The sequence below is a fragment of the Myxococcales bacterium genome (genome assembly GCA_016706225.1).
Lineage (GTDB): Bacteria > Myxococcota_A > Polyangia > Polyangiales > Polyangiaceae > JADJKB01.
This window is the reverse complement of record JADJKB010000025.1, coordinates 227,872-284,966: the sequence shown is the minus strand read 5'-3', so window position 1 is coordinate 284,966 and position 57,095 is coordinate 227,872. Positions and strand designations below refer to the sequence as shown.

Here is a 57,095-nt window from a genome sequence, read left to right as displayed (position 1 = left end):
CGCGCTCCGTGTGCGCCTGCGGAGCGCCGCGTTCGTGTTCGTGCCGGCGTGTGTCTACGGCCTGGTGCACGTGCTGGGTCGCTACGGCGCCGGCGGCGGCAGCATCTACGTCAGCCCTCTCGACTCGCCGCTCGAGTTCCTCGGCAGCGCGCTCACGCGTGTGCCCTCGATGCTGGCGACCGAGCTGTTGCTCTTGCCCGGCGAGGCGGTCTACGTCGCGTTCCTGCTGCGTTCGCCCCTGCTTCCCTGGGCGCTCGTGCCCATGGCAATCGCGCTCGTCGTGCTCACGCTCGCGCTCCGGCGTCTGCCCGCGCCGCTGCCCCGCCGCATGGGCGCCTACGCCCTCGGTGTGCTGTTGGGCCTGGTGCCACTGTCCGGAACCGTGCCGGGAGTGCGTCTGCTGCTCTTGCCGAGCATCGGCGGAAGCCTGGTGCTGTCGGCAGCGATCTGCGGCGCGCTGCTTCGACTGCGCGAGCCCGCGCTCCGACGCCGCCCCGGAGCTTGGCTCTTGGCTCTCTCGGTGGTGCCCCTGGCGGTGCTCCACGTATTCATCTCACCGCGGATCGCGCGGGCGCAATCCAGCGCCTTCAGCACGGAGGCCGCGCGGCTTCGCCAGGCCAGCTACGACTCCGAGATCGACGACGCGCTGGTCGCCCAGCAAGATCTGGTGCTCCTGAATCTGCCCGGCGATCTGGTCGCGCTCGACTACCCGGTGCGCGTGAGGCAAGAAAACGGCAGCCCGCGACCGAGGAGCTGGCGCACGCTTTCGAGCGCCCTCTGCCCCCTGCGAGTGGCGCGGATCGCCGACGACACCCTCGAGCTCCGCGTGGAAAACGCCGGCGACGCGTTCTTCGGCTACGACGCCGCGCGCCGGGAGTCGCCGGCGCATCCGTTTCAGCCCGGTCAGCGCGTGAGCGCGGCGGGGTTCGAGGTCGAGGTGGTCGAAGTTCGCGGCTGGGCGCCGACCAAGCTCCGCTATCGCTTCCCGGACAGCCTCGCTCGGCCGTCCCGGGTGTTCCTGCGTTTCGAGCACGGCAAGCTCGTGCGGTTCCCGTTGCCGCCGGTGGGCGCCGAGGCAAGCCTCCCGGTCGGATTTCCCTAGCTCGTGCCGCAGCTCAGCTCAAATGCTCCGCGTAGAACTTCCGACGCCACTCGAAGAAGCGCCCGAATTCCGCATTGTCGGCGTACCCGGGCACACCGACTCCGGCGAGCTCGGGCAGCGCAAGCTGTCGGCTCTTCGGGAACTCGAGGTGAAACGCGAGCCCTGCAGCAGCCACATCCGCGAGCGTCGGGCTGTCGCCGCACAGGTAGGCGTGTTTGCCCAACCGCTCGCACAGCTCGAGCAGCAACGTCCGGGTGCGCTCGGCTGACTTTTTCACAATCGCGCGCGCCTTCGGCAGGCGCATTGCGGGCCGAATCAGCGCGGCACTCATGCGCGCATGCCCCACGCCCCACACCTCGGCCTCGATCACGCGCCGGAGCTCGGCCGGCCGCTCGCGGGCGAGCTCCTCGAACCACACCACGGGTGCGTAGCTGCCCATCCAGCGATCGAGGTGCTCTTCGAGCTCGAGCACAGCTCGCCTCGCCGCCGCGTCTTCGGGCAACAACCGCGGCTCGCGGTAGCGCTCCTCCAGGTAGAGCGCGATCTCGGTCGAGTCCGCAACGACGCGACCCGCGTCCTCGATCACGGGCACCTTGCGCTGCCCGCTCAAGCGCCAGAGGCCAAGCTGCGGCAGTCCGAGTCGATGTTCTTCGATGCGAAAGTCCAGCCGCTTGAACGCGAGCAGCGCGCGCCCTTTTTCGGCGAAGTGGCTGAGCGGAAATCGGTGGAGCACGATGGCCATGCCCGCTAGGTAGCAGGTCGGCCGGCCGCCGTCGTGGCCCAGAGTGAAGCGGCATGCGGCCCGAGAACCATGCCCCGAAAGTGCTAGAGTCGCGGCGCCATGTGGAACGAACGCTACGCGGAACCCGGCTACGCCTACGGCAGCGAACCCAATGATTTTCTGGTGAGTATCGTCGATCGACTGCCGCCCGGCCCGGTGTTGTGTCTCGCGGAGGGGGAGGGCCGCAACGCAGTCTTTTTGGCCACGCGCGGACGCAGCGTGACAGCCGTGGATGGCTCGGAGGTCGGCCTCGCCAAGGCTGCGGCACTGGCCGGAGAGCGGGGCGTCGCGCTCACCAGCGTCGTGAGTGATCTCGCGGACTACGTCATCCAACCCGGAGCGTGGGCCGTCATCGTCAGCATCTGGTGCCACTTGCCGGCGGCGCTCCGGCAGCGTGTGCACCGCGACGTCGTGGCTGGGCTCAGTCCGGGTGGAATGTTCGTGCTCGAGGCCTACACCCCGGCGCAGCTCGCGTTCGACACGGGAGGGCCCAAGCGCCCTGAGATGCTCGCCGACCTCGGCGGACTGCGAACGGAGCTGGACGGGCTCGAGTGGCTCGTCGCCGAGGAGCGCGAACGCGAGGTCCACGAGGGCCGTTGTCACAATGGGCGGAGCGCTGTCGTGCAGCTGCTCGGGCAAAAGCCGCGAGCGCACGCCCGCGCTCAGTGACGTCGGAGCCGAAGCGAGTCGCGAAGCTCCGACGATCGTGCATCCCACCGGGCCCGCGCAGCGGGAATCCCGCTCCGGACGCTGCTGAACGCCATGATCAAATCGCCGCGGGTTTCGACGATCGTTTCCACACCCGTCCGAGAGGCGTGTCGGAAGGGCGTGGGTGGGGCTGCGGAAACGGCGCGTGAAACAACGAGGTGTCCTCTTGGGTGCGCGCGGCAGGCTTGGCGCCCCACCGCTTCGGCGTGGGGACCGACGACGTTCGCGGTGTAGGATGCCCGCATGTTGCACCTACGGTTGGTCGTGCCGGCAGACCTCTCCGATCAGGTGCTGGAAGCGCTCTCGCGCAATGCTTCGGTGACCAACTTGGTGCGGTGGCCCGGGGTGGCCATCAAGCCGGCAGGAGATCTGCTCGGGTGCGATGTCGCGCGAGAAGACGGTAGCGTCGTGCTGGAGCAGCTCAAAGCCATGGGCGTCGATCGATCCGGGTCCATCGCCGTCGAGATGCTCGACGCTTCACTCTCGGACGCCGCAGACGCTGCGACGCTCGCAGCGGAAGGCTCACCCGGCAATGCGGTGGTGTGGGAGGAAGTCGAGTCCCAAACCTCGGAGAGCTCGGAGCTGAATGCGAGCTTCCTGATGTTCCTGGTCTTGGCCACGGTGATTGCCGGCATCGGCATTCTGACGGACTCGGTCGTGTTGATCATCGGCGCGATGGTGGTCGGGCCGGAGTTCGGTCCGCTTGCCGGGCTCTGCGTCGCCACGGTCCAGAGACGCTGGTCGCTGGCGCTGCGCTCTTCAATCGCCCTGCTGGTCGGATTTCCGGTGGCCATCGCCGCGACCTGGCTATCGGTAGTGGCGCTGCGCGCGTGCAATGTGACGCCCGCCACACTGGCGCGGACACAAACGCTGTTCATTTCGCACCCCGATGCTTACTCGGTGATTGTCGCCCTGCTGGCGGGCGTCGCCGGCATTCTCTCACTCAGCACGGCGAAATCCGGCGCTCTGATCGGCGTCCTGATCTCGGTCACGACGGTGCCGGCGGCCGCGAACATGGCCGTTGCGGCCGCGTACCTCGACTTCGCCGAGCTGCGCGGCGCTGCGTTGCAGCTTCTCGTGAACCTTGCGTGCGCGGTGGGTGCCGGTATCACGACCCTCGGAGCGCAGTGCTGGGTCTGGTCGATGTGGGTGAAGCGCTGACCGCCGGGGGTGGCGGCGCGAGGACTCGAGCCCGGCGACGTGGCACAATTCGCCACGGTGCGGCCACGGTTACCCAGTGAACAACCCGCGCTGCAGCCCCACCTGGAAGGCCTCGAACAGGTCGGCTTCGCCGAGACCGTTCACAAAGACGAGGACCCCAACGCGCCGCTCGAGTTCCGGGAGCTCGACGCGCCCACGCACGCGGACGTGGCGCAGGTCGCAGCGCACTGCCGCTCGCATCGAGAGCATCCTCAATGCGCACGGCCGGAGCCTCGACCCCGAGCTCCGTGAGCAGGAGCTACCGGCGCTTTGCTTTGACGAGCCGGGGCTCGCTGCGTGTTACGCGGCGGCAGCGCAGGGCATTGGCGTGAGCGGTGATCGCGCAAGCGAGCCGCTCTTGCGGTTGGTCGTGCCGGCGGGGCTGCCCGAGCGCCCGCGTGCCGCGGCCTCCTCGAGTGGCAGACGCGCGAAAAACAGATGACGCGAGCGCTGAAGAACCACGAGGTCGACGGCGTCCCAGTGCACCTCTTCGTCCAAGCGTCGAGCACGGTGGGAGGGGAGACCGCGCCGTTTCTCTACCTGGGCGAGGTGAGCTTCCGCGACTGGCGCGGCGACAAACCGATCACCGTCACGCTGGAGCTCGAGCAGCCGGTGCCGGAGGCGTTGTGGGGGGAATTGGGGGTGGGTGGCGGTGGTGGTGCCATTGGGTAAGCACAAGCGCCGAGCCTGACGAGCCCCGTGGCGGCAGATGTGCGGGGTGGAATTGCATTGGGGTGCCCGCACACCGAGCTCACTCGTTCGGCACCGTCCAATGCTGGAGCTGCGGACCGCCGAACGCGTAGAGAGAGTCGAGCGTGCGTCGCCGTGGCGCTCGGCGATAGGTGGCTCGGTGGATCGACCATGCGTGGAAGACGCAAGCGTCGCCAGCCTGGAGGGCAATGCGCGTCGCCCCTGTCATTGATGACGCCCGCTTCGAGCCCTTTCGGATTTGGAGCTCCTCGGGCGTGTCCCACCGCCGGTGCGAGCCCGGCACGAGCTCCAGACGGTCGTCGTCCTCCAATGCTACACGCACGTGGATCGCTGTCGTCGTGAGAATGCGCCGGAGCTCGAGCTCTGGATCGGGTTGCCCGAGCTGGCTGTCTCGATGCCAGTCGCCGTCCCAGTCGCGTTTCGTCTGCTCGTGGTAGTAGTCCGTGTTCTTGAGCCGAGGAATGCCGTCTTCGCCTTCGTGAGCCAAGCCCTCGAGTAGCGCGCACATTCGCGCCGAGCCGACGAACTTCGTGAGGACGTCGAGGGCACCAGGGTGATGTGCGAAGTAGCTCGGTTCCGTGAACAGCCCGATTTTGGGCGTCGTATGGCCATTCTCAGTCGACTCCGCACGGGCGCGATCGAGTGCGGTGTCGCACGCGCGACGGAGCGTGCTGAGCTCTGTCGGATTCAAGAACGCCGGCAAGACGAAGAAGCCGTGGGTACGAAGGGACTGCAAGCGGTCGCGTTGAACAATGGTCATCGTGATCTCCCGTGCCGCCACCTGCGGCGCTCGCGAGCTGATGATCGTTCAGTGGACAGTGCGTGGTGGCCCGAGCGCGACGATCGGGTTTTGCGGAAACGGACCTGGGCGATGCGGACTCGCCACGACGAGCACGGCAAGCCGCCCCGCGATCTCGAAGGTCGCAATCGCTGCGGGCGCGCCGAAGTAGCGGATCGGCAGGAGGTCGACGCCGTTGTCCGTTACTTCCGACTGCTTTGAAGTCTGCGTCGGCACGTCGAGGTGGAGGAGCGAGGAGAGAGCCCGTTGATAGCTCTCTCCCGTTCTCTCCATCCTCGCCCGCACCGAGAGCCGCAGCTTTTTGTTTCCGTGCCGGTTCCCCATCGCTTGTCCAGACGATCTCTGAGCTCGATCCTTGTGTCGGCCGGCACCGACGGAACGAACTGGATGACGAGCGGTCAGGCGCAACACCGAAGGGCTGAGCCCTCTTCACTCCTCACGCGAGACCGTGCCGGCGGCAGTGTGAGGAGTCGGACTCGGAAAGCCCGCTACCCAAACCATTCGCCACGGTCCCCACTCTGTCAAGCCGCGCAGCCCGGCCGGCCGGCGTCCGATCGTCAACCTCGTCGACGCAAGTATCTCGTTCGCCGGCTTCCGGCGGCGCATTTCGGCCCGACCGGCCACAGGTCAGACGCGCGGGTCCGAGCTCGCTATTTGCAGAAGCCGTTCTGCTGCAAGAACGTGAGGGTCGCCCCACACGTTGCCTCGTTCGTCGTCGAGGTCGCGGTCGCTTCGCACTGGTTCTTGTAGGGTGCCTTCAGCGTCGGGCAACACGCCACGAGCTTCGCGCAATTGCCGCCACCCGCATCACTGGAAGCGTCGGCCCCCGCGTCTCCAGCGCCCGAGCCGCCTGCGCCGGCTGCGCCGCCCGGGCCGCTGTCGGCGCCTGCGGCGCCACCCGACCCGCTCGAGCCGCCGCTGCCCGCCGCGCCGCCCGTGCCAGCGCCGCCTGCCGCTCCGCCCGCGCCGCCCGCTCCCGCGGCGCCACCGGTGCTCGCGCCACCGCTGCCCGAGCTCCCTCCGGTTCCGCCCGAACTCGAGCCCCCAGCCCCGCCTTTGCCGCCGCTGTCGTCGTCGCCACCGCATGCGACTGCGGTGAACGCGGTGAGCGCTGCCACAGTGAGTGCAATCCAGGATCGATTCATCGTCGTCACCTTCTGCTTGCGGCTATAGCGCCGCAGAATGGCAGAGAAGACTCGATTTCCCGAGGATGCGCAAGAGCCTCCGACGATCGCCCGCCGCCATCGAACAGGCCGCCAGGCCGTAGTGTTCGAAAACCCAGCCCACGAAATCGCCGCGTCGGCGCGCTCGGAGTCGCGACCGTGTTCAACGTGGCCAATACGGTGTTCAACACCGCGCTCTACCACTGGGCGGCCGAGGGCGTCGCGCCGCCAGGCTTCGATTCCTACGTGCTCGCTGGCGCCTTCACACAGAAAGAGTAGCCGGGACTGCGGTTGGCCAGCGGCGTCTCCGGCACCGCGAGCGCGAGGCTCACTGCTTGCGCAACCGAGCGTGGCGGTCGAGCGCTTCACGCACGCGGCCAACGAGCTCGGTCGCCGTGAAGGGTTTCTTGAGGACATCGAGGCCGGCGCCCTGGTCGTGCATCGCGCTGAGGGCGTCCCGGCTGTAGCCCGACATGAACAAGACCGGGATGTCGACGTTCCGAGCGCGCAAGGTCTTGACGAGGTCCGGACCGCTCATCCGCGGCATCACGACGTCGGTCAGGAGCAGGTGGCTCTCCTCGCTTTGCTGCAAGATCAGCTCGGCGGCGGTCATTCCGTCGGTGGCTCGCTGTACGTGGTAGCCGTTGGCCTCGAGCACGCGCACGATGACGCGCGCGACAGTCTCATCGTCCTCGGCCACGACGAGTCGCTCGCTACCCCCCACAGCGGGGCGCGGTGGCGACGAGCTCGTGTGCTCGATCGCCGGCACGCCGGACAGCAGCGGAAGGTAGACCCTCACACTCGTGCCGCGACCAACCGTGGAATCGATGCGGAGACCGCCGCCGCTCTGTTTTGCGATTCCGTAGACCGTCGAAAGCCCGAGTCCCGTGCCGCGCCCGACAGCTTTGGTCGTGAAGAACGGATCGATGGCGTGGGCGAGCACCTCTTCGCCCATGCCCTGCCCCGAGTCAGAGACCGAGAGCCGCGCGTAAGACCCAGGCGCCAGCCGTTCGACGGCGCCGATGCTGTCCTCGGCGAGCTCCACCGCCTCGAGCACCACACTCACCACACCGCCGTCTGGCATGGCATCGCGGGCGTTGGTCACCAGGTTGACGATGACCTGCTCGACCTGACTGCGAGTGCCCCGGATGGGCAAGGACGCCGCGCCAGACTCCACGGCGAGCCTCACGTTCTCGCCGATCAGGCGCTCGAGCATGAGCTGGACATCGCCCAAGATCGGCACCAGATCGATGAGCGCCGTCGGCATGTCTTGGTGCCGGCTGAAGAGCAACAGCTGTCGCACCAGCGTGGCCCCACGCTGGCCAGCCTTCACCATTTCGTCGACGTACCCGACCAGGTCGGACCGGTCCTGGAGCTTCCGCTGCAACAGCTCACCATTGCCCATGATGGCGACCAACAGGTTGTTGAAGTCGTGGGCGATCCCGCCGGCGAGCTGGCCGATGATCTCCATCTTCTGCGAGTGCCTCAGCTGACCCTCGAGCCGCCTGCGATCGGTGATGTCGCGCCACACCACATGTAGAATCTCTTTTCCATCGCGCTCGACCGCCGTGAGCAGCACCTCGACGGGAAACACCTCCCCGTCGACGCGCCGGTGGTCCCACTCGAAGCGGTGACTGCCTCGCTCGCGGGCGATGGCCATCATCTCGTTGGCCTTCTCGAACGAGCTCCGTCCGTCCGGCTGGGTGGGCGGCGACAGCTCCGACGGGTGGGTGCGGAGCAGCTCCGCCTTGTCCTGGTACCGCAGCATGGCAACCGTCGCCTGATTGCAGTCCACGAAGTGCTCCCCCTCGATGATGAGGATGGCGTCTGCCGACCGCTCGAAGAGCTCGCGATACGGGTCAGTGGGGGGGGGCGTCACGGTCGTCTTGCCACTTCGTCCAGCCCAGGCTCGCGCAGCCCGGTATCAAAAACAAGCGGCCGCCGGCCCGACCGAACTTGCTCTGGCGAAAGCGAATTCCACCGGCGCGGGCTCGCGCGTGCCCTCACTCACACTTCTCCGTCGAGCCAGCCAGCGTCAGCGCGAGCACCGCGAGCGCCGTCGTGTGAGTGCTGCAGTCCCCGGCCGAGCCGGCGCGAAAACAGCCCGGGGCTTGCGCTGCTTCACGTAGCGACGTGACCCACGCTGAGTCTACGCCGGCTTGGGCCCCAAGCAGTCCGATCATCACCAGCCGCTCGGTGGTGAGATCGCCTGGAGTCGCGTCGAACGTCGCCTCCTTCAGCAGGCTCGCGGCGATCCCGCGGCGCCGAGCGTCGACATCGACGGGCGTCGTGCAGCCAAGCCAGCGTTCGAACGCCAGCCACACCGCCTGATGCGTGAGCACGAAACCCCAGGCGTCGGTCGCGTTCACGTAGGCCTCACACTCGGGGGGCGCCTGGCACTGAACGCTCGTGCTCAGACAGACCTCGATCAAGCTCTCCCCGGTGGCGGTGAGCGGCGCCGTCTGCTTGGGATCCGGCGTGCCCGGATTCGGCTGAGCGCCCTCGAGCGACAGGGCCTCGAAGGGCGGCTTGTCGAGCTCGAGCAGGCCACCGTAAGTTGCCAGCTCCGTCGGCGAGACGTCCGGCGTGCGCTTGCTGATCACCGCCTGGTTCAGCGGGTCTCCGCTGAGCTCTCCGGCGACGTCGAGCATGACCAGCGAGTCGACGCCGATCTCGAACGGAGTCGAGCCCAGCCAGTGCAGAGCGCGGCACTTCGGCGTCGCTGGCGGAGCTGCTTCGTCACCTCCGCAGCCCGCGCTCGACAAAGCGGCCGCGACCACGACCCCGAAGGTCCGGCGCCAGTCCGAGGCAAGCCCTCTCACGCTTCGAGCATCGCAGACCCCAGTGCGAACTTCCCTCGAAATTGCGCGAGGGTGGGCGGATGGCGGCTCCCAGCCTGGGCACCGGCTCCTGCACGGTGTTTGGCAGAACGCCTCGATGCGTGATCTCCTGGTTCGATGACCAAGCCCGACGCGCGCCCCCAAACACCGCTAGGGACGCGGGCGTTCTCCCTCGTCGAACTGATGGTCACCGTCGTCATCGTCGGAGTGCTGGCAGGCTTGGCCATCTACGGCGTACGCCGCTACCTGTTCAACGCGCGCACCGCGGAAGCGCGGGCGGCCATCGGACGCATGGGCAAGGACGCCGTGGGCGCGTACTCGCGCGAGATCATGTCCGGCGCGCAGCTCCCCACGGGCGGCACGGCGGCGGTGCTCAACCGGCTCTGTGTCAGCGCCTCCCAGCCGGTGCCTGCCAGTGCCGGCGCCATCAAAGGCGGCAAGTATCAATCGTCTCCGTCGGACTGGAACCTGGACACGGCGACCCAGGGCAAGGGCTTCGCATGCCTGCGCTTCACGATGACCGATCCGCAGTTCTTCCAGTACGATTACAAGTCGTCGACGGACGACTGGGCCCAAGCCGGCGCGGACGGCACGACCTTCGACGCCATTGCCCGAGGAGATCTCAACGGCGACGGCGTGCTCAGTGATTTCAGGCTGAGCGGCAAGCTGGTGAAGGCCCCGAGCGGGTCGATCGAGGCGTTGATCGCGCCGAACATCGCCGAGATCAACGCCCTCGAGTGACAACCAAGCGGTTGCCCGACGCCCCCTGACGCCGCCGTCCCGTATGAGCTAAGTTCGGGCGATGCGTCGAACCTCGGGCGGCGTCCTGGCGGGCCTCGCGTTCATGGTGCTCTCGGCCGTGTAGCTGGTGGTCGCCGGGGCTGTGGCAAGCGACAAGCGGTTGGAGCTGCAATCCCAACGTTGCGCTGGCGGCTCCGAACGCGGTTCCGGACGGCGTCGCCCAGATGGTGGCGCTCGGCGAGGTCCACGCGCTCTTTTCCCACTTCGAGGACTTCCTGCGAAATGGCTCGCTCGTCGCAGGCCCGGGCGTGCACCGGTTCACGACCAAGAGTCCGGCTGCCGAGCAGGTGCCGGCCTACGAGCTCAACTGCGACAAGACCACCAAGCTCTGCGATCGCAAGCTCCGGGTGCTGGCTCGAAAACACGCCACCCAGAGCGAGTGGCTGGTGGTGGCGTTCGCCGCGGCGGGCGCGGCTCAGGACGTGAGCGTCGACTTGCCCGGGGCCGGCTCGATCACGGTGCGCTGTCGCGCCGGCGGCAGCCTGTATCACGTGGCAACGGGCGGCGGTGCGCCGACGGTCAGCTTGATCGACGAAGATCCGCTGCGGCCGACCAAATTCCTGGCCCCCTGAAGCGGTGCCAAGAAACACCGCGAACTGATCCTGGCTCGACTCGCGGAAATCCGGGCTACCCTCCCGCCATGACCGACCGGACCCCCGACAAACTCCACTACCTCCACATCCCCGACGGCCACGGCGGACGCGCCGAGATGGTGCGATTGGTCTACGTCCTGGCGAACGCCCCCTTCGTCGACGTGTTCACCGCCATCGCCGACTTCGGCACAGCCGTGGAGGGCAAGAACCCGTTCAAGCAGTTCCCCTTCGTCGAGACTCCGAGCGGCGAGCTCATCTACCAGACGCTCGCGATCATGCACCACGCTGCGCACGGTACCAGCGCTTGGCCGGCGGAACCGGCCGCCCTCACCCGCGCGCTCTCCGTCGCCCTCGGGGCTTACGACCTGTACCAAGCCTTCGGGGGATTTTCTGCGGACGATGCCGCGGCAAAAAAGAAATTCGAGGAGCGACGCATGCCCCAGTACTTCGCCGGGCTCGACGAGATCTACGCCGGCCGCAAGTTCGCCGCCGGCGACACACCGACCTTCGCCGACGCCATCGCGACCGAGGCCGTGGCGTGGTGTGTGCGTCGCAACCCAGCATCAGCAGCTCACCTCGAGACGAAGCCGGCACTCGTCGAGTTCCAGAAGCGCTTCGACGCGCTGCCCGCGATTGCGGACTTCCGCAAGCGACAGGCCGCCGCCCGCGCGACCAACAGCTCCGTCTGACCCCAACCCTCCCCAAGACAGGCAGACCAGAACGTCATGTCCCCCGTCGACTTCGAGCTCTCCGACGAGATCGCGGTCATCCGCATGGATGACGGCAAGGCCAACGCTCTCAGCCCCGAGCTCTTGAGCGGGCTCGCCGACGCCCTCGCTCGCGCCGAGCGCGAGGCCAAGGCCGTCGTGCTCACGGGCCGCCCGGGCCGCTTCTGTGCCGGCTTCGACCTCAAACACATGATGGCTGGCCCCGAGAGCGCGAGGGCGCTCGTCACACAGGGAGCAGACGTGTTGCTCGGCGCCTATGCGCACCCGCAGCCGCTGGTCGTTGCGTGCACCGGACACGCCATGGCCGGCGGCGCGCTGCTCGTCCTGACCGGCGACGTGCGCCTGGGAACGCTGGGCGATTTCAAGCTCGGCCTGAACGAGGTCTCGATCGGCATGCCGTTGCCGATCCTCGCCATCGAGATGGCGAGAGACCGCCTCGATCCACGCAAGCTCACGGCGGCGACGTTGCTCGCGACTCTGTACCCTCCGACGGAGGCAGTGGAGATCGGTTACCTGGACGAAGCCGTGGAGGCGGAAGCCCTCATGCCCCGGGCCATGGCCGAGGCGCGACGCCTGAGCGCCCTCGGCAGCACGCCGTTCTCCGCCAGCAAGCGTGCGCTCCGGCGCGCGACCATCCAACACATCCGCGACACGCTCGCCGACAACCTGCGCGAGTTCGGCGTGGGCTGAGGAGCCCCTCCATGGCCGACCCAAAAGCGCCCCCGAGCCTGGGCGAGACGCTGCGTGTGCTGCTCAAGGCCTCGCGCGGCTTCTGGCTCGTCAACTGGGTGAACTTCGGCGACGGCATCGCCTACTTCGGCCTGCTCGCGCTGATGACCCTGTTCTTGGAGTCGCGCGCCGGTTTCTCGGCCAACTCCTCCACCGTTGCCGTCAGCGTCTTCACCGGCCTGGTCACGCTCTTCATGGTGCTGGGCGCTGGCGCCCTCAGCGATCGGCTGGGCTCCCGCCGCGCGCTCAGCGTGGCCATGGCCATCGTGCTCCTCGGGCGAGTGCTGCTCGTGCTGTCGCCGAACGCCGGTGCCCAGACCGCGGTCGCCGCGCTGGCCTGGGCCGCCATCGCGGTGATGGGTTTCGGTGAGGGCGTCATTCAGCCGGCCATGTACGCGGGCGTGAAGGAGTACACGGACGCTCGCACGGCGACCTTGGGCTACGCGTTCCTGTATTCGATCATGAACCTCGGCATCGTCGCCGGCGAGGCGGTATCGCCCCTGGTGCGGGAGACCTGGGCGAGACGCATCGAGGGGGCCGACGTGGCCAAACAACCGACCGCCGGCATCACCGGTGCGTTTTGGTTCTTCATCGGCGTCACCGCCCTCGTGCTGCTGGTGAACCTGATCTTCTTCACCAAGAAGGTCGAGCAGCGCGATCGGGTGAGCACCGCCGAGACACCCGAGACACCCGAAGTCGAGGCCCCGAAGGGCCTGTGGGCGAAGGCCAAGACCCTGCCCATCACCGATCTCCGCTTCGTATTCTTCATCTTCGTCTTGCTGCCGGTGCGCACGCTGTTCGCCCATCAGTGGCTCACCATGCCGCACTACGTCACCCGCTGTTTCCCCGCCGAGGTCGGTGCACGCTGGGAGTGGGTGAACGGACTGAACCCGCTGATCATCGTGGTGGCCGTGCCGCTGTTTGCCACCCTCACTCGAGCCCGACGCGTGATCGACATGATGATCGTCGGCACGCTGGTCTCGGCAGCGGCAACCGTGCTCCTGATGGGACAGCCCAGTCTCTCGTCGCTGCTCGGCTACGTGGTGTTGTTCTCGCTGGGTGAGGCCGTCTGGTCCTCCCGCTTCCTCGAGTACGTCGCGGATCTGGCGCCAGTGAATCGCATCGGGATCTACATGGGCATCGCCGGGCTGCCCTGGTTCGTCGCCAAGACCGTGACCGGGTTTTACGCCGGCTCTCTCGTCGACCGCTTCATTCCCGAGCATGGCGCTCAGGCGCCGGGCACCCTCTGGATGATCCACGGGGCCGTCGGGCTCTTGTCGCCGCTCGGCCTGGTGCTCGGCCGTCGCTGGTTGCTTTCGAAAGAACCCATCCGCGCCAGCTGAACCGGCGAGAGGCTGCGACTCAAGCGCGGCTTGCTGGGACGAGATCGTCTTCGCCGAGCTCCTCGAGATCCACTCGATCGATGCTGAGGTGCAGGCGGTTGCGCAAGCTCAGGTATTGCCCACTCACGGCGTAAGTGAGCAGTGCTCGAGCACGCTCCGACGCAGACACGCTCAGTGCCGAGTCACCGGAAGCACGGATGGTGGTGAGCGCCGTCTCCAGATCGCCGGAGAACAGCAGGCCGGCGCGGTCAGCGGTCAGGTCGACGCCCCGAGTCCAGCTGCCCAGATCTGCATGCCCTCCGGCCTGCAGCAGCTGCTCCAGGATCCCGGAGATGCGCCGCCGCAGCTCATCCGGCAGGTTCCGCCGCAGGTGCTCGCGGGTCGCGTGCACGGGTTTTTCGAGCTCGTCCGGGATGGGAAGCTTCGGCGCGGCCAGAGACAGGCCACCGAGCACCCAGGCCTTGAGCTCGGAAGGGCTGAGCAACACCCGCAAGAGGTAGCCTGGGCGGAGCAACACCACGCTCGACGCCGCCAGGAACGCCGCCTTGCGTTCGGGCATCGAACCCCGAGCCGCCGAAGACGAAAGAATGACGTGGGCCCGCGCACCACGACCGAGCGTGACCGCGAGCCGGGCGGACTCTCGCTCGAACAGCAGCGGAACCGGAGCACGCAGCACGTCGGCCGCGGACTCGAAGGCGCGCACGAGCGTACCGCCGGCCCGAGTCGAGTCGATGGCGGCGGATTCGTCCAGCCCCAGATCGCGGAGCGAGACTCCCAGCGAGGTCTTCGCGACCACGGGCTGGATCTGCAGCAACAACCCGGTCAGGGTGGGGTTGGCATCGGGGTGCACGAGGTGGTCGGCCCAGTCTCGATCGCTGATGCGAACCTCGGCCCCGATCATCGATTTGTCACGCTTCGATCGGTAGAACTCCTCTTCGTCCTGGTTTGCGCCGCCGGTCAACGTGAGCGCCTGCGCCGCGCACCACGCGGTGTCCAGACGCTCAGCCGCAATGCCCAGCTGGTGAAGCCGGCGGTACGCCTCCGGTTGCTCGGGATCCCGGGCGATGACGCTGCGCTGAAGGGCGGCCGCGCTGTGGAAGTAACGTTTTGCGTCCGTCAGGTACAAGTCCGCGAGCACCGCCTCCCGCGCGGGATCGCCCGCCACCAGGCGGAGGGCCGCCTCGTTCACCGCGATCGCGTCGTCGACCTGCAGACTCTCCAGATCGAGATCCGCCAACGCAGTCGCGAGTCGATAGGCACGCTCACGATCCTGGCTGGCCGACGCCCGCGCGATTTGCCGCTCCAAGATCCGACGTAGCGACTCCGTGTCGCCGAGCTCCCCGTACAGGGCGAGCAGGCGTGAGGTGATGGCCTCGCCATTCGGATCGAGCTTCGCGGCGACCTCGTACAGGGCTGCCGCCTCGGCTTTGTCACCCAGCTCCGTTTCGGTGAGCCGCGCGGCAGTCTGGACGTAGCGCGCACGCTCGGCGCGATCGCTGGTGAGCCCGGCAAGCCGCATCAAGACGTCGATCAACGGCCGCCAGTCGTGCCCGTCGCTGTAGAGGCGAAGCAACCGGAGCAGGATCTTGCGTTCATCGGGCGAGAGCTCCAGGCCGGACATGTAGGCCTGCGCCGCCGTGTCCTTGCGGTCGAGGACAGTGTCGGCAATGTCACCTGCGAGCACACAGGCCTCGGCGTCACGAGCCACGATCGCGCAGGCGCACAATCGCTCGAGGGTGGTCGGCAGTGCATCGACCAGGCCCGCCTCGCGCTGAACTTCCGCCAAGGCAGAGAGCGGCGCCACGGCTTCGGGGTCCAAGCTCGCCGCGCGCTCGAGCGCGGCCACGGCTGCCGGCCACTGGCCGAGTCGGCGGCAGAGCTCACCCTTGTTCGTCAAGGCGGACGCCAGCGCCGGCCGAGACAGATGGGCCTCGTGCAGAGCGAGCAGGCGATCGATGACCGTGATCGCGAGCTCCGGCGGGTCGACCAGGGATGCAACCCGTGCCGCGGTCTCGAGGGCAACCCGGTCGTCCGCAAAACTCTCCGACAGGCGTGCGCGCAAGGCTCGGGCGGCTTCCACCTGACCGAGCCCGGCGAGCACCGTGGCGTGAGCACCAAACAGTCGAACCTGGAGCGCCGCGCTCAGCTGTTCGATGTGTCGCGCGGCGTTGGTGTAGTGCTCGTCGGCCAGCTCCGGACGTGCGTGCGCACGATCAAGCTCCGCTGCGATCAGGTGGGCCAGAGCGTTTTGAGGATCGTTGCTGAGCGCCAGCGTGACTGCGGCTCGGGCCCGCCCCGAGTCATTCTGCGAATCCAGCACCACGCGGGCCAGGCTCGCGCCAAGCACGGCCTTGTCGTGCCCGGCCTCGGCGCGTCCAAGCGCGTGCTCGAGCCCAGCCACCGCAGCGTTGACCTCATCCTCACCGACCAGCAGGTCAGCCAGGTAGAGCGCAGCTACTGGATATCCAGGTTGCTCACTCAGCGCTCGGCGGCAACGCTCCGCGGCAGCGGTCGTGTCACCCTGCGCGAACCACAGCGCGGCTGCCTCGAGCCAGCGCTCCGCGCGCCGAATTGGCGCCTCTTCCGCCTCTGCCAGGGCGTCCAAGGTCAACGCCGCACCCTCCGCGTCACCGCGGGCGGCACTCAGCTTCGCGCGAGCATCGAGCGCCTCGTGGTTGGTGGGGTCGAGTGCCAGCGCCTCCTCGTACGCCCCGAGTGCGCGGCCCAAATCGCCGAGCTCGGTCTGGGCGACTCGCCCCAGCTCGAGCAGCGTGTCCCGGCGCAGGTCCAGGTCGTCCGTGCGCTCCGCCTGGCGTTCCAGCGTGAAGGCGAGCTCGCTCCAGCTCCGCAAGCTGCGATACAGCCGGCAGAGCGCCGCCAGCGCCGCGCTGTCGTCGGAGTCCACGTCGAGCACGCGTTCCCAGGCCTCGGCCGCGTGACGCTCGTCGAACAGCTCCGTCTCCTGCAGCCTGGCGAGCTCAGCGAGCAGCGCGACGCGTTGACGGCCCGTCAACGCAACTTGCAGCTCCAGCTCCAGAGTCTCGGCGGCCTTGCGATGTTTGCCCGTCTTCCGATAGAGCGCGGTCAGCGACTGGAGCGCCTCGAGGTCGTGGGTGCTCTCTTCGAGCACCGCCTGCCAGGCCTGGATTGCGGCGCCGTCGTCGCCGCCCTGATCCACCAGCACACGCGCAACCTCCAGCAGGATTGCGCGGCGTTCGTCCCCGGTCGCGGCTTCGGCCCGAAGCTCCATCAGGCGCGCCCAATCCTGGATTCGCCCCGCCTTCAGGTGGATCCGCCCGAGCAGACCCTGAGCACCCGCATGGCTGGGATCGTCCGAGAGGACCTGCTCCAGGATCTCTCGCGGGGCGGCCTCCCCTCCTCCGTGCTCGAGCAGCACTCTTGCTGCCTCGGTCGAGAGATCGCGCGATTCTGCCGGCACCAGCGTCGCGCGCGCCCGCACGAGCAGCGCCTGCGACAGCTCCGGCCAGAGCTGCGCGCGCCGGTAGATGTCGGTCATCCGCTCCAGCGCGCGCTCGTGGGTCGGCTCGAGCGTGACCACGGCCCGGTAACACTGGAGCGCGAGATCCGCGCGTCCGAAGCCGGACTCGTACCAGCCACCCAACCGAAATGAGAGCGCGATACGACGGGCTGGCTCCGGCTCTTCGTTCGCTCGTTCGCTCAGCTGTTTAAGCACGCCGCCCCAACGGCTGCGCTCACCTGCACAGAGCTGTTCGAGCCCCGCCGCGGCCTCGTCGTTCGCTGGATCCTCTGCGATGGCCTCGGACCAGGCGATCAGCGCCTGCTCTTCGTCCAGCAGGTCGACGGACAGCACCTTCCCCAGGCGGACCAAGAGCGCAGCTCGTTCTACACGGTCGCTGAGTGACTCGCGCCGCTCGACCAGCGCTTCGACCAACCTCTCGTGTTCCCCCAGGCGACGCAAGACTCGTTCGAGCGCCGTCCACGCCCCCACGGCGCCCTTGTCGTCCGCGAGCACGCTGCGATACGCGCGCTCCGCCGCCCGCGGATCCGCTGCCAGGTTCTCGTAGATGGCGCCGGCGCGGATCTGCAGGCGTCTCTTGGCCTTCTGGCCGGCGTCGGTCGCCGCTGTCTGCTCCGCGGCCAGCACGAACGCATCCGCGATTCGGTGAGGGCTGGCCCCGCGTTCGATGGAGCCTTCGAGAATGGCGGCCACCGCCTCGTTGTCGGGCTCCCGCAACAGGTTCTCGAGCTCGGCATCGATGTCGATGTCCGGCACGCTGCTCGGCGTGAGCGGCAGCGCGTCCACGACCGCCGTCATCAGCTCGAGCGTCTCCATCGCGTCGTGGGGCCGGCGCTCGGGGCGCCCATCGACCAGGCGCATCACGATCTCTTCCAGCTCTGCCGGCAGCCGCGCGTGTGGCAGGTAGAACCCAAGCGGGTCGGGCTCCGCTGTCAGCCGACGCCGCACGAAATCCGGGTCGTCAGGGCTCACCGGGAGTCGCCCCATGAGCAGGTAGTGACAGAGCTGCCCGAACGCGTACACGTCGCTCGCGGGCGTCGCGGTGTCGCCGAGCAGTTGTTCCGGTGCCGCCCACGCCACGAGGTGAGCGCTGGACGCCGAGCGTGAATGCGCGAGCTCCAGGGCGCCCGCCCGGAGGAAGTGCGCGCCCGCGTCGAGCAGGAGCACGCTGGGAGACTCCTCGTCGTCGCTGACCAGGAGGTTCTTCGCGTGCAACGCCCCGTGCGCGAGGCCCCGCCGATGCAGCACCGAGAGCCCCTGCAACACACGCCGCAGGATCGGCCAGGCCCGGCGCAGCGAGTACTGCCTGGGCTCACGCATTGCCAGCGGCTCCCCGGGGAAGAAATCGTGCGAAATCAGGCAACGCTCGCCGACCTTCTCGACCTGCACTCCGCGCGGGAGCCACCGGTCCGAGAGCTCCCCGGCGAGCCGCGTGCACGCCAGGTAGCGTTGCAAGCCCAGGAGCGCGCTGCCACCGCTCTCGCCGAGCACCCGCAGACGCACCTCGCGCTCTCGGCTGCGTGCACGATACACACACGAGAAGCTCCCAGCGCCGAGCAAGGACTCGATCACGTACGCCCCAAGGTGATCCCCATGCGCGAGTTGCTCTCGCTCGGTCGTTCGGCGCTCCGAGAGTCGTATTAATCGGCGTGTTAGCACCGGACGTTCGACGGTCATCACATCCATCAGCGCGTCGATCGCACCCGCTCGTTGGCAGTGTGTGACCAGCGCCGCCGACAGCTCCGCCGGAGTGGTCCCCGCCGACTCAGGCAGCGGCAGCCCCAGGTAGCACTCGGCGATCCGGCGGATCCCCTCAGCGTCGAACTCTCGCTCGAGCTCCCCTCGCAGCACCTCCAGCATGACAGTCGAGCGAATACCACGCCGACGGAGGCCTGACGACCGACAGCGGCGCACAGCACGACCGCGTCAGCCCACCCGAGTGGTCGCCGCGAAAAGATGGCGCACTCGAGGCGACCGCGCGGCGCTCCCGCGCAATGACCGCGCAACCTCGGCGACGGCGCGCGGTGCTCGGATTGGTGAAGCGCAGTTCTTCGCGCAACCGGGCGCACTCCGTGCGCGCCGCGACAGGCAGAGACGCGAGCTAGCCCAGCCAGAGCGCAACGAGCCCCGCCGCGCCCCCGAGCAGCGTCAGGGCAAAGGCCAGGACCACCGTCCTGCCAAAAGCCCAGCCCGCAATCACCGTCGCCATGCCTGCCTTGACGAGGGTGTTGGCCGCAGCGCCGAGCATGATGCTGGTGACGGCAACACGCGAGTCGATGGCGCCGCTCTTGGCCAGGCTCGCCATGCTCAGGGTAATGGCATCCACGTCGGAGAGGCCAGCGACGATCGCCGCCACGTAGGCGCCGCTGTCGCCCAGCCACGACGACGCCAGCCGTGCCGCGAACAGAACGAGTGTGAAGACGAGACCCCACTTCAGCGCAGCGGAGAGCTCGAACGGGTTGTCGATGGAGAGTGTCTCGCTCTTGGCCCCAGTCTGGCGCGAGCGCGAGTAGAGGAAGCCTGCCGCGACGGTTCCGCCGACCGCCATGCCCGCGAGGGGAAGCCCAAGCACCGGCAGCAAGGCGCGATTGACCAGCGCAACTTCGAGCAGCACGCGCGGGACCATGATCGTCGACGCGGTCACCACCGCCAGGGCACACGACGGCGCAAGCGCGGGCGTGCTCTTCGCACGCTGTGACATGCTCAGTGTGACCGCGGTGCTGGATGCGAGCCCCCCAACGATGCCCGTCAACCCGAGGCCACGACCCGGCCCGAGCACACGCAACGCCACGTAGCCGACGAAGTCGATGCCCGCGATCAGCGCCACCATGAGCCCGATCTTGCGCGGGTTGAGCACCTGCAGCGGACCGAAAGTCTGGTTCGGCAAGAGCGGCAGGATCACCACCGCGACGATCAGAAACTTGAGCGTCGCAAACAGGTCGTCCTTCGTCGCTGCGTCCGCGAGCGCATGAATGCGCGGCTTGAGGCTCAGGATCACCGTCACGATCACCGCCACCGCCGCGAGCGTCAGCGCGCGCCGCGAGATCGGCTCGATCACTCCGCGTGAGGTGGCCAGCGCACCCAGGAGAAACGTGGCGAGAAAGGCCACTTCGGTCGTGAGCCCGCGGTCGCCGCCTTCTCGCATCTGAGACCAGTAAGCGAGCGCGAGCAGCGCGGCGACGACGGCAAACGCCAAGAGCACGAGCCCGAGACCGAAGTGCACCCCGAGCAGCATCGACAGCCCGCCCAGGAGCGCCACGATGGGAAACGTGCGCGCGCCGCCCACGAACGACCGACGACGTTCCTCCGGGTCGTCCGGCGCCGACTGCTCGCGTTCGAAGCCGATCAGGAGCCCCAGCGCGAGCGCCAGCCCCAGCGCGGCGAGTGATTCGGAGTCCTCCATGGCGCTACCGGGATGGTACTCCGTCGGACGGCATCGGCACGCACTCCGGGCGGTCAGCCCAACGCGCTTCGACTGGTTCCGCAAGCTGTTCAGCGCATCGACCGAGCTCAAGAACTGGCCGGCCAGCTCGTTCGGGGCGTGGACCCACTTCGTGAACCTCCGCAACGGAAAAACGCTGTTCTACCGAGCCTCGACCGGAGAGGGCGCAATCGGAGAGTTCACGAGCGGCGCGCCCTATTTCACTCAGCTCGGTGGGTTCGTGGCGAACACCTTCCCGAAGGAGATGGACATCGTATCGGCGCTTTGAGAAAGCCGGCAGTCTCGGACCCATCGTCCGCTCAGTTCGCCAGCGTCGCGGTGTTGATGCTCGCGAAGCTGCCGCCGGCCGGGTAAGCGTACGACGCACACCAGTCGGTGCCCCACACCGTGATGCCGAAGGGGGCGTCGGAGCTCGCCTCGTGCCGGCTGGTGTTGCAGGCGGCCACGGGTTTGCCGGCGCGCATCAGGTCGACGTGGGCGACCTCGAAGTCCTTGCCGACGGGCTGCCAACCCGTGAGCTTGCCGAGGCAACCGAGTGTCACGTCGTGAAACCCGCTTGCGTCGCGTCGTCGCGTGACGACGAGGTTGGTGGTGGCAAAGGTCGGATCGGTGAAGAACACGTAGTGGGACAGAAACTGCTCCGGCGGTAGCGCGTTGACCCACTCCTCGTCGCCCAGGCCGCATTGAAGGGGCACACCGAACGGCATTGGTGTCGTCCCGTCTTTGCGCATCACCGCCGCGAACACACTGCCGGTCATGTACTGCGTGAACGAGAACGGGTGCGTCGCGCCCTGGGAGCGCACGACGAACTTCTGCGTGGTCGCGATCTCCACGGCTTGCCCCGCGGAGAGACTGGTCGGCGCACCCACTGGCTGCGCCGGCTCCCAGCTGAGGGAGGTGCCGTCCGCGACGCCCACCAGGCGGTACACGCTGGTCTCCTGGGACAGATTCATGAGCCGGGTCACGGTTCCGCCCGCGACGTACTCGTGGCCCAGCGCGGACACCGGTGGCAATTGCTGGTGGGCCGCGTCGCGCCCGCCATCGATGGCCTCCCCCGCCGTCACCCAGAGGTAGGTGTTGCCGGTGAACGCAGCGATGGGCGCCGAGGACGTGATCACCGCGCCCGTTGGATCGGCGCCGAGCCACTGCACGGTTTCTCCAGCGTTCAGCGTGAAGCTGCTCTTCTGCCCTTTGATTGCCGAGGACAGCGCCGGGCCCGCCGGAAGCGTCGCCTTCGGCGTGATCTGCACGCTGGTCCCGTCGACGCTGCCAACCAGCGTGAGCCAGAGCTTGCCAGACACGATCGGATCTTTGTCCGCTTGGTGGGGCGCGACGCCGAGGTGACTCTTGCCCCACGCGGACACCGGAGTGAGCAACGCGGCGCTGGGTGAGAACGTCCGCGCGCCCCCATACGGAATGATGTCGTAGGCGGTGATGGGCGTGTCACTCTCGAGTGCGAACGCGGTACCCCGACCGCTGCTCGAGAGCGCGGTGTCCGAGACCACCGCGGGTGGAACCGGACAGCTGAGTGGCAGGCCGCCGTTGGTCGACTTGGGGTCGTGCGACAGGAACACAACCGCAACTTCACCCGGCGGCAACCCTCCGGCCGGCAGCGGTGAATAGCTTGGATAAGGCGACTTGCCGCTGGGGATGCGCGCGTACTTCGTGGCATCGAGGGTCTGAGCGCCATACCGGAGCGTGAGCTTCGCGGGCTGATTCCAGGCGTTCGCGACGAAGAGCGCGTGACATGGGCCGCGCAGGTTGATGCCCTCGGCCCCAGGCCAGCCCGCGCCCATGAACGGCGAGCTGGGGACGAAGTACTTGCACCCCACGTTGCCGGTGCGGGCCTCGGCTGCGCTGCAGGCAGCGACACAAGCTCCGGCATCGCAACCTTCGGACGGCGCGCAAGTCGAGACGACCTTGCCGCTGGCATCGAGCACCTGATGCAGATCGTTCGAGCAGGCAACCCCTGGCCCGGGCGGCTGCCCACCCCCGCCTCCACCATTGCCGCTACCACCGAGACTGCCTCCGGCTCCACCGCCGCTGCTCTCGGCTCCGGTCCCTCCGGCTCCGGCCGCACCCGACGCGCCTGCGCCAGCATTGCCCCAACCGCTCGTCCCAACGACGCCGGTGCCGCCCCCCGATCCGCTCGTCGTGTCGGCCCCAGCACCCTCCGGCGCAGCGCAGGCAACCGTCCCCAACACCACCAACACGAGGACAAACGCCCGCGTTGCCTCGGGACCGAAGCAAAGGCTCGCCTCTCGGGCACGGAGATCGTCGCGGGTGAGCACGGTCTCTCTAGGTCGACACGCTCCCGGGGCCGCCTTGCAAAGATTTGGCTTGTAGGCCCGGCAATCAGGACGGGGCGGTCCGAACCGGCGGCGCCGTGTGTCAACGTGATAGGCTCGAACCCGAGCTCGCGATGCCGGGTCCACGCCAAAAATCTCCACGCTTCTGGCTGATCGCCGCGGTCGCGTTGTTTGTTGGAGCCTGCGGGGCCAAGGACGAAGGCGGGTACGAAGAGCTACCAGGGATCGGCGGCTCTGGAGTCGGCGGGTTTGCTGGCACAGGCGTCGGTGGAACGGGTTTCGGCGGGACAGGTTTCGGCGGAACGGGTTTCGGCGGAACGGGTTTCGGTGGAACCGGTTTCGGTGGATCAGGTTTCGGTGGAACCGGTTTCGGTGGAACCGGCTTCGGTGGAACCGGTTTCGGTGGAACGGGCTTCGGTGGATCAGGTTTCGGTGGAACCGGTTTCGGTGGAACCGGTTTCGGTGGATCAGGTTTCGGTGGAACCGGTTTCGGTGGATCAGGTTTCGGTGGAACCGGCTTCGGTGGATCAGGTTTCGGTGGAACCGGCTTCGGTGGAACCGGTTTCGGTGGAACGGGTTTTGGCGGAACCGGCTTCGGTGGCTTCGGCGGAACGGGCTTCGGTGGCTTCGGCGGGACCGGCTTCGGTGGCTTCGGCGGCTTCGGCGGCTTCGGCGGCTTCGGCGGCACCGGCGGAACGGGCGGAGTCGCTGGAGCGGGAGGCACAGGAGGAAGCGGCGGACTCGGGGGCACGGGCGGAGTTGCAGGAAGCGGCGGACTCGGCGGAGTGGGCGGAATCGGTGGCACCGCAGGCACCGGCGGCACCGCAGGCACCGGCGGCACCGCGGGCACCGGCGCGACCGGCGGGAGCGGCGGCACCGGCGGCGGAGTGGTCGAAGACTGTGGCAACGGAGTCGACGACGACGGCGACGGCCTCGTGGATTGCGCCGATGGCGACTGCGGTGGCGGCTACGTGTGTGCGCCACCCGTGCCCGCCGGCTGGCAAGGTCCGCTCGAATTCTGGAACGGTCCGGGCGCTGCAACACCGCCCAGCTGCGGCGGAGACTTCCCGACTGCAGCCCTCGACGCGATGCAGGGCCTCACGGCGGGCCCGCCGACCTGCGACGCCTGCAGTTGCGGCTCGCCGATCGGCATGGTCTGCGCCCTCTCGACCGTGCAGTTCTTCTCGGCACCCGGTTGCACCGGCAGCACTGGCCAGCTGACGATCGCTGCCAACGTCTGCCAGTCGTTCATCATCCTCGGCTTCGACCCAGCGAGCGCGCTGTTCGCGACGGCGCCGCCGGCGGGCGGTGCGTGCAACCCCGCTCCAACCAAGAACGTGGTTCCGCCGCTCGCGTGGAACGAGCGCGTCCGCACCTGCGGCGGCGCCGATCTGGGCGGCGGCTGCGGCGCGGGCGTGTGCGCCCCGAGACCTGCAGCGCCGTTCGCAGAGCTGTGCATTGCCAAGACCGGTGACGTCGCCTGCCCGGCCGGATTCCCCAAGAAGGGTGTGTACTACTCGGGTGTGAACGACACCCGCGGCTGCAGCGCGTGCGGGTGCGGCTCACCCCAAGGAGCCGCGTGTCCCGGTAGCCTGGAGCTCTGGACCAACTCCACTTGCAGCGTCGACGCCGTCACGATCCCGAAGGTCGGTGGCTGCGAACCCCTGCCGCCGGACAGCTCGCCGCCCCCACCACCGTACATGACCTCGCGCAGCATGTTCTACGACGGCCAACCGCCACTGGGCGGCGCCTGTGGAGCGTCCGGAGGACAGGTCCAAGGCAGCGCAACCCCAACGTCCGCCGTCACGTTCTGCTGTCTCTGACTCGGACCCACCGTGCGCATCGAGCTCGTCTCAGTCGCTGCGCTCGCGATGTTCTCACTGCCCGAGCGCGCACACGCCGAAGAGCGCGCACCACTCGAACTGCACGTCGCAGGTACGTATTCGCGCTTCGAACAACAGGTGAAGTCCGAGGTCGGTGGCGCTCGCGGCGAACGTCTGGTCGAGCAGTCCGAGCTCGCGCTCTTCCACGCCCTCAGTTATCGCTTCCTGGGGCCGCTGTCGGCCGGAGTATTCGGGCTCTACAACTCCGGTATACGACGAGTGGGGCGTTTCCAAGGCCTCACGCCGGAGGGCAAGGCCGTGGTCGCTCCAGAGCTCGGCGGGGACTACCTCGAGCTCTGGGCAGGACCCTTCGTACGAGCGAGTTTCGGTCTGCCCTTCTTCGAGCTCGGTTATGGGCTCTACACGGCGCGCTGGGACGAAGCCCGCGACGACTTGCCAAACAGCGAAGGTGATGCGGGGGTGTTCCGGACTCACCGCGGTATCGCCTGGGTGCTGGCAGGCGGGCTTGCGCTCGACCTGGCAGACGAGCTCGAGCTGACGGTCCGCCTCTCCTACCGCGTGCGCTACTACGACCGCCGCGGCGGGCACGCACTCTCCAACGACGTCGTGCACGGCACCCAGGATGTCACGCCGTTCATCGGCGTCGCGTATCGCTTTGGTGAGAGGTAGAGCGCGCACCGACGACCCTTTACGGAGGCCTTGCCGCCAACGTACAGTCTGCGGATGCGATGCGCTCGTTTCACCTGGTTCTCGGCGGCGGTGGTGGCAGTGGGGATGAGCGCCGCAGCGTGCGGCAGCGATTCGAGCGGTGGAGGCGGAGGCACGGGCGGAGCGACCGGCGGCGCGGGCGGCGCGGGCGGCGGAACCGGTGGCACGACCGGCGGCGCGGCGGGCGCAGGCGGCGCGGGAGGTTCGACCGGCGGTGCGGCGGGCGCCTCCGGCGGCGCGGCCGGTGCGCCGGCGCTGGCCTTTCTACCCGCCGATCGAGTCCCGCCGGCAGGCACCTGGGAGAGCGCGGGAGTCGAAGGTGGGATCCCGAACCGCACGACGAACTGCGCCGACGTGACCAAGGCACCTTACAACGCCGACCCCACCGGCGCGGCGGACGCGGCACCCGCCATTCAGAAGGCCATCGACGCGTGCCCGGACGGCCAGGTCGTGTTCGTCCCGGCCGGCAAGTACAAGATCGGGAGCCTGATCAAGCTGCCGAGCGCCATCACGCTGCGCGGAGCCGGCTCCGCCACGGTGTTCGACGTCGTGACGAGCACGGCCGTGCGAATCGGCGGCCTCGGACCCTGGCCCCCGCCCAAGGTGAACGACTCGTATCGCACCCCCATCACGTCGGGCGCGACCCGCGCGAGCAAGACGGTCGACATCGCTGACACCTCCGGGGTCGAGGTCGGCAAGATGGTGATGATCGACGAAGAGGATGATCCGACGCTGGTCTGGACCAAGAACGGCAGCAGCGGTCGGTATCGCGCATCGATGCACCGAGTCGAGGCCAAGACCGCGACCAGCGTGACCTTCCGTCCGCCACTACCCATCGACTTCGTGAAGTCTCCCCAGCTCTCGTGGTTCCCCGATCTCACGGAGCTCGCGGGTGTCGAGAAGATCAAGTTCGTGGGCAACGGCTCGAACCCGGGCCAGTTCATCCAGATCGAGTCATCCTGGAACTGCTGGGTGTTCGACTGCGAGTTCACAGCCATGCCCAGCAAGACCGTCGTGGTCGATTGGTCGGCGCACATCGAGCTCCGGCGCATCTACATGCACGACCAGGCCAACGGCGGCTCGAACTCCGAGGGTCTCGATTTCCTCACCGACGTGAGCTTCAGCCTGATCATCGACAACATCTGCGTCGCCGCGGGCTTCCCCCAGATCAACATCGGAGATGGCGGCGCGAACCCCAACTACTCGGGCGGATTTGGCAACGTGATCGCCTACAACTACGCCGTCGACGCCTATTACACGGACCCGCCGACCTCGACCAACGCGGGCAAGATGCCCCACGACATCAGCACCAATCACAGCCCGCACTCGCAGTACAACCTGGTCGAGGGCAACTTCATCGGCAAGTTCGGCGCGGACGGCTACCACGGCAGCGGCTCGCACACTCTGCTCTACCGCAATCGCATCACCGGCGCCGCCAGCTGGCCTCACGTGACCAATCTCACCGCGATCCAGATCGATCGCCGCAACCTGAACTACTCCATCATCGGCAACGTGCTCGGGCGGCCGGGAAAACCGCCGAGCTTCGAGTACGCGACTACCAACAACTGGACCGGCAGCACGATCTACCGACTGGGCTACCCGGACATCGGCAACGACGGCTTCAACGGCACGTTCCCACCCACCGCTCTCGCGAGCTCCGACGGCGGTCCGCGGGACCTCTACTGTGAGCGCACCACGGCACCGAACGGCACCACGTTGATCGAGGGCAACTGGACCTCGGCGGCGGGGAAGGTGGACTGGAGCGTCCCATCCGAGGCGCTTCCGCCGAGCTTCTTCCTCGCCCAGAAGCCCAGCTGGTTCGGCTCCCTCGCCTGGCCGCCGGTCGATGCGTCCGGCACGCCCGCCGACGACCCGTCGATCATCCCTGCCGGGTACCGCTACGTAAACGGCTCCGATCCGCCCTGAGCGCTCGGCTCGACGCCGAAACGACCACTCACTCTGTGCGCGGCTTGCAATCGAAGTCGAATGCCCTCACCACGAGCGCAGGCTTCGAGATGCGCAGCTCGTAGCCGCTTCGGTTGTACACCATGGTTGCGAGCTGATCCGTCGGGGCGCCGTCGCCGAGCGCCTGCTTCCACAAGGCAGCGGCGCTGCATTTGGGCAGAGCGATGGCTTCCTTTTCCAGGCCGGTCGGCACAAAACGGTTGAACGGATGCTCCAGCCGGCCCATGCCCAGGTGCCGCTTCTTGGTCGACTCGTCGGCCTCGGTAGAGACGTCCACCGTCCTCGGCTCGTGCACCTCGACGCGCACGTCCACGTAGCGCCCCTCGCCGTCCTTGGCGGCCAGACGGTGATCCACCCGCGCCGCCGGGTCGCCGACCATCGAGATCTTGCCGCTCGACGCCACACCCACCGCCGTCATCTCGATCAGCCTCGCGTCTTTGCCGGCAAAGGCGAGGACGCCCGCCAGGTGGGCAAAGGGTTCGTACGCGCTGACGTCACCTGGCGGCGCCGTCGTATTGCTCAGGTTCGGATTGCAGCCACCGGTGGCAAGCCCCAACACAAAGCCCAAACTGCAGCGCGCAAGCACGAGCCGACGCTAACACGGCTGCGGGGCTGACCCGCCGGCCTGAGCGAGAGGGGCGCGGTTTTCGGCCGCAAATGTGTCCACGCGCTGACGCTCACAGCCCGCGCTTCTCGGCCCAGATCTGTCCCAGCTCGAGCAGCTTTGCCTCCCCGATGTACTCCTCGCACATGGGGAACACGAGCTGCTCTTCCTTGCGGAAGTGATCCCTGAGGACGAGCAGCAGCTGGCCGAGCTCGTCCTTCGCCTGCTCGAGAGTCGTCGACCTCCCGAGGGCAACCACGAGCCGATCGATGTGCTGGTGCTCGGCGCGCATCACGGACAGGGGCCCGCCGGCGCTCTGACTGCCGGCAAGCGCCGGGAAGAGCACCTCCTCTTCCAGGCTGGCGTGGGTCAGCACGGCGGACTCGAGGATCTTGAACGCGGCCTTCAGTTCCTCGGCGCTCTCGGCGCTGGCCGCCACTTCTTCGATGCTGTCGAAGAGCGGATAGAAGAGCGCGTGCTCACCCAGCAGGCCGTCGGTGATCCTCATGGGCCGAGCATGCTCGATTTCGCACACATTGCCCCCGGGGAATCGCGGAAGGCAGAAAAATTGCCCCCGTTTCAGCCAGTGACCCTCGTGGCAGACGTTTCTAGGGCCGTTCGCGAAATCCCTGCGGAAGCGGCCGCGTGCGGCGCAGCCGGTGCGGGCCAGGCGTCCGGGATGCGCCGATCCGCGCCGGGTCATGCCACCTGTGCACATGGCACGCAGGTTGCTGATTTTCTTGCAGTGTCATGCGCAAAGTCGCCCCACCCAACGATGAGGGGGAGCACATCGAGGCGGTGCTGCAGGCTGAGCGCGACGCCGACGCGGCGGTAGAGCGCGCCCGTCAGGAGGCAGAAGCCGAGCTCGCCGGCGCCCGCGAGCAAACACGGGCCATTCGCGAGCGAACGGCTCAACGTGTGACGCGCCTCCACGCCGGAACCAGCGTTGCCATCGAACGTCGAGTCGCGGAGCTTCGCGCCGAGGAGGCGGATGCGCTGCGGCAACTGAGCCGCCGCAGCGCGGACCCGAGCGTCGTGGGACGCGCAGCCGAGCGCGTGGCGGACTGGCTGCTCGGAGGCGCGCGATGACCAGTCCACGCTTTCTGTACACACAAGCCCGGCTCCAAGCACGAAACGCCGAGCGGCTGTCGCGCGCTGCATGGGACCGCCTGGCGGGCAGCCACGGAGTGGAGCGATTTCTCGAGGCAGCGAGCGTCACTCCCCTCGCCCGCTTCGTTCACTCCGTGACCCACGACACCGACGCCGGGAAGGTCGAACAGCTGCTGCTCACCGCCTACGCCGCGCACACGGACGAGGTCGCCGACTGGGTCCCACCAGACTGGAGCAACGCAGTTCGTTTCGTTCGCTGGTTACCGCTGCTGGAGCGCCTGGAGTCGGGTGCGGCGGGCGCTGACTGGATCGCGGCGAGCCCAGTGCCGGCCGGACCCGGCGCGAGCCGGGAGTGGTTCCGACAATTCCGAGGGCTGTGCCCGCGCCCCGGCGAGCTCGACCCACTATCGACCGTGGTCCGGGACCACTTGAAGGAGATGCGCGATACGAGCGTCGAGCAGAACGGGTGGACGCTGCGCGCCAAGCTGTCCATCACCCTCGAACGTCTGCTCCGACGCCGCCCGGCGACGCCCGTTGCGGTGTTCGCTCACCTCGGGCTGACGCTGCTCGAGCTCGAGCGGCTGCGCGCGGAGCTCCTGCTGCGCACCTCGATTGCACCTGCATGGAGGCAAGTGGCATGGGCCTGAGACCCAGCCCCGCACGCTGGTTCGAGGTGCTGACCCCCTCGGACGAGCTGGCGCGAACCGTGGAAGCCCTGGCCGCCACCGGAGTGGTGCAGCTCGAGGCCGAAGCGGACCTGGCATTGCCGAAGCGCGAGCCACGCCAAGAGCTGGACGCGTTTCACACCCTGCTCCGCCGCTATTCCGAGCACTGGCCACGGCCGAACTTCCGCCTGCGGCCACCGCGCGGCCCACCGGATGCCGTGCTGGCCAATTCCTTGGTCGCGCTCGAGGCCTGGCAGCTCGCGGCGCAAGCCGTGATTGAGCACAAGGAGCAGCTCGCGGCCACGCGGCGCGAGCTCGCATTGCTCGCGGAGCTCGATGCCACGTCCGACACGGCCCTCTCGGACCTCGCAGCCGTCGCCGACGCCGGACCCATGCTCGAAGGGCGCCTCTGGGTGACGGCGAGCAATGGGCGCCTGCCCGAACTGCCGCACGCCATGCTGCGCAGCACCCGGACGGATGACCATGTCTTCATGACGGTGCTCGCTCCACGCTCGGAGCTCGCCACCGTCGTCTTGGCGCTCGAACAGTGCGAGGCACACCGCGTCGAGCTGCCCGAGCACATCAGCCGCCAATCGCTGGGCCTCGAGCTGGCGCGGCTCGACAGAGAGCTGTCGGACGTCGACCGGGAGCTCGCCGAGCTCTCGCGGTCTCACGAGCTCGCCAAACATCTGGCGAACGTGCACCGGCTCGAGTGGTTCCTGACCCACGTGCCCGAGCTCGGCCACACCCGCCACTTCGCCCTGGTCACGGGCTGGACCAGCGAGCTCGACACGCCGGCAATGCACCGGATCTTCGACGCGGCTGGCGTGCACGCGATGGTTCGCTTTCCTGAGCCGCCCTCCACACCGCCCGTGATCTTGAGGAACCTGCCCTGGGTGAAACCCTTCGAGGCCGTGGCGAAGCTCTTGGGCACCCCCGCCCTCTACGAGGCCGACCCCAGCGTGGTGTTGGTCCTGCTGGGGCCGCTGTTGTTCGGTTTCATGTTCGCCGACGTCGGACAAGGTCTGGTGCTGATCCTGGTCGGCTTCGCCCTCCGCCGGCGTTTTCCGGCGCTCGGCATGCTGATCTTCGGCGGTCTCGCAGCCGTCGTGTTCGGGCTTTTGTTCGGCAGTGTGTTCGGCCTCGAAGGCATCGTGCCCGCGCTGTGGCTGCACCCACTCTCCTCGCCGCTGACCGTGCTCGCGGCGTCGGTCGTGCTCGGTGCGTTGGTGCTCACGGCGGGTTTCGTGCTCTCGGCCGTGGAGGCCGTTTGGCGGCGCAACCTCGGTGCGTGGCTCGTGAGCGACGGCACGTTGGCGTTGTCGTACGTGGCACTGCTCGCGAGCCTCCTCCGCCGCGAGGCCTTGTGGTTCGCAGCGGCGAGCGCGATCTGTCACGTCCTCGTGCCCGCGCTCGTTGCGAAGCGCGGGCGTCTGCGAGTCATGGCGTCGGCGGCGGCAGGGCTCGTGGAGCGCAGCCTTCAGCTCGGAGTGAACACGGTCTCGTTCGCGCGCGTTGGCGCGTTCGCCCTCGCGCATGCTGGGCTGTGTCTCGCCATCGTCGACCTGAGTCAGGCCGCGGGGCACTACGGCGGCGCCGTGGTCTTGCTGCTGGGCAACGCCTTGGTGCTCGTGCTCGAGGGCCTGGTGGTCGGGATCCAGACCACTCGCCTGGTGTTGTTCGAATTCTTCGTGCGCTTCTTGCAGGGCGAAGGACGCCCCTTCGTCCCACTTCATCCACCTGCCCCTGACGGGGCCATGATGGGAGCTGAGCATTGACACAGCCCGTATTGCGGATCTTGGTCGTGGCCCTCGTCCTCGCTGTCGTGTCCAGCCTGCTCGCGTTTGCGGCGCCGGCACAGGCGGCCCAAGCGGAAACCCTCGCGGTGGACGCCAACCTGGCGCGCTGGGCGTTCGTCGCAGCGGCGGCGGCAACGGCGGTCAGCTCGGCGGCCGCCGCGTACGCGGTCGCACGGGTCGCCAGCGCGGCCATCGGTGTGCTGGCGGAGAAACCGGAGCTGTTCGGGCGCACCCTCGTGCTCGTCGGTCTGGCCGAAGGCATCGCCATCTACGGTCTGATCATCTCCATCTTGATCCTGAATCGCCTGGGGTGAACGCCATGGTCGGAGCACCGGACGGACGAGTCGTGTTCTTCGGGGACGAGGTCACGGCGTTGGGTTTTGGGCTGGCCGGAATCGAGACGCTGGGCAGCGACGCTGCGGATGCCCGGGCGGTGGTCCAAGCGGCACGGGACGCGGCCGTCGTGATCGTCACCGCCGAGCTCGCACACCGGTTGGTGGCAACACCGGGCGCTGCCCGAGTGGTAGGCGTCGGCAGCGCACGAAGCGAGCTCGCACCGCCGGACTTTGCCAACCACGTGCGGCGTACGCTCGGGATCGCGCCATGACCGACGGCGACTCGCGCTCGGCGGTGTTTCTGGAGCTGATCCAGGCGGCCCGCGACGCTCAGCTCGGCGAGCTCCGGGAGAGAGCGGCTGCCGATGCGCGAACGCTCGGCCGCGAGGCCCGTCGCGAGGCCCGCGAACGGGTGCGGGCGGCCGTCGTCGAGTGCCGCGCGCGGAGCCTGCGGGCGTTGGCGCAGGCGCAGGCCGAGCTGGACACCCTGCGCCGCCACGATGCGCAACGGGCGCACCGCATCGCCCTCGCGGAAGGGGAGCGCCGATTGGAAGACGTCCTCTGCCAGCGCTGGCGCGACGCCGCGAGTCGTCGGGCCTGGATCGATGGGTTGATCGCGGACGCCATGCTGCGGCTCCCCGCGGGCCCATGGCGCCTCGCGTACCCGGCGGCACTGCCAGCGGCTGAGCTCGCCGAGGTTTCGAAGCAGATCGAGGGTCACGCTGGCTCGCCGCCCGAGCTCGAGCCCGACGCCGGCATCGTCGCCGGACTGCGCGTCGCCGCGCGTTCTGCCGTGCTCGATGGCACGATCCTGGGCCTGCTGGCGCGCCGCGGGGAGGTCGAAGGTCGGCTGCTCGCAGAAGTGGACGCCATCTTGGCGGAGGCCCAATGACCGAACACGACGCCGTCATCGTGTGGATCAGCGGCCCGGCGCTGAGGGCGCGCACTCGAAATGCGTTTCAGATGAACGAGGCCGTCTTGGCTGGCCCCGGACGCCTACTCGGCGAGGTGATTCAGATCCACGCCGACGAGATCGTGGTGCAGGTGTACGACGACACCAGCGGGTTGGCCCCGGGGGATCCAGTCGCGCGCTCCCGGCTGCCGCTTAGCGTGAAGCTCGGACCGGGGCTACTCGGGGGGATCTACGACGGCCTCTTGCGTCCACTCTCCCGCGATGAAGCCTTCGTTGTGCCCGGGATGCGCTCGGCCGGTGAGCGACGCCACCTCTTCAGCCCGCTGGTCGAGGTCGGCGACGAAGTCGGGCTTGGCGCTCGGCTCGGTGCGATCCGCGTCGAGGAACGCGAGGTGGAGACGTGTCTCTCGCCACCTGGCGTCGCCGGGGTCGTGGAGCGCATGGCGCCCGCGGGCGAGTACTCCGACCGTGAGACGATCGGCGTGGTGCGCTCGGCGTCGGGTGCGCGGCACGAGCTCGCGCTCATGCATCGCTGGCCGGTGCGTGAGCCGCGGCCGGTGCTCGAACGGCTGCCGCCGGATCGACCCATGCTCACCGGCCAGCGCATCCTGGACACGCTCTTTCCGGTGGCGCGTGGCGGACGCGCCGCGCTGCCGGGAGGCTTCGGCACCGGCAAGACGGTGTTGCAGCAGACGCTGGCGAAGTGGAGCGACGCGGACGTCGTGGTCTACATCGGCTGCGGCGAGCGCGGCAACGAGATGGCGGAGGTGCTCGAAGAGTTCCCCGCGCTCGACGATCCGCGCACCGGACGGCGTCTGCTCGAACGCACGGTGATCATCGCAAACACATCCAACATGCCCGTCGCGGCCCGCGAAGCGAGCATCTACACTGGCATCACCGTCGCCGAGTACTTCCGTGATCAGGGCCTGGATGTGGCACTGATGGCGGATTCGACCAGCCGCTGGGCGGAGGCGCTCCGAGAAATCTCCGGGCGCCTCGGTGAGCTGCCCGCCGAGGGCGGTTACCCCGCCTACTTGAGCAGCCGGCTCGCGGAGTTCTACGAGCGCGCGGGACGCGTCCGAACACTGTGTGGGCGCGAGGGCTCACTCACGTTGATCGGAGCCATCAGTCCACCGGGCGGTGACTTCTCGGAACCCGTGACCAAACACACTCAGAGATACGTGCGCTGCCTGTGGAGCCTCGATCCGGAGCGAGCTCAGGCGCGGACCTACCCGGCCATTCACCCGCTGTCGTCCTACTCCGCAGACGCCGAGGTGGTCCAATCGTGGTGGCAGAGCGCGGGCGCGCCGGACTGGATGCGTGATCGGCGCAGGCTCCTGGCACTGCTCGAGGAACAAGCGCGCCTGGCACGCATGGCGCGCATCGTCGGCAAGGACGCGCTGCCCGAGAGCCAGCAGCTCGCGCTCCTGTGCGCCGATCTGGTGGCCGAGGGATTTCTGCGCCAGTCGGCGCTCTCGGCCGTGGACGCCCACTGCTCGCCGAACAGGCAGTTGAAGATGCTGGCCCTGGTGCTCGGATTCTCCGAGCTCGCGTCGCGAGCGTTGAGCGCGGGAGTTAGCCTGGAGCGCATCCGCACGCTGCCCGTGCACACACGACTCTTGCGCATGAGCGAGGAGGTGGGAGAGGCGAACTTGGCCGGCCTCGATGACTTGATGCGCGACCTGGAGACCCAGATGGCGGCCTTGGTCGAGGAGCGCGCCCATGCGAGCTGAGCTCTCGGTGAGCGGCGTGGCCAATCGGCTCCAGGGTCCGCTGCTCGCCCTTCGCCGAGACGTGCGCGTTGGGCTCAACGACTCCGTCGAAGTCATCGGAGACGACGGTCGACCGCGTCTGGGTCGGGTCGCGACGTTGGACGAATCCGGCATGATCGTGGAGGTCCTGGAGTCGACGAGCGGCCTCTCTCTGCCGACGACCCGTGTTCGCCTGCACGGCTCGCGCTTGCACTTCGGTGTCGGGCCCCGGTTGCTCGGGCGCGTGCTCAGCGGTGTGGGTCAGCCCATCGATCGCGGGCCACCGATCCCAGCTCTTCGCAGCTACCGCATCGATGGTCTGGCCATCAACCCGGCGCGCCGGAAGAAACCTCACGAGTTCATCGAGACCGGTGTGTCGGCCATCGACCTCCTCAACAGCCTGGTGCGCGGCCAGAAGCTCCCACTGTTCTCGGTGGCCGGCCTACCCCACGACCGCCTGCTGGCCGAGATCGCGGTGCGCGCTCGACTGCGGGGTGAAGAGAGCGGGCACTTTGCCATCGTGTTCGTGGGCATCGGGATTTCCCACGACACCGCCGAGGTGTTCCGCCGCGCCCTCGAAGCCAGCGGCGCCCTCGAGCACACTCTTCTGTTCCTCAACCTGGCCAACGAGTCCAGCACGCAGCGCTTGCTCGCGCCGCGCTACGCCCTGACCGCTGCGGAGTACCTCGCCTTCGAAGAAGGGCGACACGTGTTGGTCGTCATGACCGACATGACCAACTACTGCGAGGCCCTGCGGGAGGTCTCCGCCAGCCACGGTGAGGTTCCAGCGCGCAAGGGTTATCCTGGTTACATGTACTCGGATCTCGCGAGTCTCTACGAGCGCGCCGGCATCCTCGCGGGCAGTCCGGGGAGCGTGACCGAGCTCGTCCTGCTCACCATGCCGGCCGGTGACATCAGCCACCCGATTGCCGATCTGACGGGATACATCACGGAGGGGCAGATCGTGCTCGACCCGGAGCTGGATCGAAAGGGCATTCATCCACCGATCCGCGTGCTGCCGAGCCTCTCGCGGTTGATGAAAGACGGTACCGGCGCGGGGCTCACCCACGAGGACCACCCGCGCCTCGCACAACAGCTCTACGCCGCGTACGCCCGAGCGGTGAACGTCCGTATGCTCGCGAGCGTCGTCGGCGTCGAGGGTTTGCCGGCGCTCGACCGGCGCTTCTTGGACTTCGCCGAGGCGTTCGAGACGAAGCTCGTACATCAAACCGAGGCGCGGACTCTCGAACAAGGCATGCGGATCGGCTGGGAGCTCTTGCGCACGCTGCCGGTGAGCGAGCTGCACCGGTTGAGTCCCCAACAGATCCAGAAGTACCTGCTCCCGGAGGCTGAGTGAAGGCCCTCGACCGAGAGCTCGTGCCGACCCGCTCGATGCGTCTCGAGCTCGCCAACGAGCGGCGCTTCGTCGGCGAAGGCCGGGATTTTCTGGACCAGAAACGCGTGCTGCTGGCCAGCGAGCTCCTGCGCCGGCTGCCCCGCTACGAGGCCCTCGCGGCGCGCCTCGACGAAGTGATGAACGCCGCACGCCGAGCGCTCGGGTGCGCCGTCGCTCGGCATGGAGTGAGCGAGCTCCGGGCGCTCGCCGCGCCCGCCCCCGGGCCTCGGGTGGTGGTCGTCGCGCGGGAGGTGTTCGTGGGGAGCACGCTGGTGGAGCTCGGCTCGCGCCACGAAGTGATCGAGCCCGGGCACACGCCGGTCAACCCCTCGCCGGAGGCCCGGGCTGCGGCCGCAAGGTTTGCGGAGGCCGCCCGGTTGGCGGTCGAGCTGGCGGGGGAACGAGCCAACCTCTCCACTCTGCTCGGCGACTACCGGCGCACGGAGCGGCGCGCGCGCGCGCTGGAAGACGTCATCTTACCGGAGATCGACGCTGCCCTCACGGCCATCGACGAGCACCTCGACGCCGAGGAGCTCGAAGAAGCGGTCCGGGTTCGGATCCGGCCGCCGTGACCGCGCTCGGTGTGCGCTGCGGTAGCGGACGGCGCACGTATGCGGCGCAGCAGCTGGGCGGCACACACCCTCCGGGCCCCACGGCGAGCGCAACCAGAGCCAGATGCTAGCCTCGAGCACGATGTCTAACCCGCACGATTTCACTGCTGTCATCAACGCTGCTGTCGGCGGTTGGAACCGCTGCATGGGACTGTCGTTCACCCTCGCCACCGCGGACGAGGTGAGCGCCGAGCTGACCGTCGGACCGGAGCACCTTCAGCCCTACGGCATCATCCACGGCGGAGTGTACGCAGGCATCATCGAGACCGTCTGCTCTACCGGCGCGGCATTGGCCGCGGCGAGGAACGGACAGGTCGTGGTCGGCGTCGACAACCACTCGACGTTCCTGCGCGCGACGCGTGCCGGGCGGCTCCGCGTCAGCGCAACTCCTGTCACCCGCGGGCGCCGCACCCAGGTCTGGGACGGGCGCGTGCTCGACGACGAGGGGCGCGTGGTGGCGAGCGGCCGGGTGCGCCTGCTCTGCCTCGAAGGTGGGAGCGAGCTGGCCGGGGAAAACGTCGAGGTTCGACGCTGAAGCGCGATGAGTGCCGCGCAGGCCTCAGAGACTGATAAGCTCGGCCCGAGAGGTGTGATCGTGAGAGCCAATCGAGTCGTCTTCGCTGCAGTGATTCCAGCCTTGCTGAGCCTGGCGTGTGCGTCCGGCGACGAAGAAGATCCCTCGAACGTGGGCGGGTACGCCGGAACCAACTACGGCGGCAGCAGCAGTGGCAGCGGCGGCTACGGCGGCGGGTACGGAGGCTCGACCAGCGGCGGCACCAGCGGTTTTGGAGGCGGGGGCGCCGGCGGCAGCGTCAGCGGAGGGACCTCCGGCGGCGGGAGCGGCGGCGCGGCTGGAGCAACCGGCGGCGCGGCGGGAGTGCCCGGCGGCGGCGGCGCTACCAGCGGCGGGGGCGTTGGCAACACGGGCGGCAGCGGCGGCACGACCGGCGGCGGTGGCGCAAGCACTGGGGGCGGCGGCACGGGCGGCAGCGGCGGCTCCGGGGGCACGGCTGGCGCGCCGAACAACTGCTGCAAGCCAGCAACCACGCCGGGCTGTTCCACGGCGTCCGTCTCGACCTGTGTCTGCGCGCAAGACAACTTCTGCTGCAGCACGGCCTGGGACTCGATGTGTGTCCAGGAGGTCGACGAATTCAAGTGCGGCAACTGTGGTACCGCCGGCAGCGGTGGCACCGGTGGTAGCGGCGGCACGGGCGGCTCCGGCGGCACGGGTGGCACTCCGGCGTGCACTGGGACGAAGGCCTTCGAGTGCGGGAACACCGCCAACTACTGCTCCGGCGGCAATTGCTACAAGTGCACCAGTGGCCAGCAGAACTGCAACGGCATCGGCGGCTGTGAGTGTTCCGGAACTTGCAACGGTTCGAGCTGCACCACCTGCACCGACGCGGGGCCCGAGCCGAACAACACCGTCGCCACCGCGACCTCCGCCTGTCCGACCGTCCTCTGCAACATCAGCGACTGCAACTTCGCGGGCTCCTCCGTGTCCGGCGTGGTCAAGCCCGGCGGCGACGTGGACTTCTTCAAGTACAAGGGCCTCGACGACATCTGCATCGTCGATCCCACCGTGTCCACGACGACCTCTGGCATCCAGGCTTGTGTGTTCGCCGTGTGCAACGACAACTCCGCCGCGTTCAAGAGTTGCAAACAGGGCACGCAGGCGACCGAAGGGGCCATGACCGGATGTTGCACCTCGACCGTCGGCAGCGCGCAGGTCGAGATCGACTGCCCCGGCATCAACGACTCGGCAACCGTCTACATCCGGGTCAAGGGCAACAACACGAACTCGTGTACGCCGTACGACGTGAGCTACCACTTCTGAGCTGACCAAGGCGACGCGCTCCGACACGCCGCGGCCCCGTGGGTCGCGGCGGCGCCGGGCGTCGGGTTGACGACCGCGAGCGCCGCTTTGGCGCGACGTCGTCCGCGGCCGTTCAGCGCGCCGGGCCGCGGCATGCTTCTGGCTTTGTAGCTCCCCGGAGGCGACGTTCAAGCGATGAAATCCGGGAAATCAGGCCAGGTTCCGCGTTCAGTCTGGGTGTCGTCTGGATCCCGTCCGGCCTGGTCCGGACCGTCCGCAGCGCGGGCCGCGGCCCTGGCCCTCGGCTTTGCGTGTCTGGCTTGTGTCGCCGCGACCGACGGGGACGTCGCCCCCGAGCCCGGAGTATCGAACCCCACGACCGACAACCTGAAGGGTTGTTACGGCAAGACTTCCTCGACCATCCCTGCCTCGGGAGTCTACGTGCTGACCACGTTCGGCGGACCCTCGGAGCCCCAGCCACTGGCATGTGGCGGACACTCCAAGTCCGGCAGCTGGTACTACGCGGCATCACGGCAGCGATATGGCTGTGGCACTCGCGTCCGCATCAAGGCCAACGGAAAGTGCGTCGTTGCGCAGACCGACGACGCGGGGCCCGACGTGTGCGTGGAGAAAGCAGTGGGTCTGCCAGTGATGGATGCCTCTCCGTTGGTCGGCAAGGCGCTCTTCGGCACGGCGGGCTTGGGTTGGTCGGACAAGAAGAAAGTCACCGTCGAGGTCGCTCCGAACGGGACGCCCCTCGGGCCGTGCATGGAAAAAGGGGACAGCCCGGGCGGCGGGGGAAGTGGTGGCGGCTCGGCGGGGAGCGGCGGCTCGAGCGCAGGCGGCGCGAACGCGGGTGGCGCGAACGCGGGTGGCTCGAGTGCAGGCGGCGCAGGTGGCGCAGGCGGCGCGAACGCGGGTGGTTCGAGTGCGGGCGGCACGAGCGGTTCGGGTGTTGGCTGCACACCAAGCCTGTGTGGTTCGGCGATCGCGACGAGCGACAGCTTCGGCGAGTGCCATTGTGACAGCGCATGCACGGGCTACGCGGACTGTTGCTCGAACTACTCATCCGTGTGCAAGGGCAGCGGCTCGGGCGGGAGTGGCTCGGGGGGAAGCGCGGGAAGCGGGGGCTCGAGCTCCGGCGGCAGCGGAGGCTCGGCCGGTGGCGGTCAGGCTTGCTCGAACGACGGCGCGTGCAACCCCGGCAACGACGGCTCGGGGCTGATTTGCGTCGGCGGAAAGTGCGTGCCGGGCTGCAAGAGCAACGCGCAGTGTCCCGGCATCAAGACGTGCAAGAGCGGCCAGTGTTCGTGAGCCCGGAGTCTCACTTGCAGCTCCAGTACGGGTACGCACAAGTGCACACCCAGTTCGGGTAGATGCACACCGCTTCGGAACCGGAGCACGTCGAACCGGATGCCGGTTTGGAGGAGGGGCAGGTGATGCAGTCCCAATCGCCACCACCACAGGCGCAGACCGACTTGCCGAAGTCACAGTTTGCGCCGTTGTCGCTGCAGACACTCAGGGGCGGAGGTTTGGTCGCCGGACACGGGTTGCAGTGCCAGATCCCACCGTAACAAGTGCACTGACCGAGGGTGTGCGGGCAGGCCAAGCCCTGGTCCGAACAACTCGAGCTCGGAGTTGGGGCGAGCTCGGACAAGCCGTCGCGCCGCCGACACCACCGCCAGCTCCACCGCTGGCTCCGCCGACGCCACCGCCCCCCGCAGCGCCGCCCGCATCCCCGCCGTCGTTGCCCATCCCGCTCATGCCCGCACTCCCGCCCTGCGCCACTCCTGCGCCGCCGCCGCTCCCGCCGCTTCCGGCGGCTCCGTCCGGCCAACCCGCGGCGCCGTCCGACGCGCGGCCGCCGATCGCGCCGACGCCACCGGAACCGCCGCCTGCCTGACCCCCGCCGCTGCCTGCTTCCAGAACACCCGCCGCCCCGGTGTCGTTGAGGGAGCAGCTCGCCCCGACGAGCGTGAGCAGCACAAACGCAGCCAAGCGCCCCACAGCGATTCAGCGTAGCACGCGCGCCAAGGCCGCCGCTCCCGCACACACGTCCGCGCACACCGGACGCGAAAGTTGCTGCAACCTCGGGCGGCGCGACGAGATCGCAAACCAGCCCTCGCCAAAAGGTCGTGTTACGCTGGAGTATGCGTGTGTTTTCACGGCGGGCGCTGGCAAGAGCTCTGATCTGGATCGCTGGCGCCGGGTGTTTCGCCGCCTGCAGTCTATCGTCGTCGCTCGACGATCTCAGAGGCTCGAACGACACGACCGCTGACTCCGGCTCCGACGGAGCCGCCGGCGCGGAGGGCGGAAGCTGGCCCGACGGCGGTGATGCGGGCGGATGCGTACCCAGCAGTTGCGCGGCAGCGCAGGCGGAGTGCGGCAGCATTCCCGATGGCTGCGGAGGTTCCCTCGACTGCGGCAGCTGCGAAACGGGTCTGTTCTGCGGCGGCGCCGGGGCGAATCATTGCGGCACCACGCCCTGCACGCCCAAGACCTGCACCGCGCTCGCGGCAACGTGCGGCACCGTGTCCGACGGTTGTGAAGGCGTGCTCGACTGTGGCACCTGTCAGGCGCCTGCGACCTGCGGCGGCGGCGGCGCGCCCAATGCCTGCGGCTGCAGTCCCAAGACTTGCCCGGAGCTGGGCGCAACGTGCGGCACCGTGTCCGATGGCTGCGGCAACAACATCGTATGTGGCACCTGCAAGCTGCCCGACGTGTGCAGCAACAACCAATGCGGCTGCACGCCGATCAAGTGTGCAGACGTCGGCGCGGACTGCGGGTCCATCTCTGATGGCTGCGGCGGGACGACGGACTGCGGCAGCTGCGCGAGCGGCAAGTTCTGCGGGGGCGGCGGCAGCAACAAGTGCGGTTCGAATCCCTGTGTCCCGAAGACGTGTGCTTCCCAGGGAAAGAACTGCGACAAGATCTCCGACGGCTGCGGCAAGACGCTCGACTGCGGCAGCTGCAGCGGGTCCGACAGCTGCGGCGGCGGCGGCACAGCGAACGTCTGTGGCTGCACGCCGACCAGCTGCGCCGCCGAGGGCAAGAACTGCGGGAGCATTTCCAACGGTTGCGGCGGCAATCTGAACTGCGGAAGCTGCACCGGCTCGAACAGCTGCGCCGGAGGCGGCACCCCCAACGTCTGCGGCTGTGCTCCGACCACCTGCGCGGCCCAGGGCAAGGACTGCGGCTCGATCCCCAACGGCTGCGGGGGCAACCTCAGCTGCGGCAGCTGCTCGGGCGTCAACACTTGCGCCGGAGGCGGAACGGCAAACGTCTGTGGCTGTTCGCCCACCACCTGCGCAGCGCAGGGCAAGAACTGCGGCTCGATCTCCAACGGCTGCGGAGGCGCCAACCTGAACTGCGGAACCTGCACCAGCCCCAATACGTGCGCCGGAGGCGGAACGGCAAACGTGTGCGGCTGCACGCCCACCACCTGCGCGGCCCAAGGCAAGAACTGCGGCTCGATCTCCAACGGCTGTGGGGGCAACCTGAACTGCGGGACTTGTGGCGGAACGAACGTCTGCACCAACAACGTCTGCACCACCTGTGTGCCGGACCCGGACCCGTGTCCCGCCAATCAGTGCGCCGGCAGCGCCCCGAACGGCTGCGGCGGCACCGTGACTTGCACGGCGAGCTGCGGCCTGGCCGGGGAGTGCCCCTGCGCCGGCGGCAGTTGCGCCGGCAGCTACTGTTCCTGCAAGCCAGGACCGTGTGTGTGATGTAGGCGCTCAGGGCGTGGGCTTGTAGAGCCACGCCGGTCCAGCGCACAGCGCGGACGCCCCATCGCAGGACGCGACGGTCTTCGCCGTCGCATAACCTTCGAATAGCGCCGCCTGGAGCTGCGCATCGTTGTTGCACACGTGATAGGCCGCGAGCTCCTCGTTCGACGCTGCGAGCAGCTCCTTCAGCGCGGCATCGAAGCCCGTTTCGAAATCGGCCCCCGACGTCCAGCTGCAGCTCGGCAACACCGCGAGGGCGCCTGGCACGTCGCCCTTGGTGATGAGATCGACCAACCCGGCGGTGTCCGTCGCGCCGGAGCAGGTGAGGTTCTGCAGCATGTAGTCGCTGAGCTTCTTGACCAGTGACTGGACCTTCGGGTCGTCGAGGCCATTGAGGCTCAAGAACGAGTTGCCACACTCACAGCTCTTGTAGGCGTCAGCCATGGCCTCCAGCTCCGCTCGCGGGCCCGTCACCTGCTTCTGCAGCACGTCCACCAAGATGATCTCGCCGTTGGCGTCCTTGGCACCCGGCTTGGTCCCATGGTTCTCCCGGGACTCACTCCGGACTGCGACGCCATCACAAACGATCTCGAGGGTGGTCGTGGTGTGGGGTGGCCAGAGATCACTCGAGCGACCCGCCGTGTCTTTGTAGGCGTCCTTCTGCAGCCAGTGAAACGTGGCCGTGCAATCGGCGCCACTGCCGCAGGCCGAGGCCTGGTCGGCGCAGCAGTCGCCGAACGTTGCACACTGGCTGTCACACCAGCAGGTTCCCGCTGATTGGGTCCCGCAGTAGCTCTTCCCTGCAGCGACGCATTGACCCACGTTGTCCGCTTTGCCCAGCGGTCCCCGCTGGCCACTTCCGCCGCTTCCGGACCCGGACCCGGCGTCATCACCACTCGAACAGGCGACCGGCGACAGTGCAAAAGCGAAAAACAGCGCCACCAACGGGCGCACGCGCGAGACGGTCATGACGGGCAGATTATACCGCCCGGAGCGAACTGTCGACGCGGCGGTGCATGGCCAGAGTGTGGACCCGGCGGCGCCGAGAGAGCGCATGCGCGCTCGACGCGACGTCGTGATGCCGTTGCATCCGCGCAGGGTCGAGGCTAGCGCTGAGCCCATGTTTGGACGCCTGACCTCGATCGGTTTTGTTTGTGCGCTCTCCGTGGCTTGTTCCTCGGACTCCGGGACCGGGACTACCTCGACGGGAGGCACCGGCGGGGGTGGCGGCGCGAGCGGCGGAGTCGGCGGCGCAGGTGCCGTCGGTGGTGGCGGCGCGAGCGGCGGAGTCGGCGGAAGCGGCGGCAGCTCGACAGGCGGGACTGGCGGCGGAGCCGGTGCCGGTGGTGCGAGCGGAGCAGGCGGCGCCGCAGGTGCCGGGGGCGCGAGCGGCGGAGCAGGCGGAGCGAGTGGCGGCGGCGGCACCAGTGGCGGCGGCGGCACCAGCGCAACCGGCGGAACCAGCGCAACAGGCGGCACCAGCGCAACAGGCGGCACCGGTGGAACCAGCGCAACCGGTGGCACCGGTGGAACCAGCGCAACAGGCGGCAGCGGCGGAACCAGCGCAACCGGCGGCACCGGCGGCACCAGCGCAACAGGTGGTACCGGCGGCACCGGCGGCACCAGCGCAACAGGTGGTAGCGGTGGCACCGGCGGCACCAGCGCAACAGGTGGCACCGGCGGAACCAGCGCAACAGGTGGCACCGGCGGCACCAGCGCAACCGGTGGCACCGGCGGCACCAGCGCAACCGGTGGCACCGGTGGCACCGGTGGCTGCAACCCCGGCGCACACGTCGTGATCAACGAGCTCGTGCCCAACCCTCCCGGGACGGATTCGGGCCATGAGTGGCTCGAGCTCTACAACCCCACCTGCACCACAGTGTCGATCGCCGGCTGGAACATCGAGGCCGCCACATCGACCTTCAGCGTCACGTTCACCCTGCCGACGGGCGCCAGCATTCCCTCCCTCGGCTACGTGGTGATTGGTGACGACAAGGTCACCTTCGCCGACTTCAAGAAGAGCACGGCGCTGAACATGGGCAACGCCAGCGGCAGCGCGGACGCAGTGCGCCTCCTGAACAGCTCGAATGCCGTGGTGGACACGGTGATCTACGGCAGTCCCAACAGCGACGGATTCCTCGACGACAGCGGCTCCGTCGCGACCTCGCTTGCGCCCACACCCACCAGCAGCCAGGCCCTCGCGCGCAAACCCAACGGTGTCGACACCAACGCCTGCGGCGCCGACTTCGTGGCGACCTTCACGCTCACCCCCAAAGCGGCGAACTGACAGCGAGCTCGATACCTGCCGGTGCCCCGACACCAGGCATCAGCGCGGTCTAGGACACACAGAGCCCGGTTCCGTTCGGCTGCGACTGGCAGTGTTTTCCCGCAGGGCAAGCCTGGCGCACCCACGCGCCGTTGGTGCAGATCTGCGTGTACGCGGCGTTCGGGTCGCACTTCATCGAGCCCGGCTTGAGCGCCGCGTTGCTGTCGTCGCAATCGCGCCCACGCACGACCTTGTGGGCCATGTCGACGTACACCTTCGAGTTCGAACCGCAGCCTGGATTGTACGACGTTCCGATGGGGTTCGAGCAGGCCGCGCTGACGAAGCCGTCTCCGTCGGCGTCCGTGTCGCCGACCGTGCAGGCCACGCAGTCGTTGTCCTTCGTGTCACACGTCTCGTGGATCCCCGGGTTGGTGGTGCCATCCTTGTCGTCGCAGTCGTCGAACCCACAGCTTGCCGACTTGTAGCCGTCACCGTCCGCGTCCGAACAGGCCTGCTCACAGCGCGATGCCCCGGCGTTGCAGATCATTCCAGTGCCGCAGGGGGCCGCGCCTTTGACACAACGCACGCTGCCGGTCTCCCACCCGCAGCGCTCCTGCCCGTTGCAGAAGTTCTTGTCGTCGCAGTCCTGCTGCCGTGCGCAGCGAGCCACGGGCGTCCAGGCCATCCACCCCTTGACCGCCTTTGGTTTCACGTTGGTCCCGAGCATGCAAACCACGGTGGAGTTGGCCGGTTTCATCTGAAGCATCACACCGTCGCAGTCCGCGCGTGCCTGACACGCGTCGAAACACTGGCGATTGTCGCGAAAGCGCACCCGCAACGTAGCCACGACTTTCTCCGCGACGAACATGCTGTTCAGCGTGAGCTTGCCCGGACCTGTCGCCGACGCCGAAACTTGAGCACCGAACTCACCCGCGTCGCCTCCCCAAGGGGTCGTCGGAGCTTCGTTCGCCCACGCTGAGGTCAGGATCAGCCCCACGGCGCACCAGCCAAACACTCCGACGATCTTTCGCACGCTCTGCCTCCTCGAGCCGCCTGTGGCGGAAACTCGCCCCAAGCTAGCCCAAGATCCAATTGGTTTGAGTGCAAATCTTCAGCCGCTGCGCGTTCGGCGGCGCTTCCGCTTCCGCGGCCGAGCGGAGACCGCGCTCGCCAGGTCACGACAGCGCCACACCCGCGCGGCCCCGGCGGCCACCCCTTTGGCCATCCGGCTCAATGACCTCGGTCAAAAATGGAGGCAAACCAGGGAGATGGCAACTCACCTGATTGCGCGCACCGCAGCCTGGCTGCCGATCTCCGCGCTGGCATTCGCCATCGCCTGCTCGAGCTCCGACAGCGGGGACGACACCGCGTCCGCCGGCGGAACGGCCGGGAGCCCGGGCAGCGGTGCGACGGCCGGAAGTGGCTCGGTCGGCAGCCAGAGCGGCGGGACGGGAGGAGGCTCCGGCGGAGGTGTGGCGGGCGGACCGCCGACGCCGTTGCCCTGGAGCGGCGACATCGAGCTCGTGTTCACCTCCCGAACGATTCCGAAGAACGGCACGCCCTACTACGCCGCAGCCAACGGCATGCCCGGACAAGGTCCGTTCTCGCGCTTCCAGGCCGCCGTCCCCGGCAAGCTCCAGGTCCGCGAGAAGGACGGCAAGATCCGCACGTTGGTCGACGGCGCGACTCCGAACGCAGTGTCACTCGATCTCGTGGACGTCAACGCGCCCGAGGTCTCGTACGACGGGAAGCGCATCGTGTTCGCCGGCCTGCCCAGCGGCAACTACAAAGCGAGCCAGCCGCGACAGGAGCCCGGCGCGTGGCGGCTCTACGCCATCAACGTCGACGGCACGGGGCTCGTGCAGCTGACGCACTCCGAGCTCATCTACGACAACCCCGGAACGACCGAGCTGCGCGCTCGCCTCATCCGCCCCCGCGCGGTTCCATTCGTGATCCAGGACCAAGTTACGGGCGTCGCCAGCGAGTTACCCCCCACCGCGGCCGGCCCGTACGACACCGACGGCACGTTCAAGTTCAACGCGCTGAACGTGTACTTCAACGCTCCCGTCGACGTGGACATCGTGTCCGCGCCGGCGGTCGGCTCCGCAGGCACCATCCGCGCGTTCATCGATCACGAGCGGGGGTCGTTGTCCTCGGCGAACTGGAAAGACTGGCCGATCTTGCTGGAAGAGAAGGCCGTGGCCGCCGACGGCTCCGTGCAGCTGAATGCGCCCGCAAACGTGCCGCTGTTCGAGCAACTGCGCACCCCCAAGGCGCAGGGTTGCAAGGTGCCCCTCTCCCCCGGCAACTACAACCCGCCGTACGATCCGCCACCCGCCGCGCACGTCGCCGGCCACAACTGGGAACGCCCCGGTGCGGATGCGCGCTGCGTGGGCTGCCACGCCGGGCACAGCATGATCCCGGTGCCGGCGGATCCTCAAGCGTACATTTACACGAACCTGGCACCGGGCGCCGATGTCAGCGCATCGTCCGGAGATCCCCGCGGCCTCGTGGACCGTCGAGTGCGCTCCGGTAGCGGCGAAGGAAGGTAGTGGCGCTCGGCGGAGAACGGCGCGAGCACCGCATGGGTGGAGCTGACCTTCCCGGTACCGGTCATCGTCAAGGCGATTCGCCCCTACGCGGTGCCCAGGAAGACCGGGGCCAAACCCCCGGCGATGGCGACCATCGTGCTGTTGGACAGCCCGGACCACGAGGTCGCGCGTGCGACGGTCGAGGATCTGTCCGAGACCGGAACCGACGTCGCCTTCCACGAGGTCACGACGCGCATCGTGCGCCTGGAGCTGAGTCAGCTCGACTCCGGCACCGCGCTCGCCGAGATCGAGGTCATTGCCAAGGGCGCCCCCCACTGAGCCGGCCGGCCGTCAGTGCGTCGCACCCGCGCCTGGGGCGCGCCGTGTGCTCGGTTCTCGAGTTTCGGGCTAGCAGCTGGCGCGGCGGCCTGTGTAGGATGCGCGCCATGGCGACCTACACCTGTGAAAAGTGCGGCATGAGCGTGAACATGACCTGTGCCAAGTGCAACAAAGAGCTGGTTCACGACTCGATCACCAAGGACGACGGCGGAAAGGTCGCGATCTCGAAGTGCCCCGAAGGGCACGGCAAGATCAAGTCGCCGCTGTGCTGTGGCGCCGACATGAGCTGCCCGATCTGAGAGGCTCGACCCACGTCGGGCTCGAGCACACCCACCCGACCCTCCGACCGCCGCGCCCGCTTCGTGCTCGGGCTCGTCCTCGGGTATCTCGCCGCGATCGTGGCGAGCGGCACGTACCTGCGCGCGAAGACCTTCAGCCTGCGGGCGCTGGAACCGACCCGCCTCGACACGGCGTGGCAGCTCGAGCTGAGTTACCTCGCAGATCGCGGCGCGTGGAGCGGTCGTGACTTCCACTACGCCCGCGGCCCGCTGTGGCAGGCGCTGACCTGGCTCGCCAAAGGCGGTCCGCTCGAGACCAGCCCAGCGGGGGTGATCGCCGCGATGGAGACGTCCCACCTGCTCGCAGGGATCGCGGCGTCACTCGGCTTGACCCTCTTCTTCGTGAAGGGACCCTGGGCCCGAGTCGTGACGCTACTCGCGCTGTCGTTAATGTCCTACGCAGCGGGGATCTCGACCCTGCGGGCGATGCTCTCGGTCGCCATCGTGGTCAGCTATTTGCCCGACGCCGACGCCGTTCCGTCGTTTCGTCGCGCGCTCGCGCCGGCGCTCCTGACCAGCGTGGGGTTGCTCTACAGCTTCGACCGCGCGCCAGTCGCCATCGCGGCGATCGGCATCGCCACCGTCACCGAAACCATCGCCCGCAAACGCCGCGGTCAGAGCCTTCGCCCCGCGTGGCTGCGAGCGGCGTGGTACTTCGCAGCGCTTGCGATCATCCTCGCGGCCACGTCGGCGGTGGCTGCCGCCCTCGGCGCTCATCCCCTCGACTACGTGCCCGCGCAGGGTCGCATCGCGTCGGCGTATGGCGCGCTCTGGACCGGCTGGGATGCAGGCGTGCGTCCGGCGAACATCGTTGCGCTCGTGCTCGGCGCCGGCGTGCTCGGCGCAATCCCGCTCCTGGCGCGCTCGGGTCGGTTCGTCGAGGCCGTGTGGGTCGCGAGTGTGCTGCCCGCGGCGAGCTTCGCGACCATCGTGACCGACCAGGGCCACGTGTTCGTGGCAATTGCCCCGCTCTTGGTGGTGCTCGTGCTGGCCGCCGCGCGCAGCGAGGCCGATGCATCCATCGCACAACGGTCGGCGCCCGCGCTCCTGGCTTTCGTGGCGTTTGCCGGCTGGTTCGGCGCGTATCGGACCGCGCTCTGGCTCGACCCGTCGCACATCGTCGCGGCGATCCGCGCGTTCCGGCACGGCACGCTGGACGATCGTGAGTACGTCACGGACGTCACCCCCGCCGCGACCTGGGTCACGGCGGCCAAAGAGCGCGGGGTGCTGCCGTGTGTCGCGTTGGCGCCCGGTCTGACCATCGTGCACGCGTTGGCTCGCGTGCCGGGTCCAACTCTCCTGACGTTGCGCTGGACGGAGCAGCAACAGCGAGAACGCGCTCGCTCGCTCGAATCCGCCGCGTGCCCCTACTACGTGCACGAGGTCCTTGGTTTCGACGACGCCCGCGGGGCAGACTGGCTGCTCGGCGAGGACTTCGTTGCCATTGCCGAGCTCTACGAACCCAAAGAGCGAGTCGCCCCCACCACCATGGTGCTCGAGCGCCGGGCGCTCAGGGCGGTCGCGCCGCGGCAAACGCTACCAAGTCCGGCGATCGAGCACGACTTCGCGTTCGACGCGCCGGGTGAGCTGCTGATCCCGCTCGGAGCTCGTGTGCGTGGCGATGCGCTCGTGGCGCTCGACTACACAATCCACGTGGCCCGCGTTGCGCAGCTGGTCGGCGGGTTGCCGAGCATCGAATTCCGCTTCGAGCGCGCCGGAGCCCCGGTGTCCGCCTACCGTCAGCTGTTCCACGCGGTGCTCGGGCGGCCCGTGCGCACGCTGGTCAGCCCAGACTCCGTCGCAGCGCAGGCGACCTGGCTGTTGGGCGAGCGCCCGGCCGGACAGCTCGAGGCCGACGCGCTTCGGCTGCGCTTTCGGCGCCAAGGCAGGCTCTCCGCCGCACACGGCAAGCTCCGGGTCCTCGGGCTCTCGGTGATCACGCCACCGCCGCTCGCCCCCGAGCCCCCGACTCCGGCCTGTGTCCCCAAGCTCGATCTCACACAAGAGCTCGCGAGCGGTCACGCCCACCCGCGCAACGTCGCCGCCCGCCTGACGGGACGCGCATTCGAGCTGCATCCCAACCCGCCACCGCTCCACCTGGCCGAGATCTACTTCGACGTTCGCCCGTGTGAGGACAGCTGTCTGTTTGCGGAGCTCGAGGTGCGCGCCCCACCCGGCAGCGGTGACGGAGTCGACTTCGAGGTCCACGTTCTCGGGCAAAACGAGCGACCGCGTCTGCTGAGGGAGCGGGTGCTGCCGGGTCAGCGGCTACCACTCGAGGTCGCGCTGTGGCCGTTCGCCGGACGTGAGTCGCTGCTGCGCTTCGGTACCGAGAATGGGGCGGACGCCCACAACGACTACGCGGTCGTCTCCCGCGCCGAGATTGGTCGCTGCAGCGCCAGGACGGGCATCGCGGAAGCGCTCCGTGGTCAATGGGCGAAGGCCGACGGGAGTCTGGAGCTGAAAGGACCAGATCTGGTCTTGCCGGCGGAGGCCCGCCAGCTCCGCTACCCGCTGCGCATCAGCAAGGACACCTGTCTCTCGTCGGGACTGGTCGCGTCCGAGGGCGGCGCAACGCTCGAGGCGTACATCGTGGTGGACGAGATCGCACACCGGATCGACAAACTCCACTTCGGTCCCGCCCGCGCCAAGCTCGGGCCCCTCGCGCTCTTTGATTGGGTCGGGCGCGACGTCGAGCTGGTGCTCAAGGTCGTTCCGGACGCGGCGACGTCGGGGAAGATCGTGCTCGAAAATCCGGGGGTTTCCCGCTGTCCGGTGGCGCGGTGAGTGATTGTGGCGCGGAACGAGACTCGGCGTGTGCAGACGAAGCTCTAGCCCTTGGGCCGCGCACCCGCGTGCTAGGGTGCTGCGTGTGAATCCGCCGGAACCCGAACCCCCGGCGCTGAGCGAGACCGCGATCATTCACCTGTATCGCGGCGAGTTGGCGCGCATGACCGCCTATCGAGTGCGCCTCGATACGACCACCAACTGGGCGATCGGCACCAACGCTGCGATCATCTCGCTGGGGCTGGGGGGCCGCGACACGCCGCACCTGCTGTTCGCCGTGGCCGTCATCCTGAACCTCGCGTTCCTCGCCATGGAGGCACGACGATTTCGCGGCTTCGAGCTGATCCGCCAGCGCGTGCGCCTGCTCGAGACCGGGTTCTTCGCCCCGGCGCTGGGCAGCGCGCCGAACCCGGATTGGCAACGCCAGATGGCGGACAGTCTGACGACCCCCACGCCCCCGGTCAGTTACCTGCAGGCCACGTCCGTGCGCCTGCGCCGCAACTTTCTGCCCCTGATCCTGCTCGACTACGCCGCCTGGTTGTTCAAGCTCCAGCGCGGCACGGGGATCCCGAATGAGGCGGCAGCGTTCGGTCAGAGCGGCCCTCTGGTGTTGGCGATCGCCGGCGTCTTGCTCGCCGTCTTGGTGGCGCTCGCGCTCCGACACGCTTCGCCCGAAGAAGGTTGACCGCGAGCTCGGCCGAGCCTGCACCGGGAGTCCGGACCAGAATTCGCGCGGCTGCTGATCGAGTTCCTGAAAGCCTGACCCGGTCACCCGGCGCTCACTCGACGGGCGGTCACTTCCGCACCACGAGCTCCTGGTTCACGAGCTCGATCGAGTGGCCAGCGATGCGGTAGACCTTGTCCCGAAAGATGTTGAGCTTGCTCTGTCGTCCCTTGAAGTCCGCGCTGACGTCCCACGGCGAACAGGGCGCCGTCGAGTCGTACTCACACTCGTGCGCAGCCGAGAACCGCAGCCGGAGTCCATCGGGAAAGGTGTAGAGTCCCGGCGGCAAGGGCATGCCGAAGCTCGCGGCCACTGGCTGGTCCTTGTCCGCAGCCGGGAGTCGAGCTGGGACGCTCGGCCAGTCCTCCGCATCCGCAGCCAACGCCGGGGGTGATTCTGCGCCGCCGTCGGAGACGTCGTCGCGCTTCGGTTCGTGGGGTGGCGAAGCCGCGACCGCGGCGCGCGGCGGACCCGAAGAAGACATGCTGGGGGGCGCGGCGCACGCGCTGACGATCACCCAGACACCGCACCCACCCCCGCGAACGAGCGCAGCAATGCCGGCTGGGGACACCTGGGAGTCCAGCCGCCGTGCGGGCATCGCGCTGGGCTCCGAGCCGCGCATCATGACTTGCGTCTCACTTGATGGGCGGAGGATCGTAAATTGGCTTCACGTTGGCGCCGCCGGCGAAGGCGTACGATCCCGCCGCACCGTAGCCGTAGGCCACGATGCCGAAGGGTTTGTCGCCGGTGAGGTAGTGCACACCTTCGTTCAGCTTGCAGCGACGCGACTCGTACGGCACGCCATCCAGGATGCCCGCGGCTTCTTTGGCGCAGTTGTCCGTGGCCGAACCGTCGATGATGGTCTTGGTGGTCACCTCGGCGGTGATCACCACCCAGTTCTGACCCCACGAACCCGGCGTCAAGAAGACGTACTCGGTGCGGTACTGCTCGACCGGCGGGAACACCGTCAAGGACGGATCGCCGATGTACGGCCCATCCACATACTGATTGCTCACCAGGATCTGCCCGACCATCACGGGTTTGTCGGCGCTGACCGTGATGTCCTTCTGGGTCCAGGTCGTGACGACCTCGCCGGGCTGCAAAGTGAACGAGTCGTATGGCGCTGGCAGCGTGGTCTTCACGGTTGCAGCCTCGGCAACGCCGAGGAACCGGATCACGTCGGGCTCCTTGAACGAGCCGGTCGAGCGCACCGGGCTCCGCGCGATCACGTACTTCATGCCGACGGACTCGACGGGGAACATCTGCTCCTCGAGGTGATCGAGGCAGCAGGTGTCCTTGTCGGTCCACCCCGAGGGTTTCGGGATGTCGACGGAGCCGGGAGCACTGGTGGTCTCGACGCCGCTGAAGACGGCGACTGGCAAGTTCGATTCGACGACCGTGCCGGAAAGATCGGCCATCGTTTTTGGATCGTCGGCCAGCGTGGCGTCGTCGGTCTCCAGGTTCAGGACGTCGAACGGCCCCAGGTTCACCACGATCTCGCCGCCCGGTTGGGTGGCGGCGATGGGCGGGTTGCCCTTGATTCGCCAGCTCGGGCGCACCTTCACGACCGTGCCGGGCTTGGTGCCCACCACCGTCACGTACGAGCGGTCGATGATCTTTCCGATGATCGGGAAATCGATCAACACCGGGTGTCCCGCGCCCCAGTTGATGATCCGGTGCCACTTCCCGAGAGCGCTGGAGGGAAGGAGCAACGAGGCGTCGTTCGAGAACGCGTTCTCGAACACGTTGAACTGATAGACGACGATCGGGTAGCTGGCAGTAATGCGGAAGGCCTGCGAGGACAGGCAGGTGCCGGGCGAGCTGTAGTCGTTGGGTTTCACGCCGCAGTCGAGCTCCCGCGTGGGCAGAATGACCTTCTCGAGCGCGCCGGCGGCAATCGACACCTGTTTGACCACCTTGAGCGCGACGGGTTGGCCTTGAGGGGCCTCGTTCAGCTCGATGGTGACATTCGCCTGGCTCTGCCCGGCATTCGCCAGCACCACGCCCCAAGGCGCGCTGGCCGGATCGTTCGGCGGCAGACCAAAGAGTCCGCCGCCATCTTGCTGATCGAGATCCACCGCCCAGAACTCGCAACCGACGTTGGAAGGATCACTCGCCGCGAGCTCACACGCCGTGCCGCACTTGCCGCCCGAGCAGGCCTTTCCGCCCGACACGTCGCAGACCTCCACGAGCTCGTCTTGGGTCAGCCCGTCCGCCGCGCACTTGTGGACTTCGTTTCCGACGCAAACCGTCGACCCGGGCGCACAAAGCGTGCATCCGACGCCGCTGGTGCACGTGTCCTTGCAAGCGATCGGTGTGCCCGGCTTTCCGTCGACGCAGGGGGTGTAGCTCTTGCCAACACAGAAGTCGCAGACGCCGCCGTCCGCGCCGCCGGTATTGCCCGTGCCACCGCCACCATTGCCACCGGGGCCGCCGCTGCTGTCAGACGCAGAGCAGGCTGCGCCGAGGAGCGAGCCAACCGAAACGAGCCAGAGGAGTCCAAAGAGGCGCCGCATGCGCGGAAGGATACCCGAGAACGGGCCCGACGCCCGGGGACTTCCGCCGACCTTCACCCCCGACCGCGCCGTGGCCTCGAAGCGCGGCTTTTCTGCGCGCGCTACTCGCGGTCGACGCACGCGGCTTCAGCATGACGGCCGCGCCACTCGCCGGATATGGCCAATTCCCCTCTGCACGGCGCGCGCGTTCTAGCTATGTTTCCGGCATGCGCCCGGCATTGACGTGGAGTCTTCTGGCTTGCTCGTTCCTTCTGGTTGGCTGCGGAGACGACGACGGTGATTCCGCGTCGTCGGGCGTGCCTGGCACCCGAGCCGCTTTCGACCTCGCTGCCGATCTCGCGGACCCGGCGCACTTCTACGACGCTCCCTATCCGAGCGATCTGCGGCTCGACGCCGACCGCCACCCGCAGCTCGCGGGTTATCCCAACCCGAAGAGCATCGGCATCGTGGACGGGCTCGTGCAGAGCGCCAGCGAAGCGCGCGGCTTTCCGACCCTGCCGGTGATCTACTTCCACTTCGACGGAGCGCTCGCGCCGCGCCTGCTCGATGACGTCGTGCCCGGGGACAAGACCTCCCCCATCTTGCTCGTCGACGTCGACGCGAAATCACCGGAACATGGTCGGCTCATCCCCGTGGTGGCACTGACTACGGGGACGGACGTCTACTTGCCGGAGCACCTGCTCGCCATCGCGCCTCGGCCGGGCTTCGTCCTTCGTCCCGACACCAGCTACGGAGTGGTCGTGATGCGAGCCGCCAACGACGAAGCCGGGAGCCCCCTCGGCGTTCCGCCGACGCTCGCACGCCTGGCCCTCGGGAAACCCAGAGGGGACCGCGAGAAAGCAGCCGCTCCGGTCCTTGCTCCGCTCTTCGAGACGCTGGCCACGCTGGAGTTGGATCCGAAGCAGGTCGCTGCGGCGACGGTGTTCACCACCGGCGATGTCGTGAAAGAGGTCGAGGCTCTGTCCAGCAAGGTGCGCGAGAAATACGACGTCACGCTCGCCAACCTCGCTTTGTACGACGACCCCGAGGTCACCGACCTCTGCATCCTGCAAGGCACGGTCGAGCTTCCCCAATTTCAGACCGGCATGCCGCCGTTCAGCAGCGACGGGCGCTTCGAGTTCGACGCATCGGGAGCGCCCGTCGAACAGCGGAAAGAGACGGCTCCGTTCAAGATCGTCTTGCCGAAGTCCCCCATGCCGGCGGCGGGGTATCCGCTCGTCCTCAACGTGCACGGCTCCGGGGGTTTCAGCGTCGCGATGGTGCGCCCGGTGCTGGACGACGGCACGCTCGGTCCAGCCATCGGCCCGGCGTTCCCCTACGCGAATCGCGGCTTTGCCATGGCGGGCATGGCCATGCCGCTGAACCCCGAGCGCTTGCCCGGCGCCGCATCGACGGCCTACCTCAACGCCAACAACCTGGCGGCAATCCGCGACACCTTCCGACAAGGCACCATCGAGCTACGCCTGTTCCTCGAGGCGCTCGAGAAGCTGGAGATCCCGCCGAGTGCCCTGGGCTCGTGCACCGGGCCAACACTGCCCGCGGGCGCAACGAGCTTCCACTTCGACACCCAGAAGATGGCGCTCACCGGTCAGTCGATGGGCGGCATGCTCACGAACATCCTGGGCCCAATCGAACCTCACCTGCGGGTAGCGGTTCCCACCGGGGCGGGCGGACACTGGACCCATTTCATCATGCACACACCGCTCAGCGGCGGGAAGTTCCCGGCGCTCATCAAGCTGGTGCTCGCAGCGGACGAGCCGCTGTCCTTCGTCCACCCCGTGCTCGGGCTTGGCGCGGCCGCGCTCGAGGCTGCCGATCCGATCGTGTACGTGCCCCGCCTGGCAAAACGCCCGCTCGCAGGCCACCCGGTGCGCCCGATCTACGAACCGTCCGCGCCCCAGGACTCGTACTTCGACACCCTCACCTACGACGCGATGGCCCTCGCCTACGAACACCCGCAGGCCGGCATATCCCAGTGGTCGAGCATGCAGGACGCCCTGACCCTGAAGGGGCTCGACGGCCTGGTCCCCTTCCCCATCGAGAATAACTTGAAGAGCGAAGACGGCACGCCGTACACCGGAGCCGTGATGCAGTTCGCGCCGAAAAACGTGGTCCCCGGCGAGGTGCTGGACGGACACGCCATCTACTCCCACCGCGACGACGTGAAGTACCAGTACTCGTGTTTCATCGAGTCCTTCTTTGCCACGGGCAGCGCACGGATCCCGGCCTTGAAGGACGACTTCAAGGCGCCCTGCGAGTGAGCTCGAGCGACGCACCCGGCTTCGCGGCGGCCAAGATCAACTCCACTGAAGGCCGATCGGAGGGGCCGACTCCCACGTGGTGCAGACGGATCACCCCGCTCGGGTCGATCAGCACGTCGCCGCCGCGTTGATACACGTCGTCGTGGGAGCGACGCGGCCAGCGGCAGCGGGCAAACTGTCTCGCGTAAGCCCACCAGCTACTTGGTCCCCAGACGTCCCACTTCCCGGCCCGGCCCATCCGGTACACACCGTACAGCTCCCGCGTGGAGTCGACCAAGATCGGCCAGGGCAGCGCCATGTCAGCGGCGGAGCGCGCAGCAGCATCCGGGCGCTCGAACGTGACGACGAGCACATCGATGTTCGCGCCCTCGAGCTCGCTCATCTGCTGTTGCAACTGCAACAGGTGCCCGCGGCAAGGCAGTCAAGCCAGATGGCGGTGAAACACCAGCAGCAGCCAGCGCCCACGATGTTCGTCGAGCCGATGCAAGCGCCCGTTGGTGTCGACGAGCTCGAAGCTCGCGGCAGGCTCTCCGTGAAAAGACGACCTCTGCATCTGGCGATCCGTTCTACGCGGCTCCGTCCGGAGAGTTTCGCAGCCCGCCGCCAAGGCAGACGAAACCGCAGACGGCGCCCGGCGTAGTATCCCTCAATGCTCGATGCCCTTCGCCCGAATACGCGACCGCGCGCTCCCATGCCTCGACTCGTGGAAGCGTCCGGCCTGCTGCTCGCTTCGACCGGCCTGCTCGCCGGCTTCACGCAGCTCCCCGGTGCGCCGGTGTTTGCGCTGGTGGTCCTTGCCGCCGCCGCGACCCCCTGGCGCGGCTCTTCCCGACACCGAGCCTGGGGCGTCGCCCTGGCCTACGCGGTCTTGGCGTGGTCGCTGTTCGGCCTCGCGCCCTTCGTCACCGTGGGTGAGAACCTCGGCGGTCCCTACGGCGGCAGCGCCCTGACGTTCGCCTTCGCGCTGCTCGCAGCGGCCTTCCGGGTGTTCGCGCTCACCCGCGAGGCCGCGAAGCTCTGGACCGCACCACGCTGGGTGCTGGGCGCCAGCGCAACACCCATGGACGCGGAGGAGGCCGTGCGGGCAGCGCTGCTTTCCGGCTCCGAACAGCGCGAACGCGCGCTCGAAGTGGCGGTCTACGCCTCTACCTGTCGAAGGTCTTGCTCCAGCGCGCGGCGAGCGAAGCGCCCCAGGATCACGACCACAATCGCCGTCAGTACCAGTCCCGCGACGGAGGCGGCGCGGCCGTAGCCCGCCGGCCCGCCGTGGGCCAGCTCACTCGCCGTCGTGACCAGCGAACCCAGGTACACGTAGACGAACGTCCAGGGCAACATGCCGA

At 68.3% G+C, this 57,095-nt stretch carries 53 protein-coding genes (2 of these 53 only partly in view); 34 read left to right on the top strand and 19 right to left on the bottom strand.

All coding sequences use genetic code 11. The annotated features are described in order from the left end of the window. Window positions 1-1,102, top strand: the 3' portion of a protein-coding gene (locus IPI67_39895; GenBank protein MBK7586338.1) for a hypothetical protein. It extends 689 nt beyond the left edge of the window; only the last 1,102 of its 1,791 coding nucleotides appear in the window; its start codon lies beyond the left edge, outside the window; the stop codon is at window positions 1,100-1,102. 13 nt (window positions 1,103-1,115) lie between these two features. Here IPI67_39895 and IPI67_39890 read toward each other — a convergent pair whose 3' ends face one another. Further along, a complete protein-coding gene (locus tag IPI67_39890; protein MBK7586337.1) occupies window positions 1,116-1,844 on the bottom strand; it encodes a glutathione S-transferase family protein in 729 nt (242 codons plus the stop codon). 99 nt (window positions 1,845-1,943) lie between these two features. Between IPI67_39890 and IPI67_39885 the strand changes: the two genes are divergently transcribed. Further along, window positions 1,944-2,552 carry a class I SAM-dependent methyltransferase gene (locus IPI67_39885; protein ID MBK7586336.1) on the top strand — a complete coding sequence of 203 codons (609 nt, stop codon included), beginning with the start codon at window positions 1,944-1,946 and terminating at the stop codon, window positions 2,550-2,552. Between the two features lie 282 nt (window positions 2,553-2,834). Next, complete coding sequence (locus IPI67_39880; protein MBK7586335.1) at window positions 2,835-3,752, top strand: DUF389 domain-containing protein; 918 nt, start codon at window positions 2,835-2,837, stop codon at window positions 3,750-3,752. 69 nt (window positions 3,753-3,821) lie between these two features. On the opposite strand, the gene IPI67_39875 is transcribed toward IPI67_39880, so the two are convergent. Beyond that, window positions 3,822-3,992, bottom strand: coding sequence for a hypothetical protein (locus IPI67_39875; GenBank protein MBK7586334.1), 171 nt, complete (start codon window positions 3,990-3,992; stop codon window positions 3,822-3,824). A 237-nt stretch (window positions 3,993-4,229) separates the two neighbouring features. Here IPI67_39875 and IPI67_39870 point away from each other — a divergent pair, with 237 nt between their 5' ends. Beyond that, window positions 4,230-4,463, top strand: a complete 234-nt coding sequence (locus tag IPI67_39870) for a DUF3427 domain-containing protein (protein MBK7586333.1) — start codon at window positions 4,230-4,232, stop codon at window positions 4,461-4,463. Window positions 4,464-4,542: 79 nt separating this feature from the next. Here IPI67_39870 and IPI67_39865 read toward each other — a convergent pair whose 3' ends face one another. The 5 genes from IPI67_39865 to IPI67_39845 form a co-directional block, all read right to left on the bottom strand. Continuing rightward, window positions 4,543-5,262 carry a phytanoyl-CoA dioxygenase family protein gene (locus IPI67_39865; protein MBK7586332.1) on the bottom strand — a complete coding sequence of 240 codons (720 nt, stop codon included), beginning with the start codon at window positions 5,260-5,262 and terminating at the stop codon, window positions 4,543-4,545. Window positions 5,263-5,310: 48 nt separating this feature from the next. Further along, on the bottom strand, window positions 5,311-5,625 hold the full coding sequence (locus tag IPI67_39860; protein ID MBK7586331.1) for a hypothetical protein: 315 nt from the start codon (window positions 5,623-5,625) through the stop codon (window positions 5,311-5,313). A gap of 326 nt (window positions 5,626-5,951) precedes the next feature. After that, window positions 5,952-6,446: a hypothetical protein gene (locus IPI67_39855; protein MBK7586330.1), complete on the bottom strand. Its 495-nt coding sequence runs from the start codon at window positions 6,444-6,446 to the stop codon at window positions 5,952-5,954. Window positions 6,447-6,792: 346 nt separating this feature from the next. Beyond that, window positions 6,793-8,343 carry a response regulator gene (locus IPI67_39850; protein MBK7586329.1) on the bottom strand — a complete coding sequence of 517 codons (1,551 nt, stop codon included), beginning with the start codon at window positions 8,341-8,343 and terminating at the stop codon, window positions 6,793-6,795. 124 nt (window positions 8,344-8,467) lie between these two features. Further along, on the bottom strand, window positions 8,468-9,286 hold the full coding sequence (locus tag IPI67_39845) for a hypothetical protein (protein MBK7586328.1): 819 nt from the start codon (window positions 9,284-9,286) through the stop codon (window positions 8,468-8,470). A gap of 135 nt (window positions 9,287-9,421) precedes the next feature. Between IPI67_39845 and IPI67_39840 the strand changes: the two genes are divergently transcribed. From IPI67_39840 to IPI67_39820, 5 genes are all read left to right on the top strand, one after another. Further along, window positions 9,422-10,045 carry a prepilin-type N-terminal cleavage/methylation domain-containing protein gene (locus IPI67_39840; GenBank protein MBK7586327.1) on the top strand — a complete coding sequence of 208 codons (624 nt, stop codon included), beginning with the start codon at window positions 9,422-9,424 and terminating at the stop codon, window positions 10,043-10,045. Between the two features lie 224 nt (window positions 10,046-10,269). Then, a complete protein-coding gene (locus tag IPI67_39835) occupies window positions 10,270-10,677 on the top strand; it encodes a hypothetical protein (GenBank protein ID MBK7586326.1) in 408 nt (135 codons plus the stop codon). 68 nt (window positions 10,678-10,745) lie between these two features. Continuing rightward, entirely contained in the window at window positions 10,746-11,387 is a 642-nt protein-coding gene (locus IPI67_39830; GenBank protein MBK7586325.1) for a glutathione S-transferase family protein, read from the top strand. 36 nt (window positions 11,388-11,423) lie between these two features. Beyond that, on the top strand, window positions 11,424-12,116 hold the full coding sequence (locus IPI67_39825) for a crotonase/enoyl-CoA hydratase family protein (GenBank protein ID MBK7586324.1): 693 nt from the start codon (window positions 11,424-11,426) through the stop codon (window positions 12,114-12,116). A gap of 11 nt (window positions 12,117-12,127) precedes the next feature. Beyond that, window positions 12,128-13,498 carry an MFS transporter gene (locus IPI67_39820; protein ID MBK7586323.1) on the top strand — a complete coding sequence of 457 codons (1,371 nt, stop codon included), beginning with the start codon at window positions 12,128-12,130 and terminating at the stop codon, window positions 13,496-13,498. Window positions 13,499-13,517: 19 nt separating this feature from the next. Here IPI67_39820 and IPI67_39815 read toward each other — a convergent pair whose 3' ends face one another. Both IPI67_39815 and IPI67_39810 read right to left on the bottom strand, forming a co-directional pair. Then, window positions 13,518-18,857, bottom strand: coding sequence for a tetratricopeptide repeat protein (locus IPI67_39815; GenBank protein MBK7586322.1), 5,340 nt, complete (start codon window positions 18,855-18,857; stop codon window positions 13,518-13,520). A 241-nt stretch (window positions 18,858-19,098) separates the two neighbouring features. Next, window positions 19,099-20,400: a DUF4010 domain-containing protein gene (locus tag IPI67_39810; protein MBK7586321.1), complete on the bottom strand. Its 1,302-nt coding sequence runs from the start codon at window positions 20,398-20,400 to the stop codon at window positions 19,099-19,101. On the opposite strand from IPI67_39810, the gene IPI67_39805 reads away from it, so the two are divergent. Next, entirely contained in the window at window positions 20,399-20,707 is a 309-nt protein-coding gene (locus IPI67_39805) for a hypothetical protein (protein ID MBK7586320.1), read from the top strand. The genes IPI67_39810 and IPI67_39805 overlap by 2 nt on opposite strands. Window positions 20,708-20,738: 31 nt before the next feature. Here IPI67_39805 and IPI67_39800 read toward each other — a convergent pair whose 3' ends face one another. Next, the gene (locus IPI67_39800; GenBank protein ID MBK7586319.1) at window positions 20,739-22,730 is read right to left on the bottom strand and encodes an IgGFc-binding protein; all 1,992 of its coding nucleotides are present in this window, start codon (window positions 22,728-22,730) and stop codon (window positions 20,739-20,741) included. Between the two features lie 131 nt (window positions 22,731-22,861). On the opposite strand from IPI67_39800, the gene IPI67_39795 reads away from it, so the two are divergent. From IPI67_39795 to IPI67_39785, 3 genes are read left to right on the top strand one after another with little or no spacing between them, the layout of a single operon-like run. Further along, a complete protein-coding gene (locus tag IPI67_39795) occupies window positions 22,862-24,571 on the top strand; it encodes a hypothetical protein (protein MBK7586318.1) in 1,710 nt (569 codons plus the stop codon). A gap of 12 nt (window positions 24,572-24,583) precedes the next feature. Further along, window positions 24,584-25,261: a hypothetical protein gene (locus tag IPI67_39790; GenBank protein MBK7586317.1), complete on the top strand. Its 678-nt coding sequence runs from the start codon at window positions 24,584-24,586 to the stop codon at window positions 25,259-25,261. Window positions 25,262-25,315: 54 nt separating this feature from the next. Further along, window positions 25,316-27,226: a hypothetical protein gene (locus IPI67_39785; protein MBK7586316.1), complete on the top strand. Its 1,911-nt coding sequence runs from the start codon at window positions 25,316-25,318 to the stop codon at window positions 27,224-27,226. A 28-nt stretch (window positions 27,227-27,254) separates the two neighbouring features. Here the strand turns inward: IPI67_39785 and IPI67_39780 are convergent, their stop codons facing one another. After that, window positions 27,255-27,851, bottom strand: coding sequence for a hypothetical protein (locus IPI67_39780; protein ID MBK7586315.1), 597 nt, complete (start codon window positions 27,849-27,851; stop codon window positions 27,255-27,257). 91 nt (window positions 27,852-27,942) lie between these two features. Then, complete coding sequence (locus IPI67_39775; GenBank protein MBK7586314.1) at window positions 27,943-28,377, bottom strand: hemerythrin domain-containing protein; 435 nt, start codon at window positions 28,375-28,377, stop codon at window positions 27,943-27,945. A gap of 242 nt (window positions 28,378-28,619) precedes the next feature. Between IPI67_39775 and IPI67_39770 the strand changes: the two genes are divergently transcribed. From IPI67_39770 to IPI67_39715, 12 genes are all read left to right on the top strand, one after another. Beyond that, window positions 28,620-28,958, top strand: a complete 339-nt coding sequence (locus IPI67_39770) for a hypothetical protein (GenBank protein MBK7586313.1) — start codon at window positions 28,620-28,622, stop codon at window positions 28,956-28,958. Continuing rightward, window positions 28,955-29,626, top strand: a complete 672-nt coding sequence (locus IPI67_39765; protein ID MBK7586312.1) for a hypothetical protein — start codon at window positions 28,955-28,957, stop codon at window positions 29,624-29,626. Before IPI67_39770 ends, IPI67_39765 begins: the two co-directional genes overlap by 4 nt. Continuing rightward, window positions 29,617-31,422 (top strand): hypothetical protein, encoded by a 1,806-nt coding sequence (locus tag IPI67_39760; protein MBK7586311.1) that lies wholly within the window; start codon window positions 29,617-29,619, stop codon window positions 31,420-31,422. Before IPI67_39765 ends, IPI67_39760 begins: the two co-directional genes overlap by 10 nt. Then, window positions 31,419-31,757 carry a H+transporting two-sector ATPase C subunit gene (locus IPI67_39755; protein ID MBK7586310.1) on the top strand — a complete coding sequence of 113 codons (339 nt, stop codon included), beginning with the start codon at window positions 31,419-31,421 and terminating at the stop codon, window positions 31,755-31,757. Before IPI67_39760 ends, IPI67_39755 begins: the two co-directional genes overlap by 4 nt. Window positions 31,758-31,762: 5 nt before the next feature. Continuing rightward, complete coding sequence (locus tag IPI67_39750) at window positions 31,763-32,050, top strand: hypothetical protein (GenBank protein MBK7586309.1); 288 nt, start codon at window positions 31,763-31,765, stop codon at window positions 32,048-32,050. Beyond that, on the top strand, window positions 32,047-32,670 hold the full coding sequence (locus tag IPI67_39745; GenBank protein MBK7586308.1) for a hypothetical protein: 624 nt from the start codon (window positions 32,047-32,049) through the stop codon (window positions 32,668-32,670). Before IPI67_39750 ends, IPI67_39745 begins: the two co-directional genes overlap by 4 nt. Then, window positions 32,667-34,424 carry a V-type ATP synthase subunit A gene (locus IPI67_39740; protein ID MBK7586307.1) on the top strand — a complete coding sequence of 586 codons (1,758 nt, stop codon included), beginning with the start codon at window positions 32,667-32,669 and terminating at the stop codon, window positions 34,422-34,424. The genes IPI67_39745 and IPI67_39740 overlap by 4 nt, the downstream gene beginning before the upstream one ends. After that, entirely contained in the window at window positions 34,414-35,799 is a 1,386-nt protein-coding gene (locus tag IPI67_39735; protein ID MBK7586306.1) for a V-type ATP synthase subunit B, read from the top strand. The genes IPI67_39740 and IPI67_39735 overlap by 11 nt, the downstream gene beginning before the upstream one ends. Then, on the top strand, window positions 35,796-36,410 hold the full coding sequence (locus IPI67_39730) for an ATPase (GenBank protein ID MBK7586305.1): 615 nt from the start codon (window positions 35,796-35,798) through the stop codon (window positions 36,408-36,410). Before IPI67_39735 ends, IPI67_39730 begins: the two co-directional genes overlap by 4 nt. A 121-nt stretch (window positions 36,411-36,531) precedes the next feature. Next, window positions 36,532-36,984 carry a PaaI family thioesterase gene (locus tag IPI67_39725; GenBank protein ID MBK7586304.1) on the top strand — a complete coding sequence of 151 codons (453 nt, stop codon included), beginning with the start codon at window positions 36,532-36,534 and terminating at the stop codon, window positions 36,982-36,984. 60 nt (window positions 36,985-37,044) lie between these two features. Further along, on the top strand, window positions 37,045-38,286 hold the full coding sequence (locus IPI67_39720) for a hypothetical protein (protein MBK7586303.1): 1,242 nt from the start codon (window positions 37,045-37,047) through the stop codon (window positions 38,284-38,286). Window positions 38,287-38,460: 174 nt separating this feature from the next. Continuing rightward, a complete protein-coding gene (locus tag IPI67_39715) occupies window positions 38,461-39,579 on the top strand; it encodes a hypothetical protein (protein ID MBK7586302.1) in 1,119 nt (372 codons plus the stop codon). 10 nt (window positions 39,580-39,589) lie between these two features. Here the strand turns inward: IPI67_39715 and IPI67_39710 are convergent, their stop codons facing one another. Next, window positions 39,590-39,922 carry a hypothetical protein gene (locus IPI67_39710; protein MBK7586301.1) on the bottom strand — a complete coding sequence of 111 codons (333 nt, stop codon included), beginning with the start codon at window positions 39,920-39,922 and terminating at the stop codon, window positions 39,590-39,592. A gap of 493 nt (window positions 39,923-40,415) precedes the next feature. On the opposite strand from IPI67_39710, the gene IPI67_39705 reads away from it, so the two are divergent. Then, a complete protein-coding gene (locus IPI67_39705; protein ID MBK7586300.1) occupies window positions 40,416-41,993 on the top strand; it encodes a hypothetical protein in 1,578 nt (525 codons plus the stop codon). Between the two features lie 9 nt (window positions 41,994-42,002). On the opposite strand, the gene IPI67_39700 is transcribed toward IPI67_39705, so the two are convergent. Continuing rightward, a complete protein-coding gene (locus IPI67_39700) occupies window positions 42,003-42,962 on the bottom strand; it encodes a hypothetical protein (GenBank protein ID MBK7586299.1) in 960 nt (319 codons plus the stop codon). Here IPI67_39700 and IPI67_39695 point away from each other — a divergent pair. Further along, a complete protein-coding gene (locus IPI67_39695; GenBank protein MBK7586298.1) occupies window positions 42,961-44,280 on the top strand; it encodes a lamin tail domain-containing protein in 1,320 nt (439 codons plus the stop codon). The genes IPI67_39700 and IPI67_39695 overlap by 2 nt on opposite strands. A 49-nt stretch (window positions 44,281-44,329) precedes the next feature. Here IPI67_39695 and IPI67_39690 read toward each other — a convergent pair whose 3' ends face one another. Next, complete coding sequence (locus tag IPI67_39690; GenBank protein ID MBK7586297.1) at window positions 44,330-45,292, bottom strand: putative metal-binding motif-containing protein; 963 nt, start codon at window positions 45,290-45,292, stop codon at window positions 44,330-44,332. Between the two features lie 235 nt (window positions 45,293-45,527). Here IPI67_39690 and IPI67_39685 point away from each other — a divergent pair, with 235 nt between their 5' ends. The 5 genes from IPI67_39685 (at window position 45,528) to IPI67_39665 (ending at window position 50,939) form a co-directional block, all read left to right on the top strand. Continuing rightward, a complete protein-coding gene (locus IPI67_39685) occupies window positions 45,528-46,811 on the top strand; it encodes a hypothetical protein (protein MBK7586296.1) in 1,284 nt (427 codons plus the stop codon). Window positions 46,812-46,847: 36 nt separating this feature from the next. Next, complete coding sequence (locus IPI67_39680; GenBank protein ID MBK7586295.1) at window positions 46,848-47,129, top strand: hypothetical protein; 282 nt, start codon at window positions 46,848-46,850, stop codon at window positions 47,127-47,129. Between the two features lie 107 nt (window positions 47,130-47,236). Further along, the gene (locus IPI67_39675; protein MBK7586294.1) at window positions 47,237-47,428 is read left to right on the top strand and encodes a hypothetical protein; all 192 of its coding nucleotides are present in this window, start codon (window positions 47,237-47,239) and stop codon (window positions 47,426-47,428) included. Window positions 47,429-47,491: 63 nt separating this feature from the next. Then, on the top strand, window positions 47,492-50,254 hold the full coding sequence (locus IPI67_39670) for a hypothetical protein (protein ID MBK7586293.1): 2,763 nt from the start codon (window positions 47,492-47,494) through the stop codon (window positions 50,252-50,254). An 85-nt stretch (window positions 50,255-50,339) separates the two neighbouring features. Then, entirely contained in the window at window positions 50,340-50,939 is a 600-nt protein-coding gene (locus tag IPI67_39665; protein ID MBK7586292.1) for a DUF2270 domain-containing protein, read from the top strand. Window positions 50,940-51,048: 109 nt separating this feature from the next. Here IPI67_39665 and IPI67_39660 read toward each other — a convergent pair whose 3' ends face one another. After that, window positions 51,049-51,603 (bottom strand): hypothetical protein, encoded by a 555-nt coding sequence (locus tag IPI67_39660; GenBank protein ID MBK7586291.1) that lies wholly within the window; start codon window positions 51,601-51,603, stop codon window positions 51,049-51,051. A 10-nt stretch (window positions 51,604-51,613) separates the two neighbouring features. Beyond that, window positions 51,614-53,494, bottom strand: coding sequence for an IgGFc-binding protein (locus IPI67_39655; GenBank protein ID MBK7586290.1), 1,881 nt, complete (start codon window positions 53,492-53,494; stop codon window positions 51,614-51,616). A gap of 206 nt (window positions 53,495-53,700) precedes the next feature. On the opposite strand from IPI67_39655, the gene IPI67_39650 reads away from it, so the two are divergent. Beyond that, window positions 53,701-55,755, top strand: coding sequence for a hypothetical protein (locus IPI67_39650; GenBank protein MBK7586289.1), 2,055 nt, complete (start codon window positions 53,701-53,703; stop codon window positions 55,753-55,755). On the opposite strand, the gene IPI67_39645 is transcribed toward IPI67_39650, so the two are convergent. Continuing rightward, window positions 55,736-56,137, bottom strand: coding sequence for an AhpC/TSA family protein (locus IPI67_39645; GenBank protein MBK7586288.1), 402 nt, complete (start codon window positions 56,135-56,137; stop codon window positions 55,736-55,738). The genes IPI67_39650 and IPI67_39645 overlap by 20 nt on opposite strands. 309 nt (window positions 56,138-56,446) lie before the next feature. On the opposite strand from IPI67_39645, the gene IPI67_39640 reads away from it, so the two are divergent. After that, window positions 56,447-57,007: a hypothetical protein gene (locus IPI67_39640; protein ID MBK7586287.1), complete on the top strand. Its 561-nt coding sequence runs from the start codon at window positions 56,447-56,449 to the stop codon at window positions 57,005-57,007. Here IPI67_39640 and IPI67_39635 read toward each other — a convergent pair. Further along, window positions 56,893-57,095, bottom strand: the 3' portion of a protein-coding gene (locus IPI67_39635; GenBank protein ID MBK7586286.1) for a TVP38/TMEM64 family protein. It continues 478 nt past the right edge of the window; 203 of the gene's 681 nt are visible here — the last part of the coding sequence; its start codon lies beyond the right edge, outside the window; it ends in the stop codon at window positions 56,893-56,895. The genes IPI67_39640 and IPI67_39635 overlap by 115 nt on opposite strands.

Bases quoted from the DNA above. Each gene is read 5' to 3' on its own strand.
- IPI67_39890 (MBK7586337.1), bottom strand. From the start codon at position 1,844: ATGGCCATCGTGCTCCACCGATTTCCGCTCAGCCACTTCGCCGAAAAA.
- IPI67_39885 (MBK7586336.1), top strand. From the start codon at position 1,944: ATGTGGAACGAACGCTACGCGGAACCCGGCTACGCCTACGGCAGCGAA.
- IPI67_39880 (MBK7586335.1), top strand. From the start codon at position 2,835: ATGTTGCACCTACGGTTGGTCGTGCCGGCAGACCTCTCCGATCAGGTG.
- IPI67_39875 (MBK7586334.1), bottom strand. From the start codon at position 3,992: ATGCGAGCGGCAGTGCGCTGCGACCTGCGCCACGTCCGCGTGCGTGGG.
- IPI67_39870 (MBK7586333.1), top strand. From the start codon at position 4,230: ATGACGCGAGCGCTGAAGAACCACGAGGTCGACGGCGTCCCAGTGCAC.
- IPI67_39865 (MBK7586332.1), bottom strand. From the start codon at position 5,262: ATGACCATTGTTCAACGCGACCGCTTGCAGTCCCTTCGTACCCACGGC.
- IPI67_39860 (MBK7586331.1), bottom strand. From the start codon at position 5,625: ATGGGGAACCGGCACGGAAACAAAAAGCTGCGGCTCTCGGTGCGGGCG.
- IPI67_39855 (MBK7586330.1), bottom strand. From the start codon at position 6,446: ATGAATCGATCCTGGATTGCACTCACTGTGGCAGCGCTCACCGCGTTC.
- IPI67_39840 (MBK7586327.1), top strand. From the start codon at position 9,422: ATGACCAAGCCCGACGCGCGCCCCCAAACACCGCTAGGGACGCGGGCG.
- IPI67_39835 (MBK7586326.1), top strand. From the start codon at position 10,270: ATGGTGGCGCTCGGCGAGGTCCACGCGCTCTTTTCCCACTTCGAGGAC.
- IPI67_39830 (MBK7586325.1), top strand. From the start codon at position 10,746: ATGACCGACCGGACCCCCGACAAACTCCACTACCTCCACATCCCCGAC.
- IPI67_39825 (MBK7586324.1), top strand. From the start codon at position 11,424: ATGTCCCCCGTCGACTTCGAGCTCTCCGACGAGATCGCGGTCATCCGC.
- IPI67_39820 (MBK7586323.1), top strand. From the start codon at position 12,128: ATGGCCGACCCAAAAGCGCCCCCGAGCCTGGGCGAGACGCTGCGTGTG.
- IPI67_39815 (MBK7586322.1), bottom strand. From the start codon at position 18,857: ATGCTGGAGGTGCTGCGAGGGGAGCTCGAGCGAGAGTTCGACGCTGAG.
- IPI67_39805 (MBK7586320.1), top strand. From the start codon at position 20,399: ATGGCGCTACCGGGATGGTACTCCGTCGGACGGCATCGGCACGCACTC.
- IPI67_39810 (MBK7586321.1), bottom strand. From the start codon at position 20,400: ATGGAGGACTCCGAATCACTCGCCGCGCTGGGGCTGGCGCTCGCGCTG.
- IPI67_39795 (MBK7586318.1), top strand. From the start codon at position 22,862: ATGCCGGGTCCACGCCAAAAATCTCCACGCTTCTGGCTGATCGCCGCG.
- IPI67_39785 (MBK7586316.1), top strand. From the start codon at position 25,316: ATGCGATGCGCTCGTTTCACCTGGTTCTCGGCGGCGGTGGTGGCAGTG.
- IPI67_39775 (MBK7586314.1), bottom strand. From the start codon at position 28,377: ATGAGGATCACCGACGGCCTGCTGGGTGAGCACGCGCTCTTCTATCCG.
- IPI67_39770 (MBK7586313.1), top strand. From the start codon at position 28,620: ATGCGCAAAGTCGCCCCACCCAACGATGAGGGGGAGCACATCGAGGCG.
- IPI67_39765 (MBK7586312.1), top strand. From the start codon at position 28,955: ATGACCAGTCCACGCTTTCTGTACACACAAGCCCGGCTCCAAGCACGA.
- IPI67_39760 (MBK7586311.1), top strand. From the start codon at position 29,617: ATGGGCCTGAGACCCAGCCCCGCACGCTGGTTCGAGGTGCTGACCCCC.
- IPI67_39750 (MBK7586309.1), top strand. From the start codon at position 31,763: ATGGTCGGAGCACCGGACGGACGAGTCGTGTTCTTCGGGGACGAGGTC.
- IPI67_39745 (MBK7586308.1), top strand. From the start codon at position 32,047: ATGACCGACGGCGACTCGCGCTCGGCGGTGTTTCTGGAGCTGATCCAG.
- IPI67_39740 (MBK7586307.1), top strand. From the start codon at position 32,667: ATGACCGAACACGACGCCGTCATCGTGTGGATCAGCGGCCCGGCGCTG.
- IPI67_39735 (MBK7586306.1), top strand. From the start codon at position 34,414: ATGCGAGCTGAGCTCTCGGTGAGCGGCGTGGCCAATCGGCTCCAGGGT.
- IPI67_39725 (MBK7586304.1), top strand. From the start codon at position 36,532: ATGTCTAACCCGCACGATTTCACTGCTGTCATCAACGCTGCTGTCGGC.
- IPI67_39715 (MBK7586302.1), top strand. From the start codon at position 38,461: ATGAAATCCGGGAAATCAGGCCAGGTTCCGCGTTCAGTCTGGGTGTCG.
- IPI67_39705 (MBK7586300.1), top strand. From the start codon at position 40,416: ATGCGTGTGTTTTCACGGCGGGCGCTGGCAAGAGCTCTGATCTGGATC.
- IPI67_39695 (MBK7586298.1), top strand. From the start codon at position 42,961: ATGACGGGCAGATTATACCGCCCGGAGCGAACTGTCGACGCGGCGGTG.
- IPI67_39700 (MBK7586299.1), bottom strand. From the start codon at position 42,962: ATGACCGTCTCGCGCGTGCGCCCGTTGGTGGCGCTGTTTTTCGCTTTT.
- IPI67_39685 (MBK7586296.1), top strand. From the start codon at position 45,528: ATGGCAACTCACCTGATTGCGCGCACCGCAGCCTGGCTGCCGATCTCC.
- IPI67_39675 (MBK7586294.1), top strand. From the start codon at position 47,237: ATGGCGACCTACACCTGTGAAAAGTGCGGCATGAGCGTGAACATGACC.
- IPI67_39660 (MBK7586291.1), bottom strand. From the start codon at position 51,603: ATGATGCGCGGCTCGGAGCCCAGCGCGATGCCCGCACGGCGGCTGGAC.
- IPI67_39655 (MBK7586290.1), bottom strand. From the start codon at position 53,494: ATGCGGCGCCTCTTTGGACTCCTCTGGCTCGTTTCGGTTGGCTCGCTC.
- IPI67_39650 (MBK7586289.1), top strand. From the start codon at position 53,701: ATGCGCCCGGCATTGACGTGGAGTCTTCTGGCTTGCTCGTTCCTTCTG.
- IPI67_39645 (MBK7586288.1), bottom strand. From the start codon at position 56,137: ATGAGCGAGCTCGAGGGCGCGAACATCGATGTGCTCGTCGTCACGTTC.
- IPI67_39640 (MBK7586287.1), top strand. From the start codon at position 56,447: ATGCCTCGACTCGTGGAAGCGTCCGGCCTGCTGCTCGCTTCGACCGGC.